Here is a 45,226-nt window from a genome sequence, read left to right as displayed (position 1 = left end):
GGTGGGCGGCTGGAGGATCGCACCGCTCATCGCCGCGTGACCGCGCGGCTCGAACATGAGCAGCGTACGGAGATGGTCCAGGTGCTCGATGAAGTACAGCCGGCGCTCGGCCATCGTGGCACCGGGGATGACCCCGACACCACCGGTGATCACGCGCGTGGGCATGCCCTCGGTGTGCGAGTCGACGGCATGGAAGACATGACGCGTACGCATGGAGTCCCTTTCAGACGTACGGACGGATGGAATGTCGTGCGTCGGAGCTCACGCGTGCCCCTCCGCGAGGGCCTTCTCGGTCGCGGCGCGCACGACGGCGTCCTGCGCCGGCTCCAGCGGCGGACGGGGCGCCCGGGTGGCTCCCCCGTGACGTCCGGCGAGGTCCATGGAGAGCTTGATCGCCTGGACGAACTCGACCTTGGAGTCCCAGCGCAGGAGCGGGTGGAGGGACTTGTAGAGCGGGAGCGCGACGTCGAGATCGCCGGCGACGGCGGCCCGGTAGAGCGTGGCGCAGCTGCGGGGCAGGGCGTTCGGATAGCCGGCGATCCAGCCGACCGCACCGGCGAGGGCCAGCTCCAGGAGGACGTCGTCGGCGCCGATCAGGAGGTCGAGCTCCGGGGCGAGCTCGGCGATCTCGTACGCCCTGCGGACGTCACCGCTGAACTCCTTGACGGCGACGATGCTGCCGTCGCGGTGCAGGCGCGCCAGCACGTCGGGCGTGAGGTCGACCTTGGTGTCGATCGGGTTGTTGTACGCGACGACGGGCAGGCCGACGGCGGCGACCTCGGCGAAGTGGGCGCGCACGGCCCGCTCATCGGCGCGGTAGGCGTTCGGCGGCAGGAGCAGGACCGACGCGGCCCCGGCCTCGGCGGCCTGCTCGGCCCAGCGACGGGACTCGGCACTCCCGTACGCGGACACACCGGGCATGACCCGCGCCCCGTCACCCGCGGCCTCGACGGCGGTACGGACGACCCGGCCGCGCTCCTCGTCGGTCAGGGTCTGGTACTCACCGAGGGAGCCGTTCGGGACGACCCCGTCGCACCCGTTGGCGATCAGCCAGGCCACGTGCTCCGCGTACGCGTCGTAGTCGACGGAACCGTCGTCGCGCAGGGGGAGGGCTGTGGCGACCATGATGCCGCGCCATGGATGGGCACGGTGGGCAGGGCGCGCCGGGGCATGCTCGTGGGCCATGAAGGAACTCCCTTAAATGGTGTGTGACATTTTACCGATCTGCGGTAACGCCACAAGGGGGTGACTGCCATGGCCAGACGAGCGCGCCCTTACGGAAAAGCGGGGCCGACCGACGGCGCGAGAACCGCGCGCGGCACGTTCCTGGGGTGGCCCGGGCGCTTCCACTCCCTCGGGTAGCCGACCGACACCTCCTCGAAGCGCACGCCGTCGTGGACGGTGGTCCGGGGAATGTGGAGGTGACCGTAGACGGCCACCGCGGTGTTGAACCGGCGGTGCCAGTCCGCCGTCCGTTCCGTCCCGCACCACTGGGCGAACTCCGGGTAGCGCAGGACCCTCGTGGGTTCGCGGAGCAGTGGCCAGTGGTTGACCAGGACGAGCGGGACGTCGGGGTCGCACTCCGCGAGGCGCCGCTCGGTGAGGGCCACACGTGCCGCGCACCAGTCCTCGCGGCCCGCGTACGGATCGGGGTGCAGGAAGAACTCGTCGGTGCACACCACCCCCGCCTCGTAGGCCTGCTCGAGCGACTCCTTCTTGTTCGCGGCCGTCGGCGTGCGGAAGGTGTAGTCGTACAGCAGGAAGAGGGGTGCGACGCGGACCGGTCCGCCGTCGCCCTCCCAGAGCGCGTACGGATCCTCCGGGGTGAGCACGCCCAGGCCCCGGCAGACGTCCACCAGGTACTCGTACCGCTCGACGCCCCGCAGCTGGACCGGGTCCTCGTTCGGCGTCCACAGCTCGTGGTTGCCCGGGCTCCAGATCACTCGGGCGAACCGCTCACTGAGCGTCCGCAGGGCCCAGGTGATCTGCTCGGACATCTCCCCGACGTCACCGGCCACGATCAGCCAGTCGCCGTCCGACGAGGGGCGGAGCTCTTCGACGATCCGCCTGTTCTCCTCGTGGGCGACGTGCAGGTCGCTGATGGCGAGGAGCTGCGGCCGGCGATGAGAAGAGTTGCTCTCCACGGATGACCTCTTTCCCTTTTCGCTCAGGCGGTGTCGGGCGGTATCAGGCGGTATCAGGCGGTATCAGGCAGCGTCAGGCGGTGTCGGGGCGGCTCGCGATGATCACGGTGGCGTCCAGCTCGTCGTCGGTGGCCACGCGCGCGAGCAGACCGGCGGCGGAGACCGCGGCCACGGCCTCGTCGGCCTGCCGCTCGCTCGTCTCGAACAGCAGGACACCACCGGGAGCCAGCCACTCGGCCGCCTCGGCGACGACCCGCCGCAGGACCTCCAGACCGTCCACACCCCCGTCGAGAGCCACGCGCGCCTCGTAGTCGCGGGCCTCGGCCGGCAGCAGCTCGATCTCCACGGTGGGCACGTACGGGACGTTGGACAGCAGGACGTCCACCCGGCCCTTCAGACCGGCGGGGAGGGGCTCGAAGAGGTCGCCCTCGTAGACCTCGCCTCCGGCCGGAGTGACGTTGCGCCGGGCACAGCGGACGGCGGCCGGGTCGACGTCGGCGGCGTACAGCTCGACCTCGTCCAGGGCCGCGGCGAGCGCGACACCCAGCGCACCGGAGCCGCAGCAGAGGTCGACGACGACCGCACGCGCCGGAGCGAGCTCCGCCGCCCGCCGCACGAGCGCCTCCGTACGCCGCCGGGGTACGAAGACCTCGGCGTCGACCTCGATCCGCAGGCCACAGAACTCCGCGTAGCCGACGACGTGCTCCAGCGGCAGACCGACGACGCGTCGCTCGACCATGTGCTCCAACTCCGCGGCGCCACCGGCCGCGGACATGATCATCCGGGCCTCGTCCTCGGCGAACACACACCCCGCGGTCCGGAGTCGGGACACGATGGCGGATGCGGAGTGGTCCAGCGAGGGAATCGACATGTAAACCTTCCGGACAACAGGGATCACGACGGGGATCGGAAGACACCCACGAGGGGTGAGCCGCCGAGATGAGCAAAGGCCTCAACATTATCCGACGGACTCATCTCACCCTTCGCCCCGCCCAGTTGCGGATCCGGCCGAGGCACACCCGCCAGCCGTGCGCCGGGCCGGTCCCCCACCCACGGATAGGGTGATCCGCGACGACGCCATGCTCGCCCAGGAGGTCACGAGCGGGGACAGCCGACCCCTGCCGATGCGCGTGCCGCCCTACTGCCGCTCTTCCACGACGACTTCCGCGTCCAGCTGCTGGTCACATCGACGGGATCCTCCGCGTTCCAGGGCGGGCTCCGGGAGCTCTTCGCCGACCTGGAACTTCCCGAACTGCCGTGGGAACAGGCGCTTTCGACACCGGTCGATCTCGCGATCTCCGCCAGTTTCGGTGGCGAACTGGCCCAGATTCCAGGCAATTTGTCCGTAATATCGCATGGCGTCGGATACCCTAAGAGGCTGCACGAGCCACGAGCCGACATTTGGGCTGTCGCCGGAGTGGCTTCTGGCCGAGGGCAAGCCGTTCGTCGACGGCCTCGTCCTGTCCCACCCGGCACCACTGGAGCGCCTGACCCGGGCATGCCCCGAGGCCGTGCCCTCCGCCGTACTCGCCGGCGACCCCTGCTTCGACCGCATGCTGGCCGGACGTCCCTACCGGGACAGGTTCAGGCGTGCCCTGGGCGTACGCCGCGGGCAGCGGCTCGTCGTACTGAACTCCACCTGGAACCCGGAGGGCCTCTTCGGGAGCGGCGGAGGCCAGGACGTCCTGCCCGGCCTGCTCCCCCGGCTCGCCGCCGAACTCCCCGCCGATGATTACCGGCTGGCCGCCGTGCTCCACCCGAACGTCTGGCACGGGCACGGACCCGGCCAGATCCGGGCCTGGCTGGACCGAGCCCGCCGCGCCGGGCTGATCCTGATCGACCCGGTCCACGCCTGGCGGCAGGCCCTCCTGGCGGCGGACCTTGCGCCCCCAGATGGAGCAGGCCCTGAGCGCTCGTCGTCCGGACGGCGCCGCCGCGGACTTCGTCACATCGGAGCCGGGTCGCTCGGCCACGCTGCTGCGCCGGCAGTTCTACACTCCCTGCCTGGCGCGATACATGCGAAAGAAGAACCCGATTCGGCCAGGCACGCACCTCCCCCCACCGAAGGGTCACGAGCAGGCCCTCAGACCGGCGAACCGAACGACCTGACACTCCACCAAGAACGCCGAATGGGCGTTACCGACGTTGTCTCGACACCCTCTCGAGACAACACCCGTAACGCCCACGACGCGCATCACGCGCACCCGCGAGACTCCAGGTCAGGCGTCCTTCTTCACCGGCTCCAGGATCGCCACGCACTCCACGTGGTGGGTCATCGGAAGCATGTCACCCGGGCGTACTCAGAGAAAATCGCAGGTCAGGTCCGTCTCTCGTCTCCGTCTTGGGGCCACCAGTCGCTGAGAGCGTCAAACGAGCGTCACGGCGGACGCCCAGTGATCCCAGCAAGGAGTGCACCAGACGCCGTCCCCGTGGTCAGGTTCAGGCTTCGGCCCTCACACGAGGGAAGCATTGATGCTCATCAGCGTCGATCGTTTGGGACGCCCCATGCAGGCGGCACCTTGCCCAGGAAGCGGATAACGTACTCCCCGCTTACTTCGTTCCGGCCACCGGAAGTACGTACTCACCGGCGAGACGCGCCAGGTGCAGCGGGAGAGGCCGGGCGAGCGGCGGGTAGTCGTCGTGGTAACGCAGCTGGTGCGCGAGCGTCGCCCACTCCGCCGGCCGGTCGGGCGGGTCACCCGCCCGCCCGGAGTCCGTCAGCGCCTTCTCCGACAGACAGCCGAGCACAGTGATCTCCAGTTGCCCGGGGTTCCACGCGGTCTTCCCGGGCGCTGTCCGGCCCTGTGCCGTGGGCACCAGCTTCATGAGCCCCTTCGGCAGTTTCGCCACCGTGTGCGGCTTCGAGGCCGTACTCGCGAAGACACGGCCCCCCGTATCCGCCGTCCCCCACACACCCTCGGCGAAGCCGACCCCGTCCTCGGTGTCGTGGGCGTACCACTCCGCCACTTCACCCCGGGCGTTGGCGTCCCGTACGAGCAGCACCCGCAGGTCGTGGCCGTAGAGCGTGTGCCGCTGGGCGGGTTCGGCCCCGAAGCCGAGCGTGTCGCGGTCCAGTGCCCCGTTGCGCAGGCCAGGCCAGCACTGGCGCAGATTGCCGGCGTCCGCCAGCAGCAGCGTCGGACGGTCGCGGAGCTGGAAGAGCAGTGCTCGGATCTGCCGCTCGGTCTCCCGCTGCCTGTCCTGCTCCACGCCCGGGCGGGCAGCGGGCCGGGATCCTCCCGGGACTGCCGAGTCATCGACGAGCTTCCCCGTGCCGATCTCCTTCCCTCCGCTCGCCGCCGGTTCCCGTGCCTGGGAGAGCAGCAGCAACAGCTTCGGATACGGCACCCATTCGGCTCGTTCTGCGTCCCACCCCTCGATGACTCCCGATCCGTCCCCGGGGCGCACCCGCACCGCCACCAACCGGTGGACGGGGCATCGCGTGGGCCCCTTCCTGGTGTGGCGTACGAGCCAGAGCGCCGCGTACTGAAGGTCGCCCGGAATGCCGGCTCCCACCCGATGGGCGGGCGGGCTGATCGCGCCCAGCTGCCGGAAGGCGTCCAGCCAGGTCCACCTGGCCCGGTGTTCCAGAGCGCTGTCGGTGTCGTCGGGCGAGTTCACGAACTGGGTCAGCCGTCCCTGCCGTGCCCAGGCGATGCGCAGCGCGTGCTTGGGGTCGGAGTCCGGGACGGCGGCGAAGCGCTCCTTGCCGGCGATCTCCGTGATCACGACTCCGGCCCCGCCGAGGAGCGGGTCCGCCCGGTCCGCCACGAGCCCGCAGCGCCCTTCGATGGCCTCGGCCAACCGGACGGCCCTGAGGCGCCCGCGGGCTCGGGTGGTCGGCAGGGCGTCGGCCAAGGGTCCCGCGGGCCGGGCCCGGACGCGGATGTCGACCCCCTCGCACTGCCACTGCCAGGTCTCCCCGTCGGCCGACGGCACTTGCTGCCCGGCGGGAAGACCAATGAGCTTGGGCAGCTCGGCGAGCAGCGCCGCACGGGTTTCCGGGGACTGCCAGAAGACGTCGATCTCCAGGGGGCGGCCGTTCAGTGCGCGTGTCAGCGCCACCCGCCGTTGCAGAGCCAGCTGGGCGTCGCGGACGCCCGGGCCGCGTCCGGCGCCGGAACGGGGCAGCAGGGAGGGTGTGTTACTCCGGGAGACGCGCGTGAGGTCGGGGACCCGGGTCAGCAGGGGGCGCAGCCCTTCCTCGACCCAGGCGTCCAGATCCGCCCGCTCCCGTGGCATCAGCCCGGGTCCGACCTCGTGCGGGCCGATCGACGGGTGGTAGACGATGCCGGCGGCCACGTCCCCGGAACCGTTGATCCAGCGTTCGGGGTCGGAGAAAAGCGCTTCGGGCCGGGGATAGTTGCGCACGATGTCCAGCTCGGGCACGAGCGGTGCGGGGCTGTGCCGGCGCCAGGCCAGTTCCTTCGACCGCCGGTCGTAGCCCAGCGTGTTCACCATCAGCCGGTGGCCCCGGTCCGGCCCTTCCGGCCACGGCAGTGGAGCGTCGAGCAGGACGGTCGTACCGCCGAGCTGGTGGGGGCGTACGTCCAGTCGGGTGGCCCACCGGCGTACCTGGGTGGACACATGGACGCGGAACCGCGGGGCGAACGGCACGGTGTGGACGGTGATGGTGAGGCAGGCCGAGTAGTACCAGGTCTGCCGACGGCGCTCGTATCGCTGAGGCGGCCAGGAGACGAGTCGCGCGCCGTCACCCGAGCTCTCGACGCGGAAGTGGAGCGGGGTGCCGCCCGTGCGGAACGTCCGGGTGGCCAGCCGGAAGGCGATCCACTCGGGCAGCAAGCTGTAGAGCCGCGCGGCGGGTTCGGCGGTTCCGCCCGCCGAGAGCACGCTCTCGGCGAGGTCGACCGGTTCCGTCTCCCAGTGGGGCAGACGTGCCGTCTCGGCCGGGTCACCGGAGCGGAGCCTCTCTTCGAGATCGGCGCCCTCCGAGTCGTCGTCCTCCCGGTACATGCCCGCCGCCCAAGCTCCTACCACCGGGGCCAGCACGTCCGGCGGGACGGCTTCCCGCGCGTAGAGCCACGGCAGACGGCCGTCCGTCCCGGCGTTGCGGCCGGTCGCGATGACGCCTGGCGCCATTGCCTGGAGCAGGGAGTTGAGCCTGCGCACGGGGAGCCGGTGGGGGTGGACGGAGTTCTTGTCCGCCTCGGCATGCATCCCGGTGAGCTCGGCGTGCAGGTCCTCGCCGAGCCGCAGCACTTTCATCTCCTCCCGCCAGGGTCCGTGGAGCGGGTCGGGTTCGTAGGCCGCGACGCGAATGTGGTGGTACACGGAATTACCTCCTGGGACAGGGGCTCGGTACTTATGGGTGGGCGGGTACGGCGGCAAGCAGGCGGGTGAGCATGCTGCGCAGTGGCGCGTACAGGGCGCGGACGATGAACTGCTCCTCCGCGGTCGTCGTGCCGCCGTCGAAATACGGGTCCAGGACGGCGAGGACGCTGTGCAGCAGACTGGATTCGGGGGTGTCGGGCCGCGCCGGTACGGCGCCGCGGTTGGGGGCGAAGGCGGCGTCGACGAAGACCACCCGGGCCGGTACGCCACCGCGTACCAGTCGCCCGATCACCTGCCACAACAGGACCAGCATGTCCCAGGTGACCTGTTCGCGTACGTCGTCGTCGAGACGGCTCCACGCCATCGAACGGGCGAGTACCTGGTACCAGTACGAACGGGCGAGGCGGCGGAACTCCTCCGCTCCTTCCTCGACGGTGGGTTTTCCCTGGACCAGGGTGGCGAAGTCACCGCCGGTGACGGCGCGGACGACCCAGTCATTGATGGCATTGACGGCCAGGTGGAGGTCCTCTGGGTGCGGATGGGGCCGTGCCAGGAAGTAGACCGTGCCGATGGCCGCCTCGTCGTCCTCGTTGAGGATGTTGTGGCCGCGTTCCAGCGCGAGCAGGGGCGCCACCAGGATGTCCGCATCGAGGTCCTTCAGGTGCTCGACGTCGCCCCGGCGCAGTGATCGGGCGTGGTAGGCGGACGGCGCCTCGTCCTCCGCGGTGATTTCCTCGTCGTCCGACACCAGGCACAGCACCTTGTTGCGCCAGCGGACGTTGAGGTTGTGCAGTGTGTCGGCCACCACACGCGCCTCGGCATAGCTGCCGACCAGCAGAAGGATCTGGTCGCGCCCTGGAGGAAGAGAGAGCAACTCCTGCTGGAGCGGACCACCTTCAGTGACCTCGTACTCGTCTCCGCCCTCACCTAGATGGCACGCGATGCGGCGCAGCTTCTCCGGGCGGTCGTCCGGATGGGTTCCCGACATGCGCAGTTTCTCGTCGCCGTCGTCGATGAACTCGAAGCGCATGGAGCTCTCGTTGGCGATGCGTTCGGTCACCTCGGCCGGCGGTTCGATGACCACACCGACCGGGACGCAGACGTGGTAGCGGCTGGACGCGCCCGCCCAGCTGCTGCCCGACATGAGCAGCAAGTGGGCACCGGGCCTGCCGTCGACGGAGGTGAGATCGGGGATGGCGCGCAGCAGCTCACGTCCGACGCCGCTGCACCGGAAGAAGGTCAGTTCGCCACTGCGGACTCCGCCCTTGTCCTCACCCGGGACCCGGAACTGGAAGCCGAGCACGTTGCCCATCGGGGCCTCGGGCACCATCGGTCCGTAGTCGAGCGGCCGGCGGTACATCGTGTTGAATCCCAGGCTGAGGGCGGCCTCGACGCGGGGCCACATGGCGTTGATCATGGCGAGCCGTGGTTCCAGGGCGCTGAGCAACAGTGTGAACTCGAAGCGCTCCGCGAGTTGCTTCCGCCATTCCTCGGGAGTCTGGGGCGGAGGCTTGGGCTTCCTGCGGCGCCCGCGCTTCTTCTCCTGCTCCTCCTCCTCGCGCCGCCACTTGTCGTACGCCTCTTGGTACTTCCGCTGCCGGGCAGCCATGTACTTCGGGTCGATGGCGAAGACCTTGTCCATGACCTCGGTGAGGCGGCGCCGGGTGTTCTCCGGGTTTCCGGTGTGGAGCAGTTCGTTGAGGAGGGCGGTCAGCCGGCTGAAGTCCTCCTCCGTCCTGCGGTGACGGTCACCGAAGGGGTTGTCCCGGAACGCGTCGAGCAGTTTCCCGAGAGCCTCCCGGGGGGCGTGATGAGGGTGGTCCGGACCGCTGTCGTCGGGGAGTTCGTAGCGTTCGTCGAGGAGCCCTAGTTGGAGCGTCCAGGCACTGAAGTAGCCCGTCCGCACCCACTTGCGCAGCTCGTACCCGGCGACGAGCATCGCGTACAGCCGGTCGGTGGCCGCGCCTGCGGTGTTGAGGGCGGCGGCGAAGGTTTCGACGTCCCGTTCGGAGAGCTGGGTGCGTCCGCCGGCCGCGAGTTCCCGGATCTTGTGCCGGCTCAGATGGTCGATGAGGCCCTTGTCCTCGTCGCTGGCGAGGACCACGGCGGGTGCGAAAGTCCGGTCGAGCTGCATCTGGACACGGTCGGCCTCGTCGATGATCACGAGGTCACTACGGCGGCAGGCGATTTCGAGGAAGCGGATGCGCTCGCCGTTCTGAGCGCGGGGCGGCGAAGCGTCGATCAGCCCGGCCGGCGTGGCCACCCAGATCAGGGCGTCGACCAGGGTCCGAGCTCCGTGGTGACGGGGACAGGCGGACCAGTACGGGCAGCTCGTCACCCTCTTCTGCCACGCGGAGTGCCGTCCGTCGCTCGGGTCACGCCGCAGGACCGAGGGGGGCCGGAGCCGGGAGCAGGGTGCCTCACCGTAGGCGAGTGGTTCGGTCGTCGACGTGGCGCCCTGCCGTCTGACGTTGAGCAGGCAGGACGTGCCGAGGTAGGCGAAGGCGGGGTCGTCGTGGGCGAGCAGTCGGTGCTCGCCCCGGCCCGCCAGCCGACGGTGCAACCGCTGGGCGTGCCGCTCACGGCCCGAGGAGCCGAGCACGGGTGCGGCGGCGCCGTCGGTGTAGAGGTCGTAGAGCCGTACGAGCTTCAGCACCTCCGCGACATCGGTGACGACGATGGTGGTGCGCTTGCCCAGCTTGGCGAGATGGACGGCGATGATGTCGCGCAGTGTGCTCTTGCCGGCGCCGACGATGCCGAGCAGGTGCTGGATGCCATCGACCGTGAAGGCGAAGTCCTCGTCCTTCCTCGCCTTGTGGAAGATTCCGTTCTCCTTGGTGGACAGGTCGAACGACCGTAGCCGCTCCAGCCACCGTGGTGCCCGGCCCTTGCCGGAGCGAGCGTGCTGGGCGTCCATCTCCGCCGCCGTGCGTTCCAGGTCCTCCCTGGTGAAGATCAAGGGCTTGCCGCCACCGGCCGGTTCCAGGTCCATGTCGTGGGCGACGAGGGGGATGTGGGGGACCGGCGGCAGGTCGACGACGGCCATGGTGCGACTGACGGGGAAGGCGTGCGGGCCCTGACCCGCGACCGGCAGCCGCTTGCCCGCCAGCGGCGGTGCGGCACGCAGCAGTTGTTCGTAGACGGAGCAGCGGTCGCCGGCGACGGAGAGGTCGCGGCGGGCAGCGGGTGTCTCGGCGTCCGGTACGTCGTAGGCGCGCACCCTGGGGTCGAACCTCTGGTAGGTGTCCAGCGCCTCGAGCCAGGTACGGCTCCGGCGCAGCGTCCACAGCGAGTACCTGGCGATACGCAGGGTCTTCGCCGCATCGGATGGCAGCAGTGCCCGGTGCGCCTCGGCGAACCCGTACCCGCTGAACAGCACCCAGGCGCTGCCCGCGGGGCTGCCCGGCATCATCTTCTGCTGGAGGTACAGGCCGAGTTCGACCTGGCAGAGGGCTTCCAGCGCGGGCTGGGGCACGGAGGACCCCAGAAATGCTTCAAGCGCGTTGAACACGTCGGTCAAGGGCGGGGTGATACTACGCATCGTCCTTCTCCTCTCGCCGGGCCCGTCCCAGGTCAGGCACGAGGTCCATGGGGGTGGTGAGCACCAACCGGTCCCGCAGGAGCGCGGGAAGGGCGTCGGTGAAGGCCTGCCGGTAGCCGTCCCGTCCGGCGAGCGCGTCGGGGACCACGACGAGGGTGCGGTCCGCGAGGGGTGTGTTGTCGGTGAGATGGGCTGCGAGGAGCGCCGGCTGCAGGCGGTCGTACACCTGGATGTCCACGATGCGGGGGCCGGTGTCCCTGAGCCGGTAGGCGGGCAGAAGACCGGGCAGGGGTTCGTACGCGACTCCGGCGCGCTCCAGTGCCTCCCGGGCGGCTTCGTCGGTGCGGTGCGGCAGTACGAGGTACCACCGCAGCGAGCACTGCAGGATCCACGCCTGGTCCGGCTCACGGATGAGCCGCGGAGGGGCGTCGCGCGGGCAGTCCTCCCCCTCGCACCAGACTTCCGCGCCGGAGCCGGACGGTCCGGGTACGGGCACGGCACTGTCCCGGGGCAGCGCGGGGAGCCTGCACGAGGGGCAATACAGGAAGTCTCCGTCGACGAGCAGGAACTCGGGCAACGGACCATAGAGGCTCTTGACCCGGCTCCAGACCGCCCTGTTCCAACCCGGCGCGAAGCGGTCCTGCTGGTGGATGACCGGGTGACGCGCCAGGAACGCCCGGCACTGCCGGTAGCGCTCCTCCGTTCCACTCCGCGCGTGCAGGTCCCCGAGAAGCGCGCGGGCGTGGCCCGCCACGCCTCCGTCCGATCCGTGCGAGGCCACCTCGAGACACGACCGGGTCGGCATCCGGCCGACCCGGTGCACCAGCGTGGTGCCCGGCGAGACCAGGGAGGAGGGGACCGCGAAGAGTGGGTCGCCGGACGGCCTGGTCCGGCACCACTCCCACAGCTCCGGAAGACTCCTCGGCGGCGCCTCCCCCGCATCGAGGCAGCGCATCACCGTGTGATCCAGCGCCCGCTGGGCGAGGCCGGGATAGGGCAGGGTGAAGGAGCGGAGCCCTTGGACCTCGGAGAGAGCCGCCACCATGCGGGCGAGTTCGCCGAAGAGGTCGCTACCCACGCCCTCGGGCGCCTCGCCGGCGTCCGGCCGATCGGCCCGGCCGGCCGACCCCGCCCTCATGCCGCGGCCTCGCTGACGGACGACGCCGTGCACCAGCGGGCCACTTCGCACCGCTCGCAGGAGCGTCCGGGCCGGGCCGCGTACTGGTCGTCCCCGTGCCAGTCGGCCACCATCGCCCGCAGTACCTTCTCGGCGGTGACCCGATTGGCCGGGGCGAAGGGATCGATGATCTCCAGGTCGGCGCCGCCGGGGCGCAGCACCTCCAGCTCGACCCGGGCGCGGAACGGATCACCGCCCAGGTCACCGCGGGCGATCAGCACGACAGCCAGGGCCAACTGCGGATAACGCTCCAGCAGAGGGCGGTCGGACCGCCGATCGGTGACGGAGGTCTTGGTCTCGCGCCACACCCATGACCCGGCATCCCGGTAGAGCAGGTCGGGCGCGGCCCGGACCACCACGTCGGCGGCGGTGTCGTGCCGCACCACCCGGGGCTCGGTCCGCACATCCGTACCGTCCCCGACGTACCGCAGCGGACAGACCGCGGCGTGCCGCCGCAACAGCAGGGCGCCGAGTGCGCGTTCGTGTGCGGGCAGGTCGAATCCCTCTGGTACCCACTCCTCGGGGACCTCGACCGTGCAGGGCCGAGGCGATCCGTGGGAGTGCCGTTCGGCGAGGTAGGCGTGCAGCGCTCGGCCGCGCTCGGCCGTCACCTCGCGTTCGACGGAATCCGCCGTGGGCAGGTGCAGCCGGCGCATATGGTCACGCGCCGGGCAGGCTCGGTAGGCCCGCCCGTTGGTGACCGACCAGGTGCGGCGGGGCCGGTCGTGCGCCTCGATGCCCAGCAGTCCGGACGCTGTGCGCAGGGCCGGGCACACCGACAGGTAGGGGCATCCGCCACAGGCGGACCCCGGGCGGTATTCCCGTCCGTCCAACACGCCGGCCAGGGCAGCGGGGCCGTGTTCGCGGTACCGGGAGCGCGCCTCTTCCCGGCTTCCCGCGAAGAGTTCCCGCGTACGGCCATCGAAGAGCGCGAACTCCACGATCCGTACGTGCTCCGGCAGTGGTCCGGGGGCGCCCTCGGCGAGCACCAGGGCGACGGCCGCGGTGAACCCGTCGGGCGGCAGGTCCCGGAGGCGGTGAACGGGCAGACGAAGTTCGCGGTAGGCACCGTCCGGGGAGGCCAAGCAGCGGCCCCACACGGTGAGGCGGTACTCCTGGGCGTCGCGCGGGTCGGGACCGGACGGCCGGTAGCGGTACGTCCACGGCTCGGGCACCTCGTGCAGCGGGCGTTCCGGGTCGAGGGGGAAGGCCGCCTCGTACATCTTCACGCCGTGCTCCGACCAGGTCCGCAGACCGTCGTGCAGAGGCCCGGTACGTGTCCGGGGCGGGCGGCCGGCAGGCCCCGAACGGATGTCGCAGGCAGCCATGAAGGGACCCAGGGTGAAGTGCTCCAGCCGCTCACGGCGGCGCGGTACGGGGTCGGTGGTGTGGTAACCGCGGGTCTTGAGAGCGTCAGCGGCGGGGCATCGGAATTCTCCCCCCTTGAACATTCCGGCGGATACCGTGATGACGTCGGAGGTGCGGGTCACCCCGTCGGGGGGCAGCCATGGCTGCGACATTTCATGCTCCATTTCCGTACGGAGGAAAGGTGGATGGCCATGAGGGAGATCGAGGAGATCGGGGATGTGGAGAAGCGCTACGAAGTGCTGGACATGGTCGGCGACGGCGGCCAGGGCGACCTTTTCCTCGGGCGTGATCGCAACAGCGGGCAGAAGGTGGCGTTGAAGCTTCAGAAGGCCCGGGACCTCGGACCCGAAAGCGCCTTCCGCTCGGCCGGCATGCATCTCGTCAAGGAGGGAGCACACATGATGATGCTGTCGGGAATCCAGGCGATCCCCGAAATCATCGCCATGGGGACACACCGACGACGCCGATGCCTGATCATGGAATTCGTCGAGGGTCGCCAACTGCACAACGTCTTGTGGGCGGCCCAGCCTGTTAAGCATCCAGGGATCATCGCGTCCGTCATCGGCCAGTTGTGCGAAATCCTGGCGGAAGTCCACGACCGGAATCTGGTGCACTGCGACCTCAAACCCGAGAACGTCATCGTGCAACCGGACGGTCGCCTCCGGCTCATTGACATGGGCCTCGCGGTCGTGGCGGGTGAAGAGACTGATTGGGCACGTGGCACCCGCGGTTGGGCCTCTCCCGAGCAGTCCGACGCCTGCCCGGCAGGGCGGCTGACACGACGGGCCGACATCTTCGGACTCGGCTGCATCCTGCTGGAGATGACCGTGATGCGGCTGCCCTACGGCGGGCTCGAAGAGCTGGCGGAAGCGGGTACCCCGGTGCTGCCAGCCGACCGGCTCGCCGCACTGCCCCCGGAGTTCGCCTCCCTGGCACTGTGGATGGTCCGGTGGGAGGCGGCGGAGCGCCCGGCGGACGTCCGTGAGGTGTTCGACCGGCTCCGGCCGTATCTGCCCCGGCTCGGCTCGCGACGGCCACCGAAACGCTTGCGCCCGGACCCGACCGAGTACTACCGCACGCATCCGCCCCGCCTTTGAGTGTGAGCCGACGGCCGCCGACCGGGCGGGTCACCTCAGCCCTTCCAGCTGCTCTCGGACCTCCCGCACCCCCTCACCGCCCATCAGCTCACGCAGCACGATGACTCTCTCCAGTTCCCGTACCGCTGTGTCGGTCTTACCGGCGGACACTAGGGCGTCTGCGAAGAGCAGCCGCGCCTTGTCCTCGTTGGGCCAGTTCTCCTGTTCGCGGTAGATGTCGCAGGCCTGCCGGTACAGGGAGATGGCCTCTTCCCGCTCGGAGCGGGCCAAGTGCACCTTGGCCAAGGTGAACAGCACGTCGGCCAGGCCGCTGCGCTCCCCCGTGCGCTCCACCACACCTAGGGCGTCTGCGCACCGGCGCAGGGCCTGCTCGTGATCGCCCCGGTCGTAGTGGAGTGCGCCCAGGGCGTTCAGGGCGGCCGCCTCCCCGACCCGGTCGGACACCTCCCGGCACAACTCCACTGCCTGGAGCAGCATTTCTTCCGCCTCTGTGAGGTCGCCCTGCTTGCGCAGGGTGATCCCCAGCCGGTGCAGCGACCGGGCCAGACTCAGCCGACCTTCCTCGCGGGGGTCCTCCTTGCTGAGCCGGACGGCTCGGCGAAGGTGCCCCACGGTCGCGTCGTACTGGCCGAGCCGCCACTTTGTCCCTGCCAGCATCCGGTGGACCATGGCGCAATCGACCGGGGAGGCGGCGGATTCCGCTGCCTCGACGGCGTGCCCGAGGTTCTTCAGCGCGTCGTCGAGGAGTTGGCGGCGCCACTGATAGGTGACCAGGGCCATGGGAAGCAGCCATTCGTACCGTTCGATGCCCTGCCCGACAGCTAATCGAATGCCTCGCTGCACGGTGGCATACTCCTCGTCCAGTAACGCCATCGCCTGCCCCGGTTCCGCGGGGTCGGTAACCGTGACCCCGTCGGGCTCGCCTATGGGCAAGGTGCGCTCATGGTCAAGCACCCGGTCGCAGGCGCGAACGTTGTGCAGCTGGTGCTCCAGCACCTGCCGTACGGTCACTCGCTCGATGTCCGCCGCCTCTCCATTCATCTCCGGCTGCAGGTGTTGGCGGGAGAAGGCCCGCACGAGGTCGTGCAGCCCGTAGCGCTCGCCGTGAAGCTCCACCAGGTTCGCCGCCACGAGCTCCACCAAAGCCCGGTCGGTGCGTGCCCCTTCGCCTGCCACCCTCCCTAGGTCCATCACCGCCTCCCAGGAGGCGGTGGGCCCAGGGTGGACGGCAAGCTGCCACAGCAGCAGCCTGGCCTCCTCACCGAGCACGCGTACGGAGCAGTTCAGCGCTGCACGGACTGACAGTTCGTTCTCCGGCAGGTGCAGGGTGTCCAGCCTCGCCCGCTCCTCCTCCATCGCTTGCACCAAGGCGGGCAGAGTACGCAGCGGACGCGCACCGACTCCCAGGAGCTGGGCCACCACGGTGAGGGCCAGGGGCAGTCGGCCGCAGAGTCGGACCAGATCGCTGAAGGCCTGGGCGTGCTTCGCTCGGTCTTCGGCCGACACCTTCTCCTGGAGCACTTCCAGGGCATCCGCCTCTTGCAGCGGTTCCAACTTGCGGAACAGCACCTTTCTCTCGGACTGCAGTCGCAAAAGGTCGTTGCGGCTGGTGACGATCACGGCGCAAGTTCCGTCTCCGGGGAGCAGCGGCAGCACCTGCTCGGCGTTGAGCGCGTCGTCGAGGACGATGAGTGCCGAGCGGTGCGCCAGTGCCGACCGCAACGCATTGCTCTTGCTCTCCGATCCGGTCACCGTGGTGTAGGGCGGCAGCGCGGCCAGGAACCCGTCCAGGACCTCGTCCGGTTCAGCCGGCCTCACGTCTCCGTCGGCGAACCCGTTCAGTTTGGCGTAGAGCAGCCCGTCGGGGAACCGCTCTCGCAGCCGACGGGCGAGGTGGCGGGCCACCATGCTCTTCCCGACACCTGCCATGCCGCTGATGAGGACCAGCGCCAGGTTGCCGGCGTTCTGTTCCTCGCACACGGCCTCGACGAGGCTGCGGATCAGTTCGTCCTGCCCGACCGGCCTGCGGCTGCTGCCGGGTAACTGGTTGGGTACGGGAGGCAGGAGCGTCCCGCCCGGCCGGTGGGCGACTCCCCGGACCTGATCGATGGCGCTCAGCAAGTCGGCGTCCGGCTCTCCGTTGTGCTTCGTCCACTCCTTGATGAGCCGATCAAGCCGGCGCTCCGGCAGGTCGCCGTGGGCGAGCAGGTAGAACCGGAAGATCTGGGGCAGTTCCGGTGCGCGCTCGAACCATTTCTCCGACTCCTCGCGGAGCCATTTCTCCTCCCTGGACTTCCAGGCGGCGTCCAGCCGGGAGTACACGGCGAGCATCAGCTCGGCCCGCAGTTCCTCCCGACGCAGAAGGAAGCCGCTCTCGGTCAGCCCGCGCAGAGGCTCGTCGCCGTCCCACTCCTCCAGGGCCGCACCCAGCCGCTCGAACCGCTCCCGAGGGTTCAGCCCCTCCGCCTTCGCCACCCTGTCGCGAAACCGGAGCAGATCAACGCCGCTCTCAGGGACCCGAAGGGTGCAGTATCCCGACCTGCCGCCGTGGGGCACGACCTCCCGGCCCAATTGCCTTCGCAGGTCGGAGACGGCACGGTCCACCCGGCCGCCGACATCCTCGTCGCCCTCCCAGAGGACCTTGCCTATCTCCTTCCTGGTACACCGGCAGCCTGGTGAGGTGACCAGGAGGGCGAACAGGGCTGCCACCTTCGATCCTTCGACCACCCTTCTGCCGCCGTCCCCTTCCACTCGCACCGGGCCCAGCACGTACCCGTCCATCGCCCTCCCCTTCACCGCGCCGCAGCCAGTGATCCGGCCCCTCGCTGGCGCTCCTTCATCTGTGCGCCGCGCTGTGCCGCTTCACACGCGCTTGCTTCTTCACGCCCCCCGAGGACTCAGTTATCCCTCAGTTTTGGCTCTGCGGCCCTGCTTCACCCCCAGGCACGATGGCACCAGCCGCTCGCAGAAGCACGAAACGGCGGCTTAGCCATCCATCGACTCATCAGTGAGGAAACGCGAACCCGATGAACAGCCGTCAGCGCAACCGCCGGGCAGCCCGTCTGCGCCAGTCCCCCGACTGGCCGCCGAGCCGCCGCCGGCGGGCGGCCGTCCGGACCGAGGACACCACCCCGGCGACCCCGCCCAACGAGACGCCGGACACCTCGTCCTCCGAGACCACCTGAGCGCAACAATTCGTGGGTGCCCGTTCCGTACGGGCACCCACCAGCCTCGCGAACTTCGTCACCGGCGAACTCGCTTCCTGGCTGCCGCACTTGTTACACGCTCGTGGTCAAAGGCGGCGTTACCTGGTCGAGAAGACCACTACCGCATGCTCACGCATCAAAGTGAGGCTGGTGGGACTCGTCTCCGCTTGAAGCGGATATGAGGCGATGCGTCCCCACCCAGGACCCACCTCGTCCAGCATCTCGGTATCTCCAGCACCTCCGGACTCAGGTTTCCACAGTTCGAAGAGAGGACATTTCCTGATGTATCCACGGCACAGCAGTGCGTTCGCCTCGGTGAGGCGGCACTTCGACGATCCCCGGATCAGCGACGCGGTCTTCGTGCTCGTCCCCACGGACACCGACGAGGCTGATCCGGTCCGGCTGACCGCCGTCGAGACGCACGAGGCCTTGTACGGCCCCGACGCAGACCCGCGGTTCGCCACCGCGGTCTGGAAGGAGGTCATCCGCACGGCGCAGAGCGACCTGACTCCAGACAGCACGGGGAAACTCCTGGCGATCTGGCTGGCCCTGCCCCGGTTGGCCGGGACGGTCCACCGGGTCTGCACGCGTCTGCGGGCCGACCGGTCGGACGTCGAGGCCGAGATGGTCCTGGCTCTCCTGGAGAAGCTGGCAGATCGGAATGGCGCGAGCTGTCTCACCGACTCCTCCCTGCTGCACGCGGCGCGCGCCAGGGCGTGGCATCTCGCCCGGGAAGGGCTGCGGGAGCTTCCCTCAACCCAGATCGAACGCATCACCGAGGAGCACGCTCTCACTGCGTCCGGCGAGGAGGCGAACGCTCCGGCAGGGGAGAGCCTGGACGTCCGGGTCGACCGTCCGGACGGCCCGGACGGGCTGTGCGCACCGCTGCGTTTCCGGGTGCGCCCGGAGCATCTGCGTCGACAGGGAATCTTCATCGACACCGACGACGGGTCGCAGGACCGTTCGGCGGGTCACAGCCCCGGGAGGAGGCGACGGCCCGGGCGCCGCGCGGACGCCCGGCCGGTCCGCCCTGCGGGGAGGCGAGGATGAAGGACCCGGCAGAGGGCCGCCTCAGTTTCACGGAGATGTTCGACCTGCCCGTCGCAGTGGACCTGCGCACGGCGGCCCGAGCGCTGGGAATCGGCTCGACGACCGCGTACCGGCTGATCCGCGAGCAGGAGTTCCCCTGCCCAGTCCTCCGCATCGGACGTAGGTACAGGATTCCGACCAACGAGCTGATGCGCGCCCTGGGGATCGAGGACCGCCCGCTGTACAGCGTGGACCCGGAAGAGGACACGGACGATCCGAACGTCGGCTTCTGAAGGTAACCACCGTGCGGCTCCGTGGCATCAGCCACGGAGCCGCACGGCCCTGCCTCCTACGACGGGCCGTTCGCCGCCGACGTGCGCCGCACGGTTCTCCACGGCTGCTCGGCGGCCGACAGCCCGCACGGGTTGGCCAGTTCGTGACCCCGTCGGCGATCACCGACCCGAGCTACGGCGAGCACGCCCGTCAACCTTGAACTTGCCGGTAAGCCGTCGACGCACGCTTCGGCGCTCGGCCGGGGCGCGGATCTGAACAGCCCGGCGGCCCAGCCCTACGCACCGCTCACCATGACCGCCTTCGGGGGGATGACCTCGAAGCTCCTCGTCGTCGTGGGCACAAAGGACTGACACCCATCTTCTCCGGGCGGCACGACTGGGGAAGCGACGTCTACACGGCGTCTCCCGCACCGAAGAGCAGGTTGGACAACTTCGACGACGCGGAGCACGGGTTGGGCGGCATCCCGACCTACGACGCTGCCGAGACCACCGCCGAGAACCCCGACCACGTCACCGCCGCACGAGCGATCGTCCGAGCGCACCTGCGCGCCCGAGTTGCCTGCAGGAACCGGACTGGGACCGGGGCACCGCGGTCCGCGCATCAGCTCCCGCTGCTTCCGGTCCCGCTTCGTGAAGCCGTCCGGGGTGACGTCGTGCCCTGGCGTCTTCAGTTCCAGCAAGTCGGTGATGCGTCCCGAATGTTTTCACCAGCTTCGCCATCGATAGGCTGGTGGACGCCTCCGTGTCGCTAACCCGCAGACACTCCCTGCACTCAGATCCAGTCCGCCACGAGAGCCCGTATCCATCCCTCCGACACCTTGCCTCCCTCGAAGCTGTGGACGTGGACGGTGGATACCGCAGACACAGCTCGTTGGAGACGAGAGGACCGGCTCAGTGCGCGCGGGGGCACGCGAGGGGGCACGGGCAGCGCGTTCCGTGATCGCCGGGAAAGCAGGGACGGGTGTCGGTTGGGAAGAAACCGCCGTAGCCAATGCGGACCTTGACCTTTGAGTGATCTCTGCGATTCTCGCTGCGACAACGGCCCGTGGGCGGCGGCCGCCTCGCGGGCGATGCTCAGGCTGCGAACCCACGCGCCGCGCAAGGTCGCCGTTGCCGGGCGGCTGCCGAGATGAGCCTTGCCGACCGCGCCGATCCGAGACGGTCGTGCCGCTCTCGCAACCGCTGCCATAGGGTGATCGTTTGACTACTGAGAAAGGTGCATCGCCTCGTGAATTCAGTCCGCAAGTCCAGCAGCTCAGCCTTGATCGCCGCCCTCGCGATGGTCTTCGCTGCCGGCTGCACCCAGCAGCCCGAACGCGTCGATGCCGCCCCTCCTGCCCCGATCGGCAAGCAGACCTTACCGGCCCGCGCCGTCTACGATCCCCCGGCGAAGTTCGACGCCCAGGCTGGTGTCCTTATGCCCTGGGAGGCTTCATCCGGGCTGCTGAGCATCGGCGGAACCTGGCTAAGTGACAGCAAGATCCCGGTGGCGCTCCACAAGGACAAGGTCTATGTGGCGACCCTCGACCGTCTGCTGGCCTTCAACACGACCACCGGTTCGCTCACAGCCACCATCACTCCCACGGCTGATGCGCTGAGTGTGCTCAGCGAGGACGACCGCAACAACGCCGCTCCTCCGGTCGTCACCCCAGGAGCCGATCCGCTGGTCCTCGCGCCGTTCTTCGTACGGCGACCCGGAGTCGGAACCCAAGCAGCCACCAACTTCATCGAGCTCACTGCCACCGACGCATCCAGCGACAAGGCCGACTGGAGATTGCCCCTGACACTGCCGTCCTGGACAAAGAACGGCAGCCCGCGCACCCTCTCGGTCGTAGGCGCCTCGGAGAAGGTCGCCATCGTGACGGTCAGCACTGACGAGTCGCCGCTGTTCTCCGCTGCCACCACCTACGGCATCGACCTCACCGCACGCCGTGTCCTGTGGACCAAGGACCGGTTCGAGGCGACCGCCTTAACCGGGAACATCGTGGCAGGCGAGCTGGAAACCTCCGACGGGACCTACGAATCCGCACGCGGTTACGACCTGCTCACCGGCACCGAGCGCTGGCGCGGAGAGGACCGTCTCAACCTCGACGTCACGCCCGCCGGGCCGCACCTCCTCCTTGTCCAGGCACAGAACAAGGACGACTACCGCGTACATGTCCAGCAGTTCCTCGATCCCGCGACCGGCACGGTGAAGGACGAGGCTCCGGAGGACATCGCTGGCTCCCGCTGTGACCATGATGGGCAGAACACCGTTGTCTGCTCCTGGAATCAGGGCAACCTGCACAAGGTCTGGGCCTTCAACGACCGCACCGCCTCCCTGCTGTGGCAGCTGCCAGACCAGACTGCCAACCGCATCGCGCCGCGAGTAACAGCCGTCTGGAACGGACGGATCTACGGCAAGACGGACAATGGCCCCCTCGCTCTGGACTCACGGACCGGAGCGGACCTGCCGACCCGCCCGGGTATCGCCCCCTTCCTCGTCAACGGGTACACCGGACTCGCTCTGTCCCCGCAAGATGACCTGACCGCGTACCCGGCCGCTGGGTAACCGGGATGCTGCCCGGTCGACGCCCTCGGCTGAGGGGGCCGCCGCCGCACAGAGCCGGGCATCGGATGAGGGCTGCCGGCAAGGTCGCATGCCGTGCCCGCCGCAGGACTGTCCGGTCTACGTAACCTGGGGTTGGTGAGTGCGCTAAAGCTGTCCTTCTACGTCCTCGGAAAACCTCGCCCATGGGTGCGTTGTCGCTGGCAGGATGAGACGCCATGGCAAACGTCTTGATTAAGGATCTACGGGAAATCTCGAAGGGCTTCTCCGAAAAGCTGGAGGAGTGGCCCCACATCCCGTGTCCCACGTGCGTCCGAGGGGTCTTGCGCCCGGTCGCCGACTCCTTCGTCGATGAAGAGACGGTCACCAGTAAGTCCTGGCACAGCCACGAGGCCTGGGACCCCGATTGGATTCAGGGCGACTTCCTGTGCGTCCTCACCTGCCCGAACGCAACCTGTGACCGTGTGCGCGTCGTCGGGGACAGCAGGGTCCGATGGACAGGCGAGTGGAGCGAGGAACAGTACGAGGTGCACTTGACCCCCACCATGTTCTTCCCGCCGCTGCCCCTGATCCAGAGCCGCAGCCTCTGCCCCAAGGAGGTAGGCGATCGGGTGGATATCGCAGCAAAGGTCCTTTGGCTCGACCCCAACTCTGCTGCGAACCGGATCCGGTCGGCCGTCGAGGCCCTAATGGACGAGCACGGAATCATTCGATACAAGCCCGGCCGCAGGGAGAAGCCCTCCAGAATCAGCCTCGACGAACGAATCTCTACATTCAAGGTAGCGCTACCTCAGCACGCGGAAGCCGCTGGCATGCTCTTGGCCGTGAAGTGGATCGGGAACGTGGGCAGCCACGAGGGCGTTCTCCGCGTCCCTGACGTCCTGGAGGGAGTCGAGTTTCTGGACCATGCCCTGTCACTGATCTACGACACCAACCACGATGACATCAAGAAGAGGGCAGCCGAGGTAACTGGACGACGGGGACGACCCAGCAGCTGACCCATCACCGCCTCATCATGACCATGGACGCGGGCCAGCCGGGACAGGTCAGGTTGCTCTAATCCCTCAGGCAACTCAAAAACGGGGCGGCTCGGCTAAGGGCTGTCCCGTAAATGATCTCCGGATCGTCTCGGGCATGGTGGGTCGCAGTGTGGCCCGTTGACCTATCCGGCGAGGGCGAGGTTGTGCATGCGGGCAATGCCGAGCATGGCGTGGTGGACGCCGTCGCCTTTGAGGCGGCAGTCGCGGAGGATCTTCCAGGTCTTCATACGGGCGAAGACGTGCTCGACGCGGGCGCGGACCTGCTTGTGGGACTTGTTGTGGTCCTCTTTCCAGGCCGGGAGTTCAGTCTGGCCGCGCTTGCGGCGGTGCGGGACGACGAGTCCGGTTCCCGGGTAGCCGCCGTCGGCGATCGTGGTGGTCTTGCCGACGGCGGCTTTGGCACCGGACTCCTCCCATGCCTTGCAGTCGTTGCGGTTGCCGGCGAGCGGCCGGCCGACCACGACGACACGGCGGGTGTCGGCGTCGATGACGACCTGGTGGTTGGTGGAGTACCGGTAGTTCTTCGACCGCTCGGCGATGGTGTGGTCGCGGGTGGGGACCAGGGTGCCGTCCACGATGAGCACGGCGTCCTTGGCGAACCACTTGAATGGGTGAAGGGCGAGCATCGGCGCGAGATGGTCGATGATGCGGTCCGCTGCCGACTTCGATATCCCGAACAGCGGGGCAAGCTGCCGCATCGTGAGGTTCGTGCGCCAGTATGCGGCGACCAGCAGGGCACGGTCCTCCAGTGGAAGGCTCCACGGCCTGCCCTTCCGGACCGCGTCCGCACCTGCGCGACGCAGCACCGTCACCAGCTTCCCGAAGCCACGCGGGCTCAGCCCGGTGAACGGGGTTATCCAGGAAGACTCCGACGCCGTGATCACACCAGCCATACCAAGATCGTTCCACGGGGTGGCTGGCGGCTCGGCCCACCTCTCAGCTGCCGCTCAGCGGAGACGCCCACGTGGGGTCGTGTCGGGATCTCCTCGTGAGGTGGGCCAGCAGGTGCTCCGCGGCGATGGAGGCAGTGTCTTGCGGCGCGCCGACTACGGTCAGGGCGGCGATAAGCCTTGCCGATGCTGTTTCCGGCACGTCCGGGTCGGTGAGGAGGGGAAGCAGCAGCAGGAAGCGGGTGGCCGTGTCCTGGACGCCTTCGGCCGCAAGGGACGGGCTGTCAGCGACCCGGATCAGTTCGTGCCATGTCAGCCCAGTGCCCGAGAAGTCTCCGTCCCAGCTGGCGATCTGCTCGACGTAGCTTCTGCCTGGATAGGTAAGGAGGTAGTCGGTGCCGTAGTCGCCATCCAAGTTGCGATAGATCACCACGGCTCCGGGGCCGTCATCTGCCGGCACCCTGAATGCTGGCCAGCGTTCAGGATCGAAGAGGACCTCGGACAGGACATCGGCATCGGCGCCGTCCTCACCGAACCACTCCGGAACCGGGCGCTCGGCACACCCCCCGTCGCTACACATCGACAAGAGGTAGTTCGACCAGAAGCCCGGGTGGACCAGCAGTGACTCGCCCGGCACCAACGGGCCGACGCCGTATCCCTTGATCAGCACGCCTCGATCCTGTCACCAGCCACTGACACGGCCCGATCCGGGATCGGCAAGGGGGTGCCGCCCAGTTACGGGACAGCCCTTAGGCTACGGCCCACGGCCGACCCCCTCTACTGGGTGGCTGGCCGGACAGGCTCCAGAGGACGAGACTCTCCCTGGGCTGGATGCGGCGGGCCGGGCTCAGGAATCATCAGCGCGCCAGTCTGAGGCGTGCCGTCTCTACGGCATGAGAGGCGGCTTCGATCAGTCCGAGTTCACCGGCGAGCGTTCCCACAAAGGCATTGACCGCCTCGATAGCGCGGCCCTCCATGGTGTCGGGCTCTGCGAAGTACGCTGCGAACTCTCCTGCACCCATGGTCGCTATGACTGGCCGACGGGCCTGGTAGTCGGCCCACATCGCTCTGTAGACGGCGCGCACTCGGTCGAGCTCGGTTTCGTCGATCTCCTCATGTCGAAGGCGGCGGATTGTCTGCTCCTGGGCCCTCCACATCGCGATGTGGTGCTGGACGGAGACCGGCCCGAAGGGTCCGGGAAGGGCTCGTTCGATCCTCGGCATACCGGGCTGGGCCGGCCAGGGCGAGTGCAACTCCGTGAGGACCGCGGTCAGCCTGTCGATGTCGATCCGGCCGGTCCGCTCGCCTTCCTCGAGGACAAGCTGGGCGGCGCGCCGTTGCTTGGGGGTGGCCGAGGGGTGGGCGAGTTGCTCGACAATGGCGCGGACGTTCTCCCTGCGCCGAACGGCAGTCGTCTGGCCGGTGGCGCGCGCGTGAGTACGCCAGGCTCGGCGCGCCTGCGGGGTGAGCACGATCGTGTCGTCGATCAGCCATAGGTACAGCACGACGCGGATCAGGGAGCGTTGTGGGATGCGCCCCAGCGGGGAACGCTCTCGGGCTTCGAGAAGTCTGGTGAACAACTCACGTTGCTCGGGTGGGAAGACTCGCGGATCGCTGCCGTGCGCTCTGGTCTTGCGCGGCTCTGGGTTGGCAAGCATGCCGTCCTCGACCCAGGAGGTCACCATCCTGGGACTGGCTTTCACGCCCAGCGCGAGCGCGTCGGCAACCAGATCAGCCGAGGTCCCCTCGACCCACGTGGTGGTCTGATTTCCGTTCATGGCGCCGAACTTACATCGAGATTCGAGCCCCGGAAGCTGCATTCAGCGCACGTCAGCCATAAGGCTTGGGGACAGCAGAAACTGCGCCCCGCACCGTATCCCTGGCAGGAACACCCGGTGCGGGGGCAGCCGACTCATCCCCTGAACGGAGACCGTCATGTCCCACCGTACGCACCGTCCCGCCCCGAAGCGGCGACGCACCCGTCACCATCTTGTCCGGGGCCTCGGGCAGGCGGCGTTCTACGCCGCTTCCACCACGTTGGCTGGCGGCCTGGTCCGCGAGCTGCTGCACCTGCTTCACATGTCCGTCTTCTCGTGCTGACCTGAAGACCAGGGAGATGCCTCGTCCGGGCCTGCCGGGCGCGGCATCTCAGTGGCCCCCTAACTTGACTCTGTCGTGGTCTTGGAGGCGAGAGGAGGTACCGAGGGTTCACCAGGACTTCGAGCCCGTGGCGAGGGCGGCGATCGGCTGCTTGAGCTGGCCGTCCACCTCGCCGCCGTCCACCGCATCACAGGTCCCCATACCGGTCGGTTCGCCGGAGCCCGGCAGTCCCGCATCTGGCACTGTTACCTTCGCGGCCGTCTCGACACGTACACGACTGCCGCACCCGACCTCGCGCCCGCCGCGGCAGCCCTAACGCCGCCGACTCGACACCACAGACCTGGACATCGAGCCCAGACTGCTCCACCACGACCTGCAGCCGGGCCACCTCGTCAGGCCCGCGGCTCGCGGGTCGCTGCTGCTGGACTGGGAACTCGCAGCTTTCGGCGACCCGCTGTCCGGCCTCGCCCGCCTCGCTGTCCGTCTCGACCTGACCGACCCCGCCGACGCGCTTCAGGTCGCCCACCAGCCCACTCCGAACGACGTTCGCAGAATCCAGATGTACTGAGCCATTTCCAACCTGATGGGGCGGCAGATGGCTGGTGGAGATGGGCTGTACGAAGCGGCGAGGCCCCTGGTAGACGGGGTCACGACCAAGATCGCCCGTACGTGCCAGGAGCCTCGCGTGCTTGTCTATCCATCCGCGATTGATCTGTCCAGTTCGAGCCTGCGGTATCTGGCCCGTCATCTGTCGGCACGCCGCGAACGCATCGGCAGCCGGTGGCGGCGGCTCGCGGCCGGACGCCAAGCCCTGCTTGCCCTCGCGCACCTACGCTGCGGGGATACTTACGCCCAACTCGCCGCGGCGTTCGGGATCGGCATCGCCACGGTGTACCGCTATGTTCGCGAGGCTGTCGAGGTCCTGTCTGCACTGGCACCCACACTCGCCTCGGTCGTGCGAATGGCAAGGGCCAAGGCGCTCGTCATTCTGGACGGCACCCTGCTGTCCATCGACCGCATCGCCGCCGACCGCCCCTACTACTCCGGCAAGCACAAACGCCACGGCATGAACGTTCAGGTCATCGCCGATCCGCTCGGACGCCTGCTCTGGGCCTCACCTGCTCTGCCGGGTGCCGTTCACGACATCAAGGCCGCACGCACCCACGGCATCATCGAAGCGCTCACCCAAGCCAACATCCGGACGTGGGCAGACAAGGGATATCAGGGAGCCCGGGGGACAATCCGGGTGCCTTACCGGGGCCGCTGGAGCACGCTCTCAGCCGGGAAGCGGGCGGCGAACTCGTCCCACGCCAGGATCCGAGCCGTCGGCGAGCAGGCCAACGCCACCCTCAAAAGCTGGCGGCTCCTGCGCAAACTCCGTTGCAGCACTGCCCGCATCACCGACATCGTCAAAGCCGTCCTGGCCTTGCACCTCGCCAGTTCAGCTTGAGGTCGGCGCAAGCTGCAGCATGGACAAGAACAGCGCCGCCATCCACGACACCAAGAGAGCAGGCTCGCCGTGGCAGACGTCAGAGTCACCTACGACAAGGTTGCGGACGCAGCGTATGTGTACCTCACCGAACCACAGGCCCGCGTGAAGTCCGCGCGCATGTATCCCTGCGATCCGGTGGACGCTGACGCCGTGATCAACCTCGACTTCGACGAACAGAGTCGCCTCATCGGCATCGAGGTGTTGGCGGCCAGCTCAAAGCTGCCTGAGTACCTGCTCCTGTCAGCGGAGCGGCTGGACACCGAAGGTACATGACACACCGCTCCGCAGCAGGTTGGAAAAGACTCAGTGGGTGCAATCGTCATGGACCGGTTCTCCGGCAAGATCATCGCCACGCCCGACAACCTCAAGGACCCGTTCGCGCTCGCGGGTCTCCTTATTACCGTGACCCTCAGTGCCGTCGAGCTCGTCCGGCTCAGAGCACGCGGTCAGGGCCTTACGCAGGACGCGGGAGCAGGCGGGGAGCCAAGCCCGGTCCCCATCGGCGAGACGGGGTCGGCAGCACCGACCCCACGGTAGTCTCTCGCCGTGGACATGCCCGAAGGAGGGGGACCGCGTCGGTGAGCATCAGCAGCGACGAAGCGAACGTCAGGACCACCACCAGCGGCACTCCGTTGAGCGCCGACCGGATCAAACACTTGGAATTCATCCAGGCCATTGTCACCAGGTTGGGTAACAACTCGTTTCTGCTCAAGGGTTGGGTGATGACTCTCACCGCCGCCACCCTGGCACTCTCGGCAGGCCGGCTCAGTTGGCAGATCGCACTGAGCGGAATAGTCCCCCTGTTGGGCTTCTGGTTCCTCGACTCGTACTTCTTGCGCCAAGAACGGCTCTTCCGCGCCCTGTACGAAGCCGCCCGGACCCCCGACAGCGCCGTGGAGATGCTGTCGATGAACGTCGGACCGTACCTGTCGAGGGTGACGCTGGCAAAGGCCGCCTTCTCCCAGACACTGGTGCTGTTCTACGGCGCCCTGCTGATCGCCCATTTTGTGGTCGTCATTGTGGCCCGCTGAATCAGGTCGTCGGAGGCCCGGGCGGGCACAGCAAGGCGGCCATCTCATCGGCCAGTCCGTCGAGCACGGCCGCGTCCCGCACACCTTCTCCGTCTCCCGGCCAGAGAGGCCCCATGGCGTCACCCCGCCACCGTGGAACGAGATGGACATGGGCATGGAACACGGTCTGAGTGGCGGCGGATCCGGCGGAATGGATGACGTTCATGCCCTCGGGGGCGAGATGGTCGCGCAAGGCGGCTCCGACGCAGAGTGCGGTCGCGAGCAGTCGTTCTGCCTCCGTCGACGCCATGGCCCAGAGATCCAGCGCATGAGTCCGGGGTACCACAAGTGTGTGGCCGAGGGTCGCCGGGACCATCGGGAAGAACGCCACGGCATGGTTGTCCTCAAAGATCATTCGTGCCGGTCCACGGCCGACCGCGATGGAACAGAACGGGCACGGTTGCATGGACGTTCTCCTTCGAGGTCCGGAGTTCTTCGGAGCAGTCCCCCATTACCACCCTGGCAGTAGGAACGAACGAGAAGGGGCGACACCGCCGTGGGAGGCGTCTTCATCAACTACCGCAGAAGCCCACGCGCCACACCTGCGGTGCACCGACTGCGTGAACGGCTCGGCCGCCACTTCGGCGACGCTCAGGTCTTCCTCGACACGTCGTCGATGCTGCCGGGCAACCGCTACCCGGACGACCTCAGACGCCGCGTGTACGAATGCGAGGTTCTGCTCGTCACCATCCCAGAGGACTGGCTGGAAGCACGGGACCCGTCCGGCCAGCGATGCCTCGACCGCGCGGGCGACTGGGTGCGGCACGAGATCGAGCTGGCGCTCGCCGCCGGGAAGACCGTGATCCCCCTACTCCTCGACGCCGCGGAGCCGCCGTCACCCGAGCTACTTCCCGCGTCGATCCGCGATCTATCCCTGCGACAGGCACATCGCATCACTGCGGACGGCTGGGACGAAGCCGTAGAGGAGTTGGTCGCCACGCTGGAGACCCTGGTAGCACCGGAGTGGGTGCCGATCCCCTCCGAAGAACGACCGCCACGACGGCCCGGCCGACTGCTCGGCTGGGCCACCGGCCTCTTCGCCGCCGCGCTCTGCGTCCTCGTACCGTGGGCCGCGACGGCCGGAGGGCCGGCCCCGGAACCGGGCGACGATCCAGCCGCCCTGCTGCTGGCCCTCGCGTCCCTCGGGCTGATGGGCCTCGTCCTGGGCGCCGTGCTGCTGTCCTGCGGCCCCGTGCGCCGCCCCGTCCAGGCGTGGGAGCGTGACCTGCAGGACGCCACACAGGAGAACTACCTCCGGGCGACCTATCCGGTGCCGGTCTTCCTCCTGTTGTTCGCGGCGGTCGTCGTCATCCAAGCGTGGGGGCGGAGTCCCGGCTTCGCCGTCGTACTGATGCTGGGCACGTGCATCGCTGTCGGCCCGATGGCAGCCCGCTTCGTGCGCTCCCTCAAAAAGGACCGCGAACGGTGGGTGCGGTGGCCGGAGGCGATGCCCGCGGCGGCTCCGGTGGCGGTGGTACGGCGGGAGATCGCCCGGCTCGACGTGCGTACGCAAGGGTGGAACGCGCCGATCCGGCGAGAGCAGCGGGACCAGGCACGGTTCGCGCTCGGAGAACTGGCGGAAGCGGTGGCGGCTCAGGGACGGGCAGCGGAACGCGGACGGTTGCTGTGGCTGCGCGAGGCGCAGCCCTGGGTCTTCAGCGGGTACGTCCTCTGGCTGGCGCTCACCGTCGCCCTCACGCTCGCCTGGACCCTCCCCCTCGGAGGCGGACTCGAAGGCTGGGACTGGGCGCGGCTGCACGCAGCCCCCGTGGCCGCCGGGGCCGTGGGCTTCGGGCTGTCCTGGACGACCATGGAGTGCGCGTACCGCTACCAGCGGCGACAGCGCCGGATGTTCCACACGGAGGCGGCGCGCCGACTCGCGGTGGTGGAGGCACGGGTCGACACACTGAGCTCCCCGTCCCGTACGCGGCTGGTGACGGGGACGAAACGCTAGTGCTGTTCCCGGGAACGCGCAGCCGACTCCCGGTGGCGATGGCACCCTTCGGAGGCGGGCGACAGAGCTGGTCGCCCGTCCTACAGCTCGTCAGGAACAAGATCCGCAGGCCCTTGGACACCCTGTCGGCCAGGGCATCAAACATGAGACCCACAGCTCAACCCACTCTGAAACAACCAGTTAGGTCGCCGGCATCTGGTCGTCCTCAACGGCCACCAACTCTGCGATCTTCATGGCAACTACTGCCATGGAATCCTCAGCCGTGTCCAACCCGTTTCGGGATGCAAGTAGAGGGCTGATGTTCCGGAGTTCGCCGTAGGTCGTCTCATGCATGACAGGGAGCAGTACGTTACGCGCAAGAAGCTCCGATAGTTCCTTGTCGGAGACGCCACCACGCTGCAGTCGCGTCAGTAGCGCAGGGGTTACAAGGACGAGACCGGTACGCGACCTCGCCAACCCTTTGTCGATTTCTCGCATAAAGGGTAGGCCGAGCGCAATGTCCTTCTCACTGAACCAGACTGACACACCCTCCGCTTCCAGCAGGTTGCACAGATCCGTGGCAGCACCACGCCGATCATCCCACGCGTGGCAGAGGAAAACATCGCGAAGGTCGGGCTGTTGATGCGCGCGCAACACGGCGGCATCGCGTACAGGGGCCAGATCCTTTACCTCGCCAGGCGTGTAAATCACGGAGGAGGTGCTTGGTGACCAAGGCGCCCGCGTTTTCCTGCTACCGGAGCTGCCGCTACTGATCGCACCACCCCCGCCACTGCTCCGCGGAGCGTAGGCCGGCGGCGAGTAGTAGGACCGCGGCGACGAGTACCCGTAGCCGCCACTGCTACACGCAGGGCACGCCGCACGTCCGCTAGCGGTTTGATGACCCCGAACTGGGGCTGTACACCGACTCATAAGAACATGATACTCGCGCGACTACCGATTCAACCGTGTCCCGTCTGATCTACAAATTTGCCGAGTACACAGCCATCCGCCAAGTTGCATTCGAGTCTGACGCGTCTATTGGAGACCTCACGGCGGCCCTCCGCTGGCACTGCGGGACCGGCACAACAAGATGCCGAGTAACGCCCAGATGCCCCGCACAATCCCCGAGCATCCCAGCACAGCAGGCAGCTGAGGCCGGGACGCCATCGCCTCTAGAGCCCCCTTGCCGTCGTCCCGAAAACAGTCGAAATTTTCGTCGCCCTTGGGCCACACGGAGCGTCCGTGCAGGTCAGAGCCATCCCACTCCCCCACCCATCAAGTGCCTTCTAAGCACTCGGCAGCGAAGCTGCGCGGCACGCCAAAGGCGTTGAAGGCCCCAGTTGGAACCTCACCAAACCTCAATGCCAGCCCAGCGGGGTGCACTCGCTGGGCTGGCAGGCCCAAGGTCCTGCGTTCGGCTGACCTCGACCGGACGCAACCATGGAGGCCGAGGGGAGGTCAGCTTGTGCAGCTGCCAGCCGTGCCCCAGCGAAGGAACTCGGTATCTCCAGCGCCGTCAAGGACCGCCACGGCGTACTGTGCGTAGCCCCATCCCTGCCCCGCGCGAGATTCCGCGAGAACTGTCTGGCAGGCCACGCCGGCGGCGGCCTCTGCCCACTCCTCGCGCGTGCTCTGGTCCCACTCGGGCTTCGTAACCCACACGTACATCACGCCTTCGTGCGGAGCGAAGCCGATGCTGGTGTTCTCGTCGCTGATATAGCGGGGGTCTTCGAACAGACGGGAGTTGGCGTTCCAGTCGACAAAGAGCTGGTGGACCGCCTCGGTTGCCACTCTGATTTCGCGCTTGTCGACGCTGGGGATCTGGGCCGCGGCCAGTCCTTCTTCGGTGGGGTGCCAGCTCGGCTCCTGCCCGGGGTCGGCAGCAGTGCGGTCGATGGTCTGCGTGATGCAGCCGGTGTTGGCACGGAAGTCGTCCTCCCACACGATCGCCGGCGCCGTGGACGTGGTGTTGTCGACCAGGACGTACTCGTCGTACGGAAGGGACTTGTAGATGCCCGCCATCATGCGCAAGGTGAGGCAGGCGTTCTTGGCCACTCCCTGCACAACACGTGACTCCACGGCCGGGCCGCTGATGGCTATGTAGAGCTCTCTCCGAGACGGGGCGTAGCCCACGTCGTACTGACCGATGTAGTTGTACTCCTCGCCCATGCCGTGGCTGAGGTCGTGCCCGAGTGCGGCCTCGGTCTCGATCTCCGCTTCTTCTTTGGCACGACGAGCTGCACGCCACGTGACGATCGTCGCCTCGTCCGCGTTCGCAGGAGGAGGGGATGGCGCGGCGTCCACCACAGCCTGGGAGCTTGCTGCGGGTGAAGCGGAAGCCGGCATGGTGGCGGTCTTGCTGGGGGATGCACTGGCGGGAGGACGGGAACTCGTCGAAGTCGTCTCCGTCTTGTCGGGCTGCAGGGCCAGCGCTCCACCCGCCAGGCCACCTATGACAGTGCCCACCACCGCCGCGATGCCGACGAGTCGTCTGCTGGAACGGGCAGGACGTCTCCAGTTCGGGTCGTCCAGAGTGGGGACGTTCCACTGGGCAGCGACGAAATCACCCACCAGTGTCGGCTCCGCACCCGCCGGCGCGGCCTGTGTGGCCTGTGCTGCAAGGAGGACGGCACATGTCTCGGCAGCATCCCACGCGGTGGCTCGGTCCCCCGGCTCCTTGGCGAGAGCGCTGCGCACGATGGCGTGGAGTTCGCCAGGAAGGCCACGCAGATCAGGATCCTCGGACATGACCCGGTAGGCGACCGCGTCGGGGGCTCCCCCGCCGAAGGGCGCGCGACCGGTGGCTGCGAAGGCTATGAGGGCGCCCCAGACGAATATGTCGCCCTCGGGACCCGTTGTACCGGTGCGGTAGTGCTCAGGGCTGATCCATCCTGGGGTGCCGGTCAGAATGCCGGTGCGCGTCACGGATGTGCCGTCGGCGGCATGGGCGATGCCGAAGTCCAGGACTCGGGGACCGACCGGGGTCAGGATGACGTTCTGCGGCTTGACGTCCCTGTGGACGACACCCGCGGCGTGAATGGCCGCGAGGGCCTGGGCTGTGCCCGTAGCAAAGGCGTAGAGGGTTCCACCGGCCAGCGGCCCGTGCGCGGCGATGTACCGATCGAGGGTGAGCCCTGGGGCATAGGCAGTGGCCAGCCACGGTGACGGTGCTTCGACGTCAGCCGCGATCAGGGGTATGAGGCAGGGGCCCTGGACACGGGCGGAGAGCTGGACTTCTCGGCGGAAGCGCGCCCGGAACTCCGCGTCGTCCGCCTGGGCAGGGTGGACGACCTTGACCGCGACCCGCAGACCGGCGGCGTCGAGGCCGGCGAACACCGTGCCCATGCCCCCTGAGCCGAGGCGCCCGATGATCCGGTAGGGGCCGACGCGCTTGGGGTCACCGGGGTGGGCAGCCAGCACCCGCCCACCAGAACGAGCACTGCTCACCGGGCTTCCGATCTCCTTCAGACGTGCAGCAGGCCAAAGGCCGGACGCATGCCGGTACCTGAGAGCTGGATATTAGCCGCGCGTCGAGGCGATAGGCACTGCCTTCTCAGGCAATGGTCGGCAACGCTTCCTCATCGAGCGCACAAGAGCGAAACGGAGCCGACGAGCCTCGCTCGCCGTGCTCCGTCGCTTTCGCCGCAACGCGTCTGTTCATCGGTGCGCGCCGCGGCCCGGCCCTCCGCGACAATCGACTGACGCCCCATCAGAACGAGCGTCAAATGAGCGTCAAGATATCGCCCGTAACGCCCACACGGCACATACCGCGCACCCGCAAAACCCCAGGTCAGGCGTCCTTCTTCACCGGCTCCAGGATCGCGACGCACTCCACGTGGTGGGTCATCGGGAACAGGTCGAAGGCGCGGAGGGTGCGGACGCGGTAGCCGCGTTCGGCGAAGTAGGAGATGTCGCGGGCCAGGGCCGCCGGGTCGCAGGCGACGTAGGCGATGCGGCGGGCGCCGAGGCCGGCCAGGTGGTGGACGGTCTGCTTGCCCGCGCCGGCGCGGGGCGGGTCCAGGACGATGAGGTCGACCTCCGTGATGCCCGTGCGCGGGAGGACCGACTCGACCTTGCCCTGCTCGATGCGGACGCGCGGGAATCCGGCCAGGTTGTGGCGGGCGTCCTCGACCGCGCGCTTGCCCGACTCGATGCCGAGGACCGCGCCCCGCTCGCCGACGCGGTCGGCGATGGCGCCCGCGAAGAGGCCGACGCCGCAGTAGAGGTCGAGGGCGGAGTCGCCCTTGCGGGGGGTGAGGCCCTGCATGACGGCGAGCATGAGGGTCTGGGCGGCCTGCGGGTGGACCTGCCAGAAGCCGCCGTTGCCGACGCGGTAGGTGCGCTCGTCGGCCCGCTCGCGGACGAAGGCGCGGCCGTGGACGCGGTGGACGCCGCCGTCCTTCTCGTCGACGCGGAGGACGGAGACCGGCTTGTCGAGTTCGACGAGGGGAAGGCGGCCGCCGGGCTTCGGGGTCAGGATGACCTGGCGGTCGTTCGAGCCGGAGGCGGCGATGGCCTCGACCGAGGCCATGCCCTCCCAGGTGCGCTTCTCGATGCCGAGTTCCGAGACGCCCTCGGCGGCGATCATGCAGTGGTCGATGATCTCGACCTCGTGCGAGCGGTGCTTGCGGAGGCCCGCGTGGCCTTCGGCGTCGACCGCGTACTGGACGCGGGTGCGCCACTGCGGGACCTCGCCCGGCGGCAGCTTGTCGCCCTCGGCCGGCATGACGGTGCCGTCCCAGCCGGCCTCCTCCGGGGTGAGCCCGGCGAGCCGCAGGAGCTGCTCGGCGATGACCTCGCCCTTGAGGCGGCGCTGGGCGCCGGGCTTGGCGTGCTGCCAGTCGCAGCCGCCGCACTTGCCGGGGCCCGCGAAGGGGCAGGGGGCCTCGACGCGGTCCTTGGACGGGTCGAGGATCGTGATCGCGTCGGCGCGCAGGAAGCGGGAGGTCTCCTCGCCCTCGGTGACGCGGGCGACGACCTTCTCGCCGGGCAGCGCGTGGCGGACGAAGAGGACGCGGCCCTCTTCGGTGCGGGCGATGCAGTGCCCGCCGTGGGCGACCGGGCCGACCTCGACCTCGTACTCTTCCCCGACCAACGACGAAACAGGGGTGTTCTGCATGGCGGGGGGACTCCAAGAGGAAGTGGCGGTGGGCCGTCGTCCGGATACTTCGGACGGCAGCCCACCAGTCTAGTTGTTCTTTTCGCGACGTTCTCTTCTAGCTGTTCTTCGCCGTCGGTTCCTTCTGGCGCTTCTCGACCGGGCCGCGGCGCACCGAGCCCGGCGCGTTCCAGTCCTGGCGCTTCCTGGCCCGCTTCTTCGCGGCCTCGGAGGACTGGAGCTGGTACGGGACGGAGGTCACCATGACGCCCGGGGTGAAGAGCAGCCTGCCCTTGAGCCGCAGGGCGCTCTGGTTGTGGAGCAGGTGCTCGTACCAGTGGCCGACGACGTACTCGGGGATGTAGACGGAGACGGCCTCGCGCGGGCTCTCGCGGCGGATGCTCTTGACGTACTCGATCACCGGGCGGGTGATCTCGCGGTACGGCGAGTCGAGGATCTTGAGCGGGACGTTGATGCCGCGCCGCTCCCACTCCTCCCTGAGCGCCTTCGTCTCGACCGGGTCGACGTTGACGGTCAGCGCTTCCAGCTCGTTCGCGTGCATGAGCTTGGCGTAGGCCAGGGCGCGGAGGGTGGGCTTGTGAAGCTTGGAGACGAGGACGATGGAGCGGACCCGGGAGGGGCGCACGTACTCGTCGGGACGTTCCTCGGCGGCGGCGATCTCCGCGGAGACGGAGTCGTAGTGCCGGCGGATCGCGCTCATCGTCCCGTAGAAGATCACCATGCCGAGCAGGGCGACCCACGCGCCGTGGGTGAACTTGGTGGCGAGGACGACGACGAGGACGAGGCCGGTGAAGAAGGCGCCGAAGGCGTTGATCGCGCGGGAGCGGATCATGTGGCGGCGCTTGGCCGGGTCCCTCTCCGTCTTCAGATGCCGGTTCCAGTGCCGGACCATGCCGATCTGGCTCAGGGTGAAGGAGACGAAGACGCCGACGATGTAGAGCTGGATGAGCTTGGTCGAGTCGGCCCCGTAGACCCAGACGAGGAGCGCGGCGGCGCCCGCGAGGAGCACGATGCCGTTGGAGAAGGTGAGGCGGTCACCGCGGGTGTGCAGCTGGCGCGGCAGGTAGCGGTCCTGGGCGAGGATCGAGCCGAGGAGCGGGAAGCCGTTGTACGCGGTGTTGGCGGCCAGGAAGAGGACGAGCGCGGTGGCGGCGGCGAGGACGATGAAGAAGAACGTTCCGTCGCCGAAGACGGCGGCCGCGACCTGGGAGATGACCGGGTCCTGGACGTAGCCCGCGCCGACCGGCTCGCCGTTGAGCAGCAGGTCCTGGGCGGGCTTCTCGGCCATCCGCACGTCGGTGGCCATGGCCAGGAAGATGATGCCGCAGAACATGGTGACGGCCAGGCCGCCCATGAGGGCGAGCGTCGTGGCGGCGTTCTTGGACTTCGGCTTCCGGAAGGCGGGGACGCCGTTGGAGATGGCCTCGACGCCGGTGAGCGCGGCACAGCCGGAGGAGAAGGCGCGGAGCAGCAGGAAGACCAGCGCGAAGCCGGCGAGTCCCTCGTGCTCGGGCTTGATCTCGAAGTCGGCGGTGGGGGCCTTCATGGTCTCGTCGAGGACGATCCCCTTGTACGCGCCCCAGGCGATCATGAGGAAGACGCCGGCGACGAAGACGTACGTCGGGATGGCGAAGAGGCTGCCCGACTCCTTCACCCCGCGCAGGTTCATCACCGTGAGCAGGATGATGACGCCGACCGCGCAGGCCACCTTGTGCTCGACGACGAACGGGATGGCGGAGCCGAGGTTCTCGATGCCCGAGGAGATGGAGACGGCCACGGTCAGGACGTAGTCGACGAGCAGGGCGCTCGCGACGGTGAGTCCGGCCTTCGGCCCGAGGTTGGTGTTGGCGACCTCGTAGTCGCCGCCGCCGCTCGGGTACGCGTGCACGTTCTGGCGGTACGAGGCGACGACGGTGAACATCAGGACGACGACCGCGAGCGCGATCCACGGGCTGAAGTGGTAGGCCGACAGTCCCGCGACGGAGAGGACGAGCAGCACCTCACCTGGCGCGTACGCCACCGAGGACAGCGGGTCGGAGGCGAACACGGGGAGGGCGATCCGCTTCGAGAGAAGGGTTTCCCCGAGCTTGTCGCTGCGCAGGGCCCGCCCGATCAGGATGCGTTTGGGCACGTCGGTCAGTTTGGACACGGAGAGGATCGTAAGCGTTCGAAATCCGCCATGCTCACCGGCACCCCCGATCCGCACGGAATCTCCCTGAGTACCACCTCGGATGCGGTCCCCGCCAGCGTTGCCGCATAAGCTCGGACCGGGCAACCCGGCAGGGCGTTGCCCGCCGCGGCCCGGGCGGATCGGGCGAGGAAAGTTGTGGGCAGGGTGTTTTCGCAGGTCAGTAGGGCGATCAGGAGTGCGGGGTAAGGGGACGTGCACATCGTCATCATGGGCTGCGGGCGAGTGGGAGCCGCTCTCGCGCAGACCCTCGAACAGCAGGGGCACACCGTCGCGGTCGTCGACCAGGACCCGACGGCTTTCCGTCGTCTGGGGTCCGGTTTCGGCGGCCGTCGCGTCACGGGCGTGGGCTTCGACCAGGACACGCTGCGCGAGGCCGGGATCGAGGACGCCGGTGCCTTCGCCGCGGTGAGCAGTGGCGACAACTCGAACATCATCGCGGCGCGGGTCGCGCGCGAGATGTTCGGCATCGAGAACGTGGCGGCGCGGATCTACGACCCGCGCCGTGCCGAGGTCTACCAGCGCCTCGGGATCCCGACGGTCGCGACGGTCCGCTGGACCGCCGACCAGATGCTGCGGCGACTGCTGCCCTCCGGCGCGGAGCCGCTGTGGCGGGACCCGAGCGGCGGCGTGCAGCTCGCGGAGGTGCACACCTCCCCCGCCTGGATCGGCCACAAGGTGAGCCGTCTCCAGGAGGAGACCGGCGTCCGTGTCGCCTTCCTCACCCGACTGGGCGAAGCGATTCTGCCGACCTCGCAGACGGTGCTCCAGGAGGGTGACCTGGTGCACGTGATGATGCGTACGGACGACATCGCGAACGTCGAGGAGGCCTTCGCCGAGGGTCCTGAGGAGGGCGGTCACTGATGCGTGTCGCTATTGCGGGCGCGGGTGCGGTGGGTCGTTCCATCGCGGGCGAGCTGCTGGAGAACGGGCACGAGGTCCTGCTGATCGACAAGGCGCCGACCGCCATCTCGGTGGAGCGGGTGCCGCAGGCGGAGTGGCTGCTCGCTGACGCCTGTGAGATCACGTCCCTCGACGAGGCGGCGCTCCAGCGCTGCAACGTGGTGATCGCGGCGACCGGCGACGACAAGGTGAACCTGGTCGTCTCGCTCCTCGCCAAGACCGAGTACGGCGTGCCGCGGGTCGTCGCCCGGGTGAACAACCCGAAGAACGAGTGGCTGTTCAACGAGGCCTGGGGCGTGGACGTCGCCGTCTCGACGCCGCGCCTCATGTCGGCCCTGGTCGAGGAGGCGGTGAGCGTCGGCGACCTCGTCCGGCTGCTCCGCTTCAGCCACGGCGACGCGAACCTGGTCGAGCTGACGCTCCCGCCGGAGTCGGCGGTCGCCGGCACCTCGGTCGGGGACGTGGCCTGGCCCGAGGACACCTCGCTGGTGACGATCATCCGTGGTTCGCGGGTGCTGACGCCGAGCCCGGAGGAGACTCTGGAGGCCGGCGACGAGCTGCTGTTCGTGGCCGCGCAGGCCCGCGAGGAGCAGCTGGAGGACCTGTTGCAGGTCCGCCGCGAGACCACCGAGTCGTAGGCTCGACTGATCTCTCCGTACGCCTGATCCGTACGGGAAGGGCCCGGAACCTGTCGTCAGGTTCCGGGCCCTTCCCCGTTCACGTACGAAGCACACGTACGAAGCACACGTACGCACGCGACGAAGCACACGTACGCACGCGGTGGCGCTCACGCGCTCAGGCCTCCGGCGTGCTCCGCGCGGCTTCCTCGCGGGCCTTCGCGGCGCGCTCCTCGGCCTCCATCTCGGCGAAGACGTCGATCGGCGGCGGCGCCTTCGCGAGGAACATCCAGGTGAGGTAGACCGCGAGCAGGAACGGCGGGATCTTCAGGGCGACCAGGACCCAGCCGAACTTGGTGGTGTCGGCCCACCAGTACATGGGGAAGAGGATCGCGCACTTGGCGAGCAGGATGAAGCCCCAGGCCAGGCTGGCCTTCGCGTACGCCTTCTTGCGGCCGGGGTTGCGGGTGCGCCAGGAGAGGTTCTCCTTGAACACCGGGCCGAGGATCAGACCGATCAGCGGGACGCCCGCGACCGTGGTGACGATGTACGCGAGGGCGAGGCCCAGCGTGTACAGCATGCCCGGCAGGTAGAAGTCCTTGGCGTTGCCGGTCATCATCGCGAAGACGACACCGAAGGCGACACCGAAGACGCCACTGAAGGCGTGCTTGACGGTGTCGCGGCGGATCAGCCGGACGGCGACCAGGACCAGCGAGACCGCGAGCGCGGCGATCGCCGAGATGTGCAGGTCCTTGTTGATCGTGAAGATCGTGACGAAGAGCAGGCCGGGCACGACCGTCTCGATCATGCCCCGCAGGCCGCCGAAGGCCTCGAACAGCGCGGCCTCGGTGACCTCCTTCGAGGCCTGGGCGTCCTGCGGGGCCTGGGCGCCCTGATCCGTGGTCGGCTTGTCGAGGGACGTCACCGGCTACTCCTGTCCGAGCGGTCGGAGCTCGTATTTGGGGTTGAAGAGGACCCGCCGGCCGTGACTCATGGAGATCCGGCCGGAGGCGATCAGCTTGCGGCCCGGTTCGATGCCCACGATGGAGCGGCGGCCCAGCCAGACGACGTCCAGCGGCGCCGTGCCGTCGAAGAGCTCGGCCTCCAGCGCGGGCACACCGGCCCGGGGACGCAGCGTGACCGTGCGCAAGGTACCAGTCACCTTGACTATCTGGCGGTCGGAGCAGTCACAGATGCGGGTGCACCCCGTGGCCTCGGCGTCCTCCTGGAGCTCCTCCGACTCCAGGTCCTCCGGGGTGGAGGAGAGCCGGTCGAGCATCCGGCGGAACCTACCGGCCGGCTTCTCTGTACGCGGTGCAGCACTCATACAGAAAGCGTACCGGCCTCCACTGCCACCAGGACCGGCCGTACACACGACGTTCGCTTCACCGTTCGAAGCGGTAGCCCATGCCCGGTTCGGTGACGAAATGGCGGGGGTGCGACGGGTCGGCCTCCAGCTTGCGCCGCAGCTGCGCCATGTACACGCGGAGGTAGTTGGTCTCCGTGCCGTACGAGGGGCCCCAGACCTCCTGGAGCAGCTGCTTCTGGCTGACCAGCCGCCCGCCGTTGCGGACGAGGACCTCCAGGAGGTGCCACTCGGTGGGGGTGAGCCGGACGTCCCGGCCGTCGCGGTGGACCTTCTTCGCCGCCAGGTCGACGGTGAAGCCCTCGGTCTCGACGACCACCATGCCGTCCTCGGCGCCGCCGACCGGCTCGGCGCGGCGCACGGCCGCTCGCAGCCGCGCGAGCAGCTCGTCCATGCCGAAGGGCTTGGTGACGTAGTCGTCGGCGCCGGCGTCGAGCGCCTCGACCTTCTCGTCGGAGGTCTGGCGGGCGGAGAGGACCAGGATCGGCACCCTCGTCCAACCGCGCAGGCCCTTGATCACCTCGACGCCGTCCATGTCGGGCAGACCGAGGTCGAGGACGACGACGTCGGGGTGGCGCTCGGCGGCCAGCCGGAGGGCGGTGGCACCGTCGGGTGCGGCATCGACCTCGTACTTCCGTGCCTTGAGGTTGATCACCAGGGCGCGGACGATCTGTGGCTCGTCGTCGACCACGAGGACCCGGGTCATGGCGGGGGACCTACCTTCTTCGGTGCCCGATGCGGGCGGCTTGGGTGCGAGCGGTAACACGTGCTGAGGTGTACGAGAGCGGGCGCCGTACGTGAGCGGACGCGGGACGAGAGCAGCCGCGCCGCTCAGCTCACGGCATGCGCCGGAAGCTCCACGGCCGGTTCCGGCGGCCCGCCCCGCACGGCCCTGAGGGTGAGCACCATGGTCAGCCCGCCGCCCGGGGTGTCCTCGGCGGAGAGGGTCCCGCCCATGGCCTCGACGAAGCCGCGGGCGACCGCGAGGCCGAGCCCGACACCGGCGCCGCGCGGGGCGTCGCCGAAGCGCTGGAACGGCTCGAAGATGCCGTCCTTGCTCTCGTCGGGCACTCCGGGGCCGCGGTCCACGACGCGCAGCTCGACGCGTTCTCCCAGGGTGCTGGCCGCGACCGAGACGGGTTCGCCGTCGGGGCTGTACTTCACGGCGTTCTCGACGATGTTGGCGACGGCCCGCTCCAGGAGGCCCTTGTCGACCTCGACCATCGGCAGCGTCTCGGGGATGTCGAGTTCGGCGCTGCCGTCGGGCACTCCCCCGAGAGCCATCGGGACGACCTCGTCGAGGTCCACGACGCGGATCAGCGGCATGACGGTGCCGGTCTGGAGGCGGGACATGTCGAGGAGGTTGCCGACGAGGTGGTCGAGGCGGTCGGCGCCCGCCTCGATGCCTTCGAGGAGTTCGGCCCGGTCCTCCTCGGACCATTCGATGTCGTCGGAGCGGAGCGAGGTGACGGAGGCCTTGATGCTCGCGAGCGGGGTCCGCAGGTCGTGGCTGACGGCGGCGAGCAGGGACGTACGGATCTTGTTGCCCTCGGCCTGCTTCCTGGCTTGCTCGGCCTCGCCGACGAGCCGCTGACGGTCCAGGACGACCGCCGCCTGGGCGGCGAACGCGCCGAGGACGCGCCGGTCCTCGGCGGGCAGCACCCGGCCGGTCAGCGCCAGGGCCAGACGGTCGCCGACCGGCATGTCCACGTCCGCGGCCTCCGGCCGTGCGACCGGGTGGGGGCCCACGCTCGCCGCCCGGGTCCACGGCTCGATCTCGTCCGCCCGCTCCAGCAGGGTCACCGACTCCATCGAGAAGGTCTCGCGGACCCGTTCGAGGAGTGCGTCCAGGCTGGTCTCGCCGCGCAGCACGCTGCCCGCGAGGTACGAGAGCACCTCGGACTCGGCGCGGAGCCGGGCCGCCTGGTGGGTGCGCCGGGCCGCCAGGTCCACCACCGAGGCGACGGCCATCGCGACGCCGAGGAAGACGGCGAGGGCGACGATGTTCTTGGGGTCGGCGATGGTGATCCGGTGGACGGGCGGGGTGAAGAACCAGTTCAGGAGGAAGGAGCCGACCGCCGCCGACGCGAGCGCGGGCAGGAACCCGCCGAGCATCGCGGCGGCGACGGTCAGCGCGAGGAAGAGCAGCATGTCGTTGGCGAGGCCGAGGTCGGCGTCGATGTGGGTGAGGAGCAGGGCCAGGGCGGCGGGTCCGCCGACGCCGACCAGCCAGCCGCCGAGGATCCGGGACCGGCCGAGCCGCGCCCCGCGCGCGACGGGCAGCCCCCGCCCCTTGGCGACCTCGCTGTGGGTGACGATGTGGACGTCGAGGTCGGGACCGGACTCGCGGGCCACGGTCTGGCCGACGCCGGGGCCGAAGACGTACTGCCAGGTGCGGCGGCGGCTGGAGCCGAGGACGATCTGGGTGGCGTTGACCCCGCGGGCGAACTCCAGGAGCGCGGAGGGGATGTCGTCGCCGATGACGTGGTGGAACGTTCCGCCGAGGTCCTCGACGAGGGTCCGCTGGACGGCCAGTTCCTTCGGCGAGGCGGCGGTGAGACCGTCGCTGCGGGCGATGTAGACGGCGAGGACCTCGCCGCCGGCGCCCTTCTCGGCCAGCCGGGTGGCCCGCCGTATGAGCGTGCGGCCCTCGGGGCCGCCGGTCAGACCCACGACGATGCGCTCACGGGCCTGCCAGGTGGAGCGGATGTTGTGCTCGCCCCGGTACTGCTGGAGGTACTCGTCGACCCGGTCGGCCGTCCACAGCAGCGCGAGCTCGCGCAGAGCGGTGAGGTTGCCGGGGCGGAAGTAGTTGGAGAGGGCCGCGTCGACCTTGTCGGACGTGTAGATGTTGCCGTGGGCCATGCGGCGACGCAGGGCCTGGGGCGACATGTCGACCAGTTCGATCTGGTCGGCGCGGCGGACGATCTCGTCGGGGACGGTCTCCTTCTGCCGCACCCCGGTGATCGACTCGACGACGTCGCCCAGCGACTCCAGGTGCTGGATGTTGACCGTCGACACGACGTCGATGCCGGCCGCGAGGAGCTCGGCGACGTCCTGCCAGCGCTTGGGGTTCCGGGAGCCGGGGACGTTCGTGTGGGCGAGCTCGTCGACGAGCGCGACGGCCGGCTTCCTGGCCAGGACCGCGTCGACGTCCATCTCGGTGAAGGTGGTGCCCCGGTAGTCCAGGGTCCGGCGCGGGACCTGCTCCAGGCCGTGCAGCATCACCTCCGTACGCGGCCGTCCGTGGTGCTCCACGAAGGCGACGACGCAGTCCGTACCGCGCTCGATGCGGCGGTGTCCCTCGGAGAGCATCGCGTACGTCTTGCCGACGCCCGGCGCAGCGCCGAGGTATATCCGAAGCTTGCCGCGTCCCATGGCACGACCATACGTCCAGCCAATCGGACATTCCGTACGCGGACGGAGGTCCCGGTGCGGTATTGACGTGATTCTGATGGCGGGACGGCGCCGTGAGAAGCCGCCCCGGCCCCTCAGTGCTCGACGATCTCGCCGTCGCTGAGCTCCAGGACCCGGTCCGCCAGGCCCAGGAGCTGGGGGTCGTGCGTGGCGACCAGGGCCGTGCAGCCCTCGCTGCGCACCACCGCGCGCAGCAGCTCCATGACGGCGAGCCCGGTCTCCGCGTCCAGCTGGCCGGTCGGCTCGTCGGCGATCAGCAGGGCCGGCTTGTTGGCGAGGGCGCGGGCGATGGCGACCCGCTGCTGCTGACCGCCGGAGAGCTCGCCGGGCCGCTGGGCCGCGTGGTCGGCGAGGCCCACGAGGGAGAGCATCAGCGCGACCCGCTCCTCGCGCTCCTTCGGGTCGGCCTTCCGCAGCCGGAGGGGTACGCCCACGTTCTCGGCGGCGGACAGGATCGGGAGCAGCCCGAAGGACTGGAAGATGAAGCCGATCCGGTCGCGGCGCAGCTCCAGGAGTCCGTTCTCACCGAGCGTGGAGAGGTCGGTGCCGTCGATGACGATCCGGCCCCCGTCGGCGCTGTCGAGGCCGCCCACGAGGTTGAGCAGGGTCGTCTTGCCGGAGCCCGAGCGGCCCTTGAGGGCGACGAGCTCGCCGCGCGGGATGTCGAAGGAGACTCCGCGCAGGGCGTGGACGGCGGCCTCGCCCGTCCCGTACGAACGCCGGAGGTCCTCGACCCGGACCATCGGCAGACCCGCCGGGTCCTCGGCGACGGCCGTGCCGGACCGCGTGCTGCTCTCACTCACCGTGTGCTCCCCCTCCTCGAACATGTGCGCCCGCCAGTATGGTCCGCCGCCGGGTCCCAGGGCCAGAGCCCGCGACCGTACGGAGGGGGGAACGGCCGGTGGGCCGCTCCCCGTACCTCTCGTACGGGAAGCGGCCCACCGCTCGTGTCTCGATCGCGGCTCAGCGGATCTCGGTGACCTCCGGGCCGCGCTGGAGCTGGCCCATGCCGCCGGAGAATCGCGACTCCGCCTGCTCCTCCTGCTGGACACCGTCCGGCACCATCTGCGCGTCGTTCGGCAGCTTGAGGACGATCGGGTCGCGCGGGGCCATCGGGCCTTCGCCGCGGACGACCACGGTGTCCCGCACGATCTGCTCCAGGAGCCCGGCCGCGTCCGGCTGCACCGCGCCCTGCCCGGAGATCACTCCGCGCAGGAACCAGCGGGGTCCGTCGACGCCCACGAAGCGCACGAGCTGTACGCCGCGGTTGCCGTCCGGCAGCTGTACGGGGACCTGGGCCCGCAGCTCCCAGCCGAGGGGGCCCTCGACCTCGTCGATGACACCACCCTGCTGGACGATGCCCGTGGCGATCTCGTCACGGACCTCGCCCCAGATG

The 45,226-nt window shown here is 69.0% G+C and carries 38 protein-coding genes (1 of these 38 cut by a window edge); 15 read left to right on the top strand and 23 right to left on the bottom strand.

Annotated features, from left to right (window positions below):
• From ACFWWU_RS23685 to ACFWWU_RS23650, 8 genes are all read right to left on the bottom strand, one after another.
• A partial coding sequence (locus ACFWWU_RS23685) for a proline racemase family protein (RefSeq protein ID WP_384147813.1) occupies positions 1–213 on the bottom strand: 213 nt, incomplete at its 3' end.
• A gap of 48 nt (positions 214–261) precedes the next feature.
• On the bottom strand, positions 262–1,185 hold the full coding sequence (locus ACFWWU_RS23680; RefSeq protein WP_384147812.1) for a dihydrodipicolinate synthase family protein: 924 nt from the start codon (positions 1,183–1,185) through the stop codon (positions 262–264).
• Between the two features lie 89 nt (positions 1,186–1,274).
• Complete coding sequence (locus ACFWWU_RS23675; RefSeq protein ID WP_384147811.1) at positions 1,275–2,144, bottom strand: metallophosphoesterase family protein; 870 nt, start codon at positions 2,142–2,144, stop codon at positions 1,275–1,277.
• 73 nt (positions 2,145–2,217) lie between these two features.
• Positions 2,218–3,015, bottom strand: a complete 798-nt coding sequence (locus ACFWWU_RS23670) for a putative protein N(5)-glutamine methyltransferase (RefSeq protein ID WP_384147810.1) — start codon at positions 3,013–3,015, stop codon at positions 2,218–2,220.
• A gap of 1,679 nt (positions 3,016–4,694) precedes the next feature.
• On the bottom strand, positions 4,695–7,436 hold the full coding sequence (locus ACFWWU_RS23665) for a pPIWI_RE module domain-containing protein (protein ID WP_384147809.1): 2,742 nt from the start codon (positions 7,434–7,436) through the stop codon (positions 4,695–4,697).
• Between the two features lie 31 nt (positions 7,437–7,467).
• Entirely contained in the window at positions 7,468–10,977 is a 3,510-nt protein-coding gene (locus ACFWWU_RS23660; protein WP_384147808.1) for a hypothetical protein, read from the bottom strand.
• On the bottom strand, positions 10,970–12,055 hold the full coding sequence (locus tag ACFWWU_RS23655; protein WP_384147807.1) for a hypothetical protein: 1,086 nt from the start codon (positions 12,053–12,055) through the stop codon (positions 10,970–10,972). Before ACFWWU_RS23655 ends, ACFWWU_RS23660 begins: the two co-directional genes overlap by 8 nt.
• A gap of 56 nt (positions 12,056–12,111) precedes the next feature.
• Positions 12,112–13,674 (bottom strand): PD-(D/E)XK nuclease family protein, encoded by a 1,563-nt coding sequence (locus tag ACFWWU_RS23650; RefSeq protein WP_384147806.1) that lies wholly within the window; start codon positions 13,672–13,674, stop codon positions 12,112–12,114.
• Positions 13,675–13,713: 39 nt separating this feature from the next.
• Here ACFWWU_RS23650 and ACFWWU_RS23645 point away from each other — a divergent pair, with 39 nt between their 5' ends.
• Complete coding sequence (locus ACFWWU_RS23645) at positions 13,714–14,619, top strand: serine/threonine-protein kinase (RefSeq protein WP_384147805.1); 906 nt, start codon at positions 13,714–13,716, stop codon at positions 14,617–14,619.
• 30 nt (positions 14,620–14,649) lie between these two features.
• Here the strand turns inward: ACFWWU_RS23645 and ACFWWU_RS23640 are convergent, their stop codons facing one another.
• The gene (locus ACFWWU_RS23640; RefSeq protein WP_384147804.1) at positions 14,650–17,400 is read right to left on the bottom strand and encodes a tetratricopeptide repeat protein; all 2,751 of its coding nucleotides are present in this window, start codon (positions 17,398–17,400) and stop codon (positions 14,650–14,652) included.
• Between the two features lie 245 nt (positions 17,401–17,645).
• Between ACFWWU_RS23640 and ACFWWU_RS23635 the strand changes: the two genes are divergently transcribed.
• From ACFWWU_RS23635 to ACFWWU_RS23610, 6 genes are all read left to right on the top strand, one after another.
• Entirely contained in the window at positions 17,646–17,804 is a 159-nt protein-coding gene (locus tag ACFWWU_RS23635) for a hypothetical protein (RefSeq protein ID WP_351856413.1), read from the top strand.
• Positions 17,805–18,107: 303 nt separating this feature from the next.
• Entirely contained in the window at positions 18,108–18,875 is a 768-nt protein-coding gene (locus ACFWWU_RS23630; protein ID WP_384147803.1) for a hypothetical protein, read from the top strand.
• The gene (locus ACFWWU_RS23625; protein WP_351856417.1) at positions 18,872–19,147 is read left to right on the top strand and encodes a helix-turn-helix domain-containing protein; all 276 of its coding nucleotides are present in this window, start codon (positions 18,872–18,874) and stop codon (positions 19,145–19,147) included. Before ACFWWU_RS23630 ends, ACFWWU_RS23625 begins: the two co-directional genes overlap by 4 nt.
• 21 nt (positions 19,148–19,168) lie before the next feature.
• Complete coding sequence (locus ACFWWU_RS23620; RefSeq protein WP_384147802.1) at positions 19,169–19,294, top strand: hypothetical protein; 126 nt, start codon at positions 19,169–19,171, stop codon at positions 19,292–19,294.
• A 1,081-nt stretch (positions 19,295–20,375) separates the two neighbouring features.
• Positions 20,376–21,698 carry a hypothetical protein gene (locus ACFWWU_RS23615; RefSeq protein WP_384147801.1) on the top strand — a complete coding sequence of 441 codons (1,323 nt, stop codon included), beginning with the start codon at positions 20,376–20,378 and terminating at the stop codon, positions 21,696–21,698.
• 215 nt (positions 21,699–21,913) lie between these two features.
• Positions 21,914–22,693 (top strand): DUF4145 domain-containing protein, encoded by a 780-nt coding sequence (locus tag ACFWWU_RS23610; RefSeq protein ID WP_384147800.1) that lies wholly within the window; start codon positions 21,914–21,916, stop codon positions 22,691–22,693.
• A 164-nt stretch (positions 22,694–22,857) separates the two neighbouring features.
• Here ACFWWU_RS23610 and ACFWWU_RS23605 read toward each other — a convergent pair whose 3' ends face one another.
• The 3 genes from ACFWWU_RS23605 to ACFWWU_RS23595 all read right to left on the bottom strand — a co-directional run bounded on the left by ACFWWU_RS23605 (position 22,858) and on the right by ACFWWU_RS23595 (position 25,403).
• Positions 22,858–23,628 carry a transposase gene (locus ACFWWU_RS23605; protein ID WP_384147799.1) on the bottom strand — a complete coding sequence of 257 codons (771 nt, stop codon included), beginning with the start codon at positions 23,626–23,628 and terminating at the stop codon, positions 22,858–22,860.
• Positions 23,629–23,671: 43 nt separating this feature from the next.
• Entirely contained in the window at positions 23,672–24,295 is a 624-nt protein-coding gene (locus tag ACFWWU_RS23600; RefSeq protein WP_384147798.1) for a hypothetical protein, read from the bottom strand.
• A gap of 187 nt (positions 24,296–24,482) precedes the next feature.
• On the bottom strand, positions 24,483–25,403 hold the full coding sequence (locus tag ACFWWU_RS23595; protein WP_384147797.1) for a hypothetical protein: 921 nt from the start codon (positions 25,401–25,403) through the stop codon (positions 24,483–24,485).
• A gap of 157 nt (positions 25,404–25,560) precedes the next feature.
• Between ACFWWU_RS23595 and ACFWWU_RS23590 the strand changes: the two genes are divergently transcribed.
• The 5 genes from ACFWWU_RS23590 to ACFWWU_RS23570 all read left to right on the top strand — a co-directional run bounded on the left by ACFWWU_RS23590 (position 25,561) and on the right by ACFWWU_RS23570 (position 28,248).
• Positions 25,561–25,725 carry a hypothetical protein gene (locus ACFWWU_RS23590; protein WP_384147796.1) on the top strand — a complete coding sequence of 55 codons (165 nt, stop codon included), beginning with the start codon at positions 25,561–25,563 and terminating at the stop codon, positions 25,723–25,725.
• A 340-nt stretch (positions 25,726–26,065) separates the two neighbouring features.
• A complete protein-coding gene (locus tag ACFWWU_RS23585) occupies positions 26,066–26,293 on the top strand; it encodes a phosphotransferase (RefSeq protein WP_384147822.1) in 228 nt (75 codons plus the stop codon).
• 117 nt (positions 26,294–26,410) lie between these two features.
• The gene (locus ACFWWU_RS23580) at positions 26,411–27,175 is read left to right on the top strand and encodes a transposase family protein (protein ID WP_384147795.1); all 765 of its coding nucleotides are present in this window, start codon (positions 26,411–26,413) and stop codon (positions 27,173–27,175) included.
• A 69-nt stretch (positions 27,176–27,244) separates the two neighbouring features.
• Positions 27,245–27,490, top strand: a complete 246-nt coding sequence (locus tag ACFWWU_RS23575; RefSeq protein WP_384147794.1) for a DUF2283 domain-containing protein — start codon at positions 27,245–27,247, stop codon at positions 27,488–27,490.
• 305 nt (positions 27,491–27,795) lie between these two features.
• The gene (locus tag ACFWWU_RS23570; RefSeq protein ID WP_384147793.1) at positions 27,796–28,248 is read left to right on the top strand and encodes a hypothetical protein; all 453 of its coding nucleotides are present in this window, start codon (positions 27,796–27,798) and stop codon (positions 28,246–28,248) included.
• A gap of 1 nt (position 28,249) precedes the next feature.
• Here the strand turns inward: ACFWWU_RS23570 and ACFWWU_RS23565 are convergent, their stop codons facing one another.
• On the bottom strand, positions 28,250–28,642 hold the full coding sequence (locus ACFWWU_RS23565) for an HIT family protein (protein WP_384147792.1): 393 nt from the start codon (positions 28,640–28,642) through the stop codon (positions 28,250–28,252).
• 141 nt (positions 28,643–28,783) lie between these two features.
• Between ACFWWU_RS23565 and ACFWWU_RS23560 the strand changes: the two genes are divergently transcribed.
• On the top strand, positions 28,784–30,241 hold the full coding sequence (locus ACFWWU_RS23560; protein ID WP_384147791.1) for a toll/interleukin-1 receptor domain-containing protein: 1,458 nt from the start codon (positions 28,784–28,786) through the stop codon (positions 30,239–30,241).
• 180 nt (positions 30,242–30,421) lie between these two features.
• Here the strand turns inward: ACFWWU_RS23560 and ACFWWU_RS23555 are convergent, their stop codons facing one another.
• The 4 genes from ACFWWU_RS23555 to ACFWWU_RS23540 form a co-directional block, all read right to left on the bottom strand.
• Positions 30,422–30,931, bottom strand: coding sequence for a toll/interleukin-1 receptor domain-containing protein (locus ACFWWU_RS23555; protein WP_384147790.1), 510 nt, complete (start codon positions 30,929–30,931; stop codon positions 30,422–30,424).
• Positions 30,932–31,678: 747 nt separating this feature from the next.
• Positions 31,679–33,667, bottom strand: coding sequence for a serine/threonine-protein kinase (locus ACFWWU_RS23550; protein ID WP_384147789.1), 1,989 nt, complete (start codon positions 33,665–33,667; stop codon positions 31,679–31,681).
• 343 nt (positions 33,668–34,010) lie between these two features.
• Complete coding sequence (locus tag ACFWWU_RS23545; RefSeq protein ID WP_384147788.1) at positions 34,011–35,339, bottom strand: class I SAM-dependent RNA methyltransferase; 1,329 nt, start codon at positions 35,337–35,339, stop codon at positions 34,011–34,013.
• A gap of 97 nt (positions 35,340–35,436) precedes the next feature.
• On the bottom strand, positions 35,437–37,488 hold the full coding sequence (locus tag ACFWWU_RS23540; RefSeq protein WP_384147787.1) for an APC family permease: 2,052 nt from the start codon (positions 37,486–37,488) through the stop codon (positions 35,437–35,439).
• Between the two features lie 234 nt (positions 37,489–37,722).
• Between ACFWWU_RS23540 and ACFWWU_RS23535 the strand changes: the two genes are divergently transcribed.
• Together ACFWWU_RS23535 and ACFWWU_RS23530 are read left to right on the top strand one after the other, a co-directional pair.
• Complete coding sequence (locus ACFWWU_RS23535; protein WP_317599953.1) at positions 37,723–38,391, top strand: TrkA family potassium uptake protein; 669 nt, start codon at positions 37,723–37,725, stop codon at positions 38,389–38,391.
• Positions 38,391–39,068 (top strand): TrkA family potassium uptake protein, encoded by a 678-nt coding sequence (locus ACFWWU_RS23530; protein ID WP_317599951.1) that lies wholly within the window; start codon positions 38,391–38,393, stop codon positions 39,066–39,068. The genes ACFWWU_RS23535 and ACFWWU_RS23530 overlap by 1 nt, the downstream gene beginning before the upstream one ends.
• Positions 39,069–39,225: 157 nt before the next feature.
• Here the strand turns inward: ACFWWU_RS23530 and ACFWWU_RS23525 are convergent, their stop codons facing one another.
• The 6 genes from ACFWWU_RS23525 to ACFWWU_RS23500 all read right to left on the bottom strand — a co-directional run.
• Positions 39,226–39,972, bottom strand: coding sequence for a DUF3159 domain-containing protein (locus ACFWWU_RS23525; protein ID WP_384147786.1), 747 nt, complete (start codon positions 39,970–39,972; stop codon positions 39,226–39,228).
• Between the two features lie 3 nt (positions 39,973–39,975).
• The gene (locus ACFWWU_RS23520; protein WP_078627107.1) at positions 39,976–40,374 is read right to left on the bottom strand and encodes an OB-fold nucleic acid binding domain-containing protein; all 399 of its coding nucleotides are present in this window, start codon (positions 40,372–40,374) and stop codon (positions 39,976–39,978) included.
• Between the two features lie 58 nt (positions 40,375–40,432).
• Positions 40,433–41,119, bottom strand: a complete 687-nt coding sequence (locus ACFWWU_RS23515) for a response regulator (protein ID WP_384147785.1) — start codon at positions 41,117–41,119, stop codon at positions 40,433–40,435.
• Between the two features lie 125 nt (positions 41,120–41,244).
• The gene (locus tag ACFWWU_RS23510; RefSeq protein WP_384147784.1) at positions 41,245–43,791 is read right to left on the bottom strand and encodes an ATP-binding protein; all 2,547 of its coding nucleotides are present in this window, start codon (positions 43,789–43,791) and stop codon (positions 41,245–41,247) included.
• Positions 43,792–43,904: 113 nt separating this feature from the next.
• Positions 43,905–44,657, bottom strand: a complete 753-nt coding sequence (locus tag ACFWWU_RS23505) for an ABC transporter ATP-binding protein (protein WP_141294955.1) — start codon at positions 44,655–44,657, stop codon at positions 43,905–43,907.
• Between the two features lie 136 nt (positions 44,658–44,793).
• Positions 44,794–45,226, bottom strand: the 3' portion of a protein-coding gene (locus tag ACFWWU_RS23500) for a DUF3710 domain-containing protein (RefSeq protein ID WP_384147783.1). The gene runs 338 nt beyond the window's last position; 433 of the gene's 771 nt are visible here — the last part of the coding sequence; its start codon lies beyond the right edge, outside the window; its stop codon occupies positions 44,794–44,796.

This window comes from Streptomyces sp. NPDC058650 (assembly GCF_042717315.1).
Taxonomy (GTDB): Bacteria; Actinomycetota; Actinomycetes; order Streptomycetales; family Streptomycetaceae; genus Streptomyces.
The sequence above is the reverse complement of the archived record's forward strand: the minus strand, read 5'-3'. Positions and strand labels throughout refer to the sequence as shown.

Coding starts and splice junctions, on each gene's coding strand:
- ACFWWU_RS23680 (WP_384147812.1), bottom strand. CDS start 1,185: ATGGCCCACGAGCATGCCCCGGCGCGCCCTGCCCACCGTGCCCATCCA.
- ACFWWU_RS23670 (WP_384147810.1), bottom strand. CDS start 3,015: ATGTCGATTCCCTCGCTGGACCACTCCGCATCCGCCATCGTGTCCCGA.
- ACFWWU_RS23660 (WP_384147808.1), bottom strand. CDS start 10,977: ATGCGTAGTATCACCCCGCCCTTGACCGACGTGTTCAACGCGCTTGAA.
- ACFWWU_RS23650 (WP_384147806.1), bottom strand. CDS start 13,674: ATGTCGCAGCCATGGCTGCCCCCCGACGGGGTGACCCGCACCTCCGAC.
- ACFWWU_RS23645 (WP_384147805.1), top strand. CDS start 13,714: ATGAGGGAGATCGAGGAGATCGGGGATGTGGAGAAGCGCTACGAAGTG.
- ACFWWU_RS23640 (WP_384147804.1), bottom strand. CDS start 17,400: ATGGACGGGTACGTGCTGGGCCCGGTGCGAGTGGAAGGGGACGGCGGC.
- ACFWWU_RS23635 (WP_351856413.1), top strand. CDS start 17,646: ATGAACAGCCGTCAGCGCAACCGCCGGGCAGCCCGTCTGCGCCAGTCC.
- ACFWWU_RS23630 (WP_384147803.1), top strand. CDS start 18,108: ATGTATCCACGGCACAGCAGTGCGTTCGCCTCGGTGAGGCGGCACTTC.
- ACFWWU_RS23625 (WP_351856417.1), top strand. CDS start 18,872: ATGAAGGACCCGGCAGAGGGCCGCCTCAGTTTCACGGAGATGTTCGAC.
- ACFWWU_RS23610 (WP_384147800.1), top strand. CDS start 21,914: ATGGCAAACGTCTTGATTAAGGATCTACGGGAAATCTCGAAGGGCTTC.
- ACFWWU_RS23605 (WP_384147799.1), bottom strand. CDS start 23,628: ATGGCTGGTGTGATCACGGCGTCGGAGTCTTCCTGGATAACCCCGTTC.
- ACFWWU_RS23595 (WP_384147797.1), bottom strand. CDS start 25,403: ATGAACGGAAATCAGACCACCACGTGGGTCGAGGGGACCTCGGCTGAT.
- ACFWWU_RS23590 (WP_384147796.1), top strand. CDS start 25,561: ATGTCCCACCGTACGCACCGTCCCGCCCCGAAGCGGCGACGCACCCGT.
- ACFWWU_RS23565 (WP_384147792.1), bottom strand. CDS start 28,642: ATGATCTTTGAGGACAACCATGCCGTGGCGTTCTTCCCGATGGTCCCG.
- ACFWWU_RS23545 (WP_384147788.1), bottom strand. CDS start 35,339: ATGCAGAACACCCCTGTTTCGTCGTTGGTCGGGGAAGAGTACGAGGTC.
- ACFWWU_RS23530 (WP_317599951.1), top strand. CDS start 38,391: ATGCGTGTCGCTATTGCGGGCGCGGGTGCGGTGGGTCGTTCCATCGCG.
- ACFWWU_RS23520 (WP_078627107.1), bottom strand. CDS start 40,374: ATGAGTGCTGCACCGCGTACAGAGAAGCCGGCCGGTAGGTTCCGCCGG.
- ACFWWU_RS23515 (WP_384147785.1), bottom strand. CDS start 41,119: ATGACCCGGGTCCTCGTGGTCGACGACGAGCCACAGATCGTCCGCGCC.
- ACFWWU_RS23510 (WP_384147784.1), bottom strand. CDS start 43,791: ATGGGACGCGGCAAGCTTCGGATATACCTCGGCGCTGCGCCGGGCGTC.
- ACFWWU_RS23505 (WP_141294955.1), bottom strand. CDS start 44,657: ATGTTCGAGGAGGGGGAGCACACGGTGAGTGAGAGCAGCACGCGGTCC.